The sequence below is a fragment of the Deinococcus sp. AJ005 genome, assembly GCF_009017495.1.
Taxonomy (GTDB): Bacteria; Deinococcota; Deinococci; order Deinococcales; family Deinococcaceae; genus Deinococcus.
Map to the genome: position 1 here is coordinate 288358 of NZ_CP044989.1, position 57146 is coordinate 345503.

Genomic DNA, 57146 nt, shown 5'->3' on the forward strand with positions numbered 1-57146 from the left:
ACAAAAGTCCCTCGCTCCGCTCGGTCATAAAAAGGTCATTTTTATGACAACTGCTCTAGTCGGAATCCGTGTCAGGGGGCAGCCAGTGTTCGGTTCGCCCCCGTTTCTAGGAAGCGCCACCCCAAGGAGTGCCATGTGAAACCCTTTACCCGGTACCTGTTGACCAAGATCGCGTGGTATTTGCTGGCATTTCTGGCCGCTGCCGCGCTCAATTTCTTTTTGCCCCGTCTGATTCCCGGAAACCCGGTGGACCAGATCGTGAGCGGCATGGGCAGTGGCGGCACCGTCAGCAGCGCCAGCCTGCAACGCATCTACGCCACCTACATCAAGGAATTCGGCCTCGATCAGCCGCTGATCGTGCAGTTCGGCACCTACCTCAACCGTCTGTTTCACGGTGATCTGGGCACCAGTTTCGCCAACTACCCGGCCAGCGTCAACAGCATCGTGCGGGCCGCGCTGCCCTGGAGCATCGCGCTGCAACTGCCCGCCATTCTGATCGGCTGGCTGATCGGCAACGTGCTGGGCGCAATCGCCGCTTACCGGGGCGGCGTGTTTGACCGCACGGTGTTTCTGGGGGCACTGGGCTTTTCCAGCATTCCGTACTTCAGTCTGGCTATCCTGCTGCTGTACGGCTTTGCAGTGGCGTGGCCCATTCTGCCCAGCAGCGGGGGCTACAACTTCATCAACTCTCCGTCCTTTACCTTCGGCTTTTTCGTGGATGCGCTGCAACATTACATCCTGCCCTTCCTGTCCCTGGTGCTGATCGTGATCGGCGGGCAGGCGGTGGGGATGCGGAGCATGGCAATTTATGAGCTGGGATCGGACTACGTGAGCTACGAGAACAGCATGGGCCTGGGCGAGAACCGCATCATTCGCGGCATTTTCCGCAACGCCATGCTGCCGCAGATCACCGGACTAGCACTGGCGATTGGCTCACTGGTGGGGGGCGCGCTAATCACCGAGATTGTGTTCTCTTATCCAGGGATCGGCACCACGCTGTTCACGGCCATCGGGCAGAACGATTACCCAGTAATTCAGGGCATCACCATTCTGATCACGCTGGCGGTGCTGGGGGCCAACTTCCTGGTGGACCTGAGTTACGGCTTCATCGACCCGCGCATCCGCGCCTCGCAACAGGGAGAACGCTGATGCTGAGTTCCTTGCTGAAAAATTCCCGCTTTACCTTCAGCGCCGTGCTGCTGCTGATCGTGGTGCTGGTGGGCGTGATCGGCCCAATGATCAGAACCGCCAACCCGCTGTTTGCTGTCGGCGGGCGCTATGACCGCCCCGACAGCAAACTGTGGCTGGGTACCGACGCCATCGGCAACGATGTCTTCCTGCAACTGATCCACGGCATTGGCAATAGCCTGTATATCGGGTTGGTGGCCGGAGTGATCGCCACGCTGATCGGGGTGATCATCGGCCTGAGCGCCGGGTACTTCGGCGGCCTGCTCGACGAGATTTTAATGGGCATGACCAACGTGTTCATCACCATTCCCACCATCGTGATTCTGGTGCTGCTGTCGGTCACGCTGAACTCGCGCAGCACCGTTCTGCTCGGGGTGATCATCGGCGTGACCAGTTGGCCTTGGACTGCCCGCGCCGTGCGCGCCCAGGCCGCCAGCTTACGCAGCCGCGAGCATGTGGACGTGGCGCGGCTGTCGGGCATCAGCACCCCGCGCATCCTGCTGGGCGAAATCCTGCCGTACATGGCCAGTTACGTGGTGATGGCCTTTGTGCTTCAGATGTCCAGCGGCATCCTGAACGAGGCCGGGCTAAGTTTGCTGGGGCTGGGGCCGGACAACAGCATCTCGCTGGGCAAGCTGCTTCAGGGCGCGCTTCAGGGCGAAGCGCTGCGGACCGGGGCGTACTGGGCGATTTTGCCGCCCACGCTGATCCTGGCGCTGATCTCGTTCTCGCTGCTGATGGTGCAGTCCAGCCTGGACGAATACTTCAACCCGCGTCTGAGGAGGAACACATGAGCGACCTTTTGCGCGCCGAGAACCTCAGTGCTGGATATGTCACCTCCGCCGGACTGGTGCAGGCTGTGGACGACGTGACCCTGACCCTGCGCGAGGGCGAGGTGCTGGGCATTGCAGGCGAATCGGGCTGCGGCAAAAGCACCCTGGCCGCCTTGCTGGCTCGTAACATCAACCCCCCATTACGCGTGACTGGCGGCACCCTGAGCATGGACGGCGAACTGGCCGACCTGAGCCAGGCGCTACCTCGCCCGCAGCGCGGAACCCTGCTGAGCGTGCTGCCGCAGGGGGCCATAAACGCCATTAACCCCACCGTGCGGGTGCGCGATCTGGCCTACGACGTGATGCGCGCCCACGAAAAAGGGGTGACGCGCAAATCTGCCCGTGAGCGGGCGGCGGAGCGGCTGGGCGAGCTGGGCCTGCCACCGCGCGCGGTGGACCAGTACCCCCACGAACTGTCCGGGGGCATGCGCCAACGTGTGGTGGCGGTGATCAGCACGCTGCTTAACCCGCGCATCCTGATCGCCGACGAGCCTTCAAGTGCGCTGGACGTGTCCTCGCAACAGGCACTGGTGGCCCTACTGCGCGATCTGCTGTCGCGCGAAATCATCCGGGGCGTGGTCTTCATTACCCACGATCTGCCGCTGATGCGGACGGTGGCAGACCGGGTGGCGATCATGTATGCCGGGCGACTGGCCGAACTGGGCCAGACCGATCAGATGCTGAACGAACCCCGCCACCCGTACACCCGCGCCTTAGTGGGTTCGGTGCTGGTGCCGGAGCCGTATGTGCGCCGTCACCGCATTGAGGGCATTCCCGGCACACCGCCGGACCTGGCCGATCCGCCCGCCGGGTGCCGCTTTCACCCGCGCTGCACGCTGGCGGACAACAAATGCCTGACCGATCCGCCACGGGTGGGCGATCTGGAATCCTTCGCGTACTGCTGGCGCGTGGCCGAGGCGGCGCAGGGGCAGCCAGTCACACCTGCCGCCGTGGCCCGGAGCGGCGCATGACCGGGCATCAGGTAGATGGAGCGGCTCCCGTCAGCTTGCAGAACGAAGCTACGTCGTCCACACCATTACTAGAATTTGACCGTGTCAGCCGCGTGTTCGGCTCAGTCACGGCGGTCAAGGACGTGAGTTTCCAGATCGCGCCGGGCCAGATCGTGGCGCTGGTGGGCGAGAGCGGCAGCGGCAAGACCACCTTGGCGCGGCTGGCGATGCGCCTGCTGCTCCCCACCAGCGGCGAGATTCGGCTGGAGGGCGAGGCGGTGGGCAAGCACTCCCAGCGCTCCTACTGGCGCAGCGTGCAGGCCGCCTTTCAGGACCCCTCGGCGTCGTTCAATCAGTTCTACACGGTGCGCCGCCTGCTACGGACCTCGCTGGGCGTGCTGGACCAGAAGTTAAGCCGCGACGAGCTGGAAACGCGCATGGCCGAGGCGCTGACGCAGGTGGGCATTCCCCCGGCCATGCTGGACAAGCGCCCTCACGAACTCTCGGGCGGCCAGCGCCAGCGCGTGATGATCGCCCGCGCCCTGATGCTGCGCCCGCGCCTGCTGGTGGCCGACGAACCCACCTCCATGCTGGACGCCTCGCTGCGCGTCAGCCTGCTGAACTTGCTGCGAGACCTTCGCGATCAACAAGGTTTGAGCATTCTGCTGATCACCCACGATTTGGGGCAGGCGTATTACGTCAGTGACCGCCTGCTGGTGATGTACCGAGGCGAACTGGTCGAGCAGGGCGATACCGAGACCGTGGTGGCCGAGCGCTGCCATCCTTACACCCAGCAACTGCTGGCAGACGTTCCCAAGCTGCACTGATTGCCGCTCTTCTCCCGCCCCTCCTCATGACCTGACACAGCCGCTTTCGGAGGGGAAATTTCAGAGATCATCCCGCGTCCGGCTGAGCTGCCATGCTGGGCGCGTCCAGTTCCCACGCCCTCCCCCCAACCCATTCCCTGTTGCGCGAGGTTTTGATGACTGTATTTGCTCCCTGGCTCCTTCACGATTTCGCCCCCGGAGAGGGAGAACGGCAGCAGGCCCACACGCCTGAACTGGACACTGCTGGCTGGCTCCCGGTTGCTGTGCCCGGCGACGTTCACCGCACCCTGGTGGCGGCGGGCCGCCTGCCCGAACCGTTCTATGACCGCAACGAGCCGGAAGCCGACTGGATTCAGGAGCGCGAGTGGTGGTACCGCACCATCCTGACTGGCCCGCAGGACGCCCTGGCCCCGGACGAGCGCCTGCGGCTGGTCTTTGACGGCGTGGACACCTACGCCACCTATTACCTCAACGGCGAGGTATTGGGAACCAGTCAGAACATGTTCCGCGAATACGCTTTTGACGTAACTATCAAGCTGCGGCCCGGCCCCAACACGCTGGCGGTGCGCCTCGATCCGCCACTTCAGCACGTTAATCTGGCGCAGGTTCCGGCCTGGGACCCCGAGATCGTCAAGCCGAAGGTGGCGATGCGGAAAGCGCAGTTCGGCTACGGCTGGGACTGGGGTCCGGTGCTGCCCACCTTTGGGCTGTGGCGCGGCGTGAAGTTGCGCCGCGAACGGGCCGCGCGGCTGACTGGCGTGCAATTTGCTACGGTAACACTCAATGCCACCCACACGTTTGCAGTGGTCACGGCGAGTGTGGAGGTGGAGCGCTTCGCAACCGACGCCCCCCTGAATGCCGAATTCACGCTGACCCTGCCCTCCGGCGAGGCCCTGACCCGGCAACTCACGCTGGAGGCCGGACAGACGGGGGGCGAGGTGTCGTTTGAGCTGCGTGATCCGGCCCTGTGGTGGACCCACGACCTGGGAACGCCTGCGCTGCACAGTCTGGAAGTGCGCCTGTTGCTGGACGATCAGCCGCTGGACCAGCTCAGCCAGCAAGTCGGCGTCCGCACCATCCATCTGGACCAGTCGCCCGACGCCGACGAACCCGGCACCCGCTTTTTCCGCTTTGTCCTCAACGGGTTGCCAATCTTCGCGCGGGGGGCCAACTGGATTCCTGCCGACTCCTTTGTGGGGACCCTGACGCGCGCGCGCTACGAACCGCCGATCCGGCTGGCCCAGCAGGGCCATATGAACATGCTGCGCGTCTGGGGCGGCGGGGTGTACGAGCATGACGCCTTCTATGACCTGTGCGACGAGTTGGGATTGCTGGTCTGGCAGGACTTCATGTTCGCCTGTGCGCCATACCCCGAAACAGACGAACTGGCCCAGGAGGTCCGGGCCGAGGCGGAGTATCAGGTGCGGCGGCTGCGAAGCCACGCCAGCATGGCGCTGTGGTGCGGCAACAACGAGAACCAGTGGATTCAGGAGATGCGTTATCTGACGCGGGCCACGGGTGACCTGTATTACGCCAAAATTCTGCCCGAAGTGGTGACAGAACTTGATGGTCAGGTGCCGTATTGGCCGGGCAGCCCCTTCGGCGGCAACGATCACAACTCGATGTTAGACGGTGACCGCCACAACTGGGACGTGTGGCACGGCCAACGTCCCATCGTGCGGCAGTTTGGCGACCCCATCGGGCTGGACCGCACGCCCGAGGGCGTGTCTTACCGCAATTACGCTGTGGACATGGGCCGTTTTATCAGCGAATTTGGCATGCACGCCGCGCCTGCCCTGCGGACCCTGCGGCGCGTGATCCCTGAAGGCGAGCTGTACCACCACAGCCCCAGCATGGACCACCACAACAAGGACAACCCCAAGAACAAGGGCGACGCCCTGATGGAAGGGACCACCGGCCTGCCCGGCGATCTGGCCGAATACCTGCTGTTCTCCCAGGTGGCCCAGGCAGAGGGTCTCAGGTTCGGCATCGAACACTACCGCCGCCGCATGCCGCACTGCTCGGGGGCGCTGATCTGGCAGCTCAACGACTGCTGGCCGGTGCTGAGCTGGAGCGTGATTGATTCGGACAACGTGCCCAAAGCCGGGTACTGGTTTGCCCGGCGGGCTTTCGCGCCGCTGCTGGCAAGTGTTAAGCCGCTGGAGGGCGGCGGTGCAGAGATCTGGCTCACCAGCGAGCGCCGGGAAGAGGTACGCGACACCCTGACTGGGCGCCTGATGGACTTCGCCGGGCAGACCCTCTGGACGCGGGACGTGGACGTTCAGATGGGCCACGGCCAGAGCTTCGCGGTCCTGAATCTGGCAGCGGAAGAATTGCATGCCGACGGCCACCATTATTTGCGTCTGGAATCGCGGGGCGGCCAGTTTGAGGCCAGCACCCATTTCTTCGTGGAGATCAAGGACCTGAAGCTGCCCCAGACCCTTCCCATCCTGGAGGCCCGCGCCCAGCCGGACGGCAGCCTGAGCCTGAGCGTCACGGCCAGCCAGTACAGCTACCTCGTCCACTTCACCAGCGACGAGGTGGTTACTTTCAGCGACAATTTCTTTGACCTGGAGGCTGGACAGAGCCGCACCGTCACGGCCACCCACCCGGTCCGGGCGCTGCGGCCAGAGGACGTGGAACTGAAGATGTTTCAGGCACGTCAGCTTCAGCAATGACCTGGGCAGATCTGCGCGGCGTGCTGGCCCGTGACCAGCTGTTGCCTCTCTTCACGCCGGATGGTCAGGGGCTGGTCCGTGCGCGCCTGGAAACCCTCCAGAACGCCGAATTGACCGCCCGTGCCCCACAGGTCGCCGGAAACTTTGCCGCTTTGCTCCACGATTTTTCTGATCTGCGGCTGGAAACCAGAAATGGCCGCCGCCTGCGCGAACATCTGGCGTCTTTCCTGCGGGCAGTGGTTCCCGAGGCGGTGCGGCTGGCCAATCATCCTGACGCTCCACCCTGGCCGATGCTGGGGCTGCCGCGCGTGGTCAGCACCGCCGCCAATCTGGATTTTCTGGTTGGTGCCAGGCCGGACGAACACCACGGCCTGACGTTCTGTACCGGTTCGCTGGGGGCGCGGGCGGACAACAATCTGCCCGCGCTGGCACGGCGCTATGCGGCGTGGATTCACTTCGTCCATGCCCGCAACGTACGTCGCAGTGGCGAACAGGATTTTCAGGAGGTGGCCCATCTCAGCGCCCACGGTGACGTGAAGCTGGCCCGAGCCGTCATGCTGCTTGAGCGGCTGCGCCCCGCCCAGATCATGGTCGGACGATCTGGGGCGTGACGGGCCGTTCCAGAGACGGGCTGACCGTGCGCCAGGGGCGGTGTACCTTCAGGAGCTAATCAACGTAGCGAGGTTAAATGCCCCGGCGCAGAGCAGGAAAGACAGTAAGCACGTAAGAACAAACGAACCCATCAAGGAGCTTCCATGAACACTTCACTGAGCCTTCACAGCGGCTGGCACTTCAAGGCCCGCAAACCTCAGAACCCCCTGAACGACGACTTCGCCTCTGATTCTGACTGGGCCGCCGCCAGCGTTCCTGGCACGGTGCATCAGGATCTGCTGGCGACGGGCCGCATTCCCGATCCCAACGTCGGCCTGAACGAGCTGGATGTGCATTGGGTGGGCGAAAGCGACTGGCTGTATCAAGTGGAGTTTGACGCGCCCGCTGTGGAATCCGGTCAGCACGCGGACCTGTGTTTTGACGGCCTGGACACCTTTGCAAAAGTCTGGCTGAATGGCGAGCTGATTCTGGAAAGTGAGAACATGTTCGTGCCGCGCCGCGTGTCGGTGGCGGGCCAATTGCGCGAGGGGTCCAACGAACTGCGCGTCCTGTTCTCCTCTGCCCTGTTGCGGGGTCAGGCCATTGAGGCCGAACTGGGCAAACGCCAGTTGTGGAACGGCGATTCCAGCCGCCTGTATGTCCGCAAGGCGCAGTATCACTACGGCTGGGACTGGGGTCCGGTGCTGATGACGGCGGGGCTGTGGCGCGGCGTGCGGCTGGAGGTCTACGCGGCCCGGCTGGAGGAATTGGCCTGCGCCGTGGCGCTGTCGGAAGACCTGAAACGCGCCGAATTTCCGGTGAGCGTGAACATGAAGGGAAAGACCGAAGGGAACGTCGTGCTGGAACTGCTGGGGCCAGACGGCGCAGTGGTTGCGTCCCAAACCCTGCCCGCTGCCGGGAGCGTCGCCCACACCTTCAGCGTGGAAAACCCGGCCCTGTGGTGGCCCGCTGGTCACGGCGAGCAGCCGTTGTACACCGTGCGGGCGGGGCTGGAAGACGGAACTTCCTCTGAACTTCGGGTGGGCGTCAGGAGTATCCGACTGATTCAGGAACCCGTGGCAGACGAATCCGGCACATCCTTCTTCTTTGAGATCAACGGCATGCCCATATTCTGCGGCGGCGCGAACTGGATTCCCGACGACAACTTCCTGCCGCGCATTACGCCGGAGCGCTACCGCACCCGACTGACCCAGGCCAGAGACGCGAATATGGTCATGATCCGCGTGTGGGGCGGCGGCATCTATGAGGATGATGTCTTTTACGACGCCTGCGACGAGCTGGGCCTGCTGGTCTGGCAGGATTTCATGTTCGCTTGCGGGATGTACCCGGCCCACGCCGAGTTTCAGGCCAGTGTGAAGGAGGAAGCGGAGGTGACCGTCAAGCGTCTGCGCCACCACGCTTCTCTGGCCCTGTGGTGCGGCAACAACGAGGATTATCAGATCGCCCATTCGGTGGGGGCTTACGGGCCGAACGGCGACGAGAGCAAGTTTGACGCCCTATCCACCTACGAGGAATTGCTGCCGGAAGTCTGCGCCCGTCTGAACCCCGCCACGCCGTACTGGCCGGGCAGCGCGTTCGGTGGGCCGAATTCCACCGATCAGGAGATCGGGGACCGCCACACCTGGGATGTGTGGCATGGCGCGATGGCCCCATATCAGGACTATCCCGAATACGAGGGCCGCTTTGTCGCCGAGTTTGGGATGCAGTCGTTGCCGTCCCTGGCGCTGCTGGAAAGCGTCGTTTCACCCGAGGAACGCTTTCCCGCCAGCCGCACGCTGGAACACCACAACAAGGCGGACGACGGCCCGCGCCGCCTGAACGTCTACATCGGTGACACCGTGCCGATTCCCGCCGATCTGCCGGGCTACGTGTATGCCTCACAACTGATGCAGGCCGAGGCGCTGGACTGCGCGTACCGAGGCTGGCGGCGGCGCTGGGGCAAAGGCGGCAAGCGGGCGGTGTCCGGCGCATTGGTGTGGCAGCTCAACGACTGCTGGCCGGTGACGAGCTGGGCCATTGTTGACTCGTCGGGTCAACCCAAGCCCGCGTACTACGCCATCAAGCGGGCGCTGAAGCCTGTGAGTGTTGGTGTGACCGTGACTGAGAAGGGGGCCGAGGTCTGGGCCGTCAACGGCACGACGGAAGTTCAGACCGTGACTCTGGAACTCCGCGCATTGGCGCTGGACGGTCAGGAACTGGGGGCCGAGACGCGCGAGGTGACGCTGGCGGCCAACGAAGTGACCGAACTGGGCATCTTCGCCACCAAACACGACGCTGCCTCTATCATCGTGGCCGCCACCCTGCGCCACGGCGGGGACGTGATCGCCCGCGAGGTGCGCTGGCCTGAGCCGTTCAAGTATCTGACCTTCCCCGATCCCGGCCTGAAAGTGGAGGTGACCGGCGCAAATACCCTGAGCCTGAGCCTGAGCGTGACGCGCCCCGCGAAAGGCGTCTGGCTGGAATCGGCCCCGGAAACCGTCTGGGACGACAACATGCTGGATCTGCTGCCCGGTGAAACGCGCGTGGTCCGCACGCAGAAGCTGAATCCATCCAACCTGACCGCCCGCTGGCTGGGCGCGGCAGCCACGGTCAAGGTGGGCGAACTTGAGCGGGCTTAAGGATCTGAAACTGGGCCTGTTCAGCTACAGCTACCGCATGGCTTTCGGAGCACACGACGTCAAGCCCCGCCAGCCTATGAATCTGTTTGAACACATGGAGCATGTACATGACCTCGGCTTTGACGGCATTCAGATTGATCTGACGCACCTGACCAGCCACGATCCGGCTTACCTGAAAGATGTGCGCTCGGCGGCGGCAGAACGCAACCTGTTTGTGGAATACGGTTCGGCCTACGTTACGGCAGACACCATCGTTCAGGAATTGCACGTCGCCAGCCTGCTGGGCGCGCCGCTGATGCGGACCTTTATGGGCTTCTCACGCTTTGAGCGCGGCACCGACGTGGCCGAGGAAACCACCCGCGCCGTCGCCCTGTTGCGCTCAGTGGCCCCGCAGGCGGCGGACCTGGGCATCCGCATCGCCCTGGAAAACCACTGCGACGCCACCACCCCGGAGTTGCTAGAGGTCATTGAGCGCATTGATTCACCCACCGTGGGGGTCTGCGTTGACCTGGGCAACTTCATGATCCACCTTGAAAACCCGGTGGCTGCCGTTCGGCAGCTCGCGCCTTATATCATCAACACCCATTTCAAGGATTACGCCATGAAGATGGAAAACTGGGGCTTCAAGTCGTATGGCGTAGCCCTAGGTGAAGGGGTCATTGACCTGAAGGCGGTGCTGGACGTGCTAGTAGGCGAGGCCCACTTGGACCGGATCATGCTGGAAATCGTCTCCGAGCCGCAGGCCAGCGAGACCGAAACCCTGGCGCTGGAGGAGGCCAATGTGCAGCGCAGTTACAGGTTTGCCCGCGAAGTCCTGGGCATCGGCACGGGCTGAGGGCGCGGGCTTTAGTTGGGATTTATATTTCTGTCCTTAAAGCACAACGATATGCGGCATCATTCAGGCAAAGTAATTACTCAGCGCATAAACTGCCCTAATTAGATAATGAATCGCCGATACTTTCAATGTAGATTTCGGGAAAATATGTTTCAGAACGAAATACGGGATATTGAATCTGCTAGGGGCGTATTAGAGGGCGGTTTTTCGTCGCGTTCATCGTGTTGAGTAGTTACCAGGCAAAAACCATACGACACTCCTTTTCCACGAGAGGTTTTCCCATGACACCTACCGAAACACACCCCCAGTCCATTGACGCCTTGCTCAACCAGATGACCCTGGAGGAACAGGTGGCGTTGCTGGCTGGAGCGGACGTCTGGCGTACCCTTCCCATTCCACGCCTGAATATTCCATCCCTCAAGGTCAGTGATGGCCCTGCTGGTGTGCGCGGCGGCGGCTCCCTGGTCGGTGGCACGCCAACGGCGGCCTTTCCGGTGGGGATCGCTCTAGGTGCGAGCTGGAACACCGAGCTGCTGCGCGAAATAGGCATGGCTCTGGCCCAAGAAGCGCATGATAAGGGTGCGAGTGCACTTCTCGCCCCCACCATCAACCTGTTTCGATCCACGCTGAATGGCCGTAACTTTGAGAGCTACGCCGAAGATCCGTATCTGACCGGCACACTCGCCACAGCTTACGTTCAAGGTCTTCAAGCGGAGGGAGTGGCCGCCACCGTCAAGCACTTCGTGGGAAACGAGTCCGAGTACCAGCGCAACACCATCAGCTCTGATATTCCAGAGCGCGCCATGCGGGAGTTGTATCTGCGGCCCTTCGAGATGGTGGTCAAAGATGCTAGGCCGTGGGCCATCATGAGCAGTTACAACAAGGTGAATGGCACCTATGTCAGTGAAAGCACGCACCTGTTGATGGATATTCTGCGCGGTGAATGGGGTTTTGATGGTCTGGTCGTCTCCGACTGGGGCGGTACTTATAGCGGGGGCGAATCGCTACGGGCGGGTCTTGACCTGGAAATGCCAGGGCCGGGCCAAGCGCGTCAGGAGCTATTAGAACTGGCGCAGCATGACCCAGCCACCCGTGAGGCCGTGCGCCGGGGTGCTGGAAATGTGTTGCGCCTGATCGAACGCACCGGAATCCTTGCCCAGGCTCGCGACGCGAGTGATGGGGCCGAACAGGGCGTGGAACACGAGGAGGCCCGCGCTTTAATTCGCCGTGCCGGGGCTGAGGGAACGGTGCTGCTCAAGAATGACGGTAGCCTCTTGCCGCTGCCCGCAGGTGCGAGGGTGGCCGTGATCGGCCCGAACGCGGCCAGCGCCCAAGTTATGGGTGGCGGCAGCGCCCAGATGAACGCCCACCGCAAGGTTTCGCCGTTGGAAGGGTTGCGCGCCGCGCTGGGTGAGGACCGCGTGACCTATGCGCTGGGCTGTGACAATGACCGCTACCTGCCCACGCTGGACGTTCCGGTCCGAATCGACTATCTCGGCCAAGACGGCGAGGTTATCGCTACCGAAGAGAAACAGGGCAGTGAAGTGATGTGGGCCAGCTTTCCTGAAGGGATTCAGCCCGAATCGTTTCGCGCCCGCCTCAGTCTGACCCTGACGTCCCCCCAGGACGCGGAGTATGATCTGAGCCTTTACAGCGCGGGCCTCAGCCGTCTGACCGTGGACAGCGAGGAAATCATTGACAATTGGACGAATTGGCAGCCTGGAGACACCTATTTCGCATTCGGGAGCAATGAGGTGCGGGCCAGGCAGTTCCTGAGTGCCGGGGAGCATACCGCTGTGGTGGAAGTTACGCCCAAGGCCGTTGAGAAATCGGTTGCAGGCTTTAGCGCCGTGCGTTTAGGCTTTCGCGCACTTCTAGAAGCCAACGCTTTGCAGGAAGCGGCCCAGATCGCCGCGCAGGCCGATTACGCCGTGGTCTGCGTGGGCACCACCGGGGAGTGGGAGACCGAGGGTGTGGATCGGCAGGGCCTGAACCTCCCCGGACAGCAGAACGAACTCGTCCGTGTCGTGCGGGCTGCCAACCCGCGCACCATCGTCTTGCTGCAAACGGGCGGCCCGGTGCTGATGCCGTGGTTGGATTCGGTGCCTGCGCTGCTTCAGGGCTGGTTTCCCGGTCAGGAGGCTGGACACGCCTTTGCCGATGTGCTGACCGGGCGAGCTGACCCCGGCGGACGCCTGCCGCAGACTTTTGTCTCCAGGCTCTCAGATGATCCTACCCACCCTGAGACACCTGATCTTCAATATCCCGGCGAAAACGGCCATGTCGAGTACAAAGAAGGGCTGTTCATCGGCTACCGGCATGTGGACGACGCTGGAACGCAGCCGCTGTTTCCGTTTGGTTTCGGTCTGAGTTACAGCACTTTTGAACTCTCGAACGCCCGAATGAGTGCTGAACGGATCGTGCCAGGTGACAGCGTGACCGTTAGCGTCACCGTGACCAATACTGGACAGTGCTGGGGCCAGACGGTGGCCCAACTGTACGTGCGTGACATGGACGTGAAACTGAAGAGGCCATATAAGGAACTCAAGGGCTTTGCCAAAGTGAGCCTGAAGCCAGGGGAAGCGGAAACCGTGGAAGTGCAACTGGATATGCGCTCGCTGGCCTATTTTGACGATGACCGGAAGGTCTGGGTGGCAGATGCGGGCGGGTTTGAGCTTCTGCTGGGTCAGAACAGCGTGGATTTGCCGATAGACCTTAAATTCACACTAGACAGTGAGTGGATTCAGGAATTGCATTGGAAGCGCATGTAACCACTGCACTACAGCATTTCTCATAAAAAGTTTATTTTTATGCCTGAGTGAAGCGCAGTAGTTCGGAACCTTTTTTGATGTCGCTGGAAATATCTGCACTGGGGCAGCTTCGCCGTCCACCCCCCCTGCTGGCGCAGCTCTTGCGGGTCCCAACCCTCTGCTAGCGAAGAGTGACAAGTCCTCCGCAGGGGGCGGGCGCTGGGCTGCCCCGCCACGCAGCACCGCCGGGTCCGGCTGCTGATCCGCCGCGTGCGCGCCTTGATCGGCGACCGCGCCAGCATCGTGGAAGACCGGGACGGGACGACCCGTTACCGGCTGTCCACGGACTGGCACTGGAGTCTGGATTGGACGGGCACGGGACCAGTGTTGCCCAAGCTGGACAGCCCCTTTGCTTCAGAAATGGCCCAGCGAACGCTCTGAAAGGTCATGGATCCATACACAGTCCACGCGGGGCAAATCCGCTGCGGTCAGGCGTCCCTGGGTCAACGCGTCCGCCAGATCGCTGGACCACTCGAACGCTCCGGACAGCCGCAGTTGTCCGGTATGCACCGTGATGAGGGCCGGATGATGGACGTACTCCCCCGTCCAGCGGGCCAGCTCGCGGATACTGGCGTGCCGACGCCTCTCCTCTGTCCGGGTGCAGCCCTCGGCGAGTAGCGCTGTCGCCGCGCTGGCCACCGTGGTCTCCCCCTCCACGGTGAGGTAGGTCAGCAGCAGGGCCGCCCTCACAGAATCACCGAGTGCATGCACCTCGCCGTCCAGATGCAGCTGCCGGCGCCCGAGGACCTCGACGCGGGCGGGCCGGCGTACCGGTGCCGGCGCTGCCGGCTTGCCAAGCTGTTCAGTGGCGATCTGCCTGGCCGTAAGCAGCAGGGTGTGGCTCCGCAGGACTGAGGGGAGCATTTGACCCACTGTCAGGGCCTGGTCCACGTGTCGAAGTGCTGACAGGGGTTCGGTCCACTACGCCCTGAACCCCGCCCAACTGTCCAGGCTGCTGTTCGCCCTGGTGGTGGGCAACGTGCTGGCCCTGCCGCCCGCCACCCTGCTGATGAGACGTGTCGGTGGCCGGGCGACGGCGCTGATCAGCCTGACCGTGATGGCCGCCGGCCTGGCCAGTCTGCCGCTCAGCTCCAGCCTGTCAGCAGCGATTCTGGCCGCCCTGGTCTACGGCGCGGGGTTCAGTGGCGTGGACCTGAGCATGAATGCCCTGGGCACTTGGCTTGAGGAGCGGCTGGAACGGCCAGTCATGTCCAGCTTCCATGCGGCGTTCTCGATCGGGGCGCTCCTGCTGGGCCGGGGTGTGACGCTCCCGGTTCATCTGATCTCTGCGAGTGCATTGACCCTGGTCTGCGGCGCCCTGCTGACCGTCAGGCTGCCCATCCACCTCACCCGGCAGGAGCCGTCTACCGGCCAGTCACGGCCCGGCACGCTGCTGCTCCTGCTGTTGGCCGCTGGATTCGGCGCGGCGCTGTGCGAGGGGGCGGTGGCCGACTGGGCCGCCGTCTACGTCCGGGGGGTCATGGACGTCACGCCGGACATCGCCAGCCGGGGCTTCGTCATCTTCGCCCTGAGCATGGTGGTGGGCCGGCTTGCGGGCAACCGGCTGGCGGCACGATTCGGACGCGGGCCGCTGGCCAGCGCCGCCGCACTGGTGGGCAGCGTGGGCTTTCTGATCGTCTCTCTGTCCGGGAGTGTCCAGAGTGTCCTGCCCGGATTCCTGCTGGTGGGCCTGGGGCTGTCGGTGCTGGCCCCGCTGGGCTTCAGTGCCGCGTGGCAGCTCGGGCAGGCGCGGGGCGTGGCCCTGATGACCGCCGTGTTCTACGGCGGCTTTCTGGCGGGGCCGCCGCTGGTGGGCCTCGGCGTCCACCTGCTGGGCTTGCAGGCGGCGTTCACGTTGCCGCTGATGCTGACCGTGCTGTGCCTGATCCTAAGCGCCGGGTTCCGGGTGTACGCCGAGCGGCCAGTGGGAGAAGCCGCGTGAACGCATCACGGCCACTGAAATCCACGCCCACTCTCCCGTGATCAGGGCTGCCCTGATGACCACAAGGAGTTCGATGCTTATCTCTCTTCCTTCCCTGCCCACCGCCAGATACGACGAATTCACCGAATGGTACGTGCGGCTCGTCGACGAGATGCTCTCGGTGCCAGACGGGTTCTGGACCGCCATGCTGGAGGTCTTCGATCAGCGCCTCGCCGGGCGGATAGCAGGCCAGACCGTCCTCGACGTGGCCTGCGGCGAGGGCCATCTCGGCCGTCGGCTGGCCCACTTCGGGCCTGGGCAGATCACCGGCGTGGACATCTCGGTCAACCTGCTGGAATACGCCAGGCAGCGCAACGCCTCGCCGGGCCACGCGTACCGGCTGGACGACGCGCAAACACTCGCCACGGTAGGCAGCGCGTCCGTGGACGTGGCGGTGTCCTGCCTCGCCCTGATGGACATTCCCGATCACGAGCGTTTCTTTCAGGCCATCTGGCGCGTGCTGGTGCCCGGCGGGACCCTGATGTTCTCCTGCCTGCATCCCTGCTTCGAAGCTCCGTTCGACGAGGAGAGCGGCCCACAGTTCCTGACCGAGGGCGAGGAGCGCCTCGGCTACCTGATTCGCAACTACCACCGCGAACGGCCCTGGCAGTCCGGGAACGCGGGGCTGCGCGACCACTTCGGGGCGCATCACTGCACCCTGTCGACCCTCTTGAACACGCTACGCCAGACTGGCTTCAAGGTGACCCATCTCGCCGAACCGGTCACCCCGGATGAGGGCCTGTTCAGCCGGGTGCCCAGGGTCCTGGTGGTCGAGGTGCGGAAGACGGGACCGGCCTGACTTTCAAGACGGAAACTCCACTCGGAGTTGATCGTTTGCGCAAACGGCTCGGCTGGGGTCACTTATGAGTAACTGATAACCAGAAATCCCCACCAGCGCCCCTCAACGTGCAGTTCAAGAGCCTGAGACCCAGTGCTGGCGATGACCTCTCCAGCCAGCGTGGTTAGAACCGCCCCACGCACTTTCAGGTGACCGTGCCCGATGCGGACCGTGCGGCGCTCCGCTGTGAGATTGAGCAGACTCAGGGTGAGCGTGTGCTTCGCCCCATCAAGCTCAGCACCCACCACCCGTACTCCGTCAGGATCAAGGTCGAGCAGTTGTGCGGCCAGTTCCCCACTTTCAGCGCTGTCGAAGGGCTGAATTTCAGGTTTGTAGACATGCTTCAAGGCACGCTTTGCACTGTTCACCAGATTTTCGGCAGCGTGCAGTTCCAGCGTGAACTCGAAACGCAGCTCCCCGGCCTGATCCGCCATGAAATTGGTGTCCCAGTAATTGTTGGTCAGCCAGGCGTTCAGGGTGGCGCGGTATGGGGCAGCTTTCTCTCCGGCAAATCGCCCGAAGGTGTAGCCACCGATTTGCCACAGCGGCGCGTCGGGCGTGGCGACGGTCACGCCCGCCTCCCCGTCCTGCATGCGCAGCCAGTCCAGCGTGGTGACGTAATGGCGGCTGCTGCCAGGCAATTGCTCACGGTCAAACTCCACCGCCGCGCCCGCCGTTTCAAAGTGGGTGCGGGCCGCATCTGACAGGGCCAACGGCAGGTGCAGGTAGGTGGCACGCGGCGTCACGTCGGGCTGGAGGTTCAGGATTACGCGGATGTGAAGCGCCGTCTCGTGGGGGTGCAGCCAGTAGCGCACACTGGCCGACTCTCCATTGGCGAGTTGGAGTTGCTGCTCATACACGGCAGCGCCGGGCACGGTCTGGCCCTGGCTGCCCAGGACAGTGGCACTTTCCCGGCCGGCCTCCCAACCGTGATGCCAGGCCGCATGCATGTCGAACTCTTCCCATTGCGGCGGGCCAAAGATGGCATTCCGGCGGCCCTCCGTGGGCCATTCCAGCACCACCTGACCCAGGCGCTCCCCGGCGCGAACAAACTCCCGGCCCTGGCAGAGCAGTGAAGTCAGGCCGCCCGCCTGCGGGTCAAAAGTGGCCGTGACCTGCCCATTGCCGAGGGTATGTTCGGTCTGGGTCAGGTCTTCCGAGGAAGCGGCCAACTGCTTTAACGGCACGCTCAGGTGGCCCAGACCGGGCAGTTCCAGCGGCCCCACCCAGCGCTCCTTTCCCCGGCGTCCGTTCCATTCCACGTCGAACCGCTGCGCCAGATGCGGGAGATCAGGGGCATAGCGCTCCAGGTTCTCTGGCACCCGCAGCATGGCTGACACTGGAAATGGATTGGCGTTGTACACCAGCAGGCTCGGCCCATCACTGGGAAGTTGCCGCGCCAGCTTTAGCAGGGCGTCCCGCTTGAGGGAGCGGGCCAGGGTCGCACCCTCGTAAGCGTAGTTGAGCTTGTGGCTGAGCTGGATGGCCGTCTCGTCACTGCTGGGCGTGGCGGCCCCCCAGGTGTGTTCGGCGTACAGGCTCAGCGCGTCTCCCGCCTCCTGCGCGAGCTGGGCGGCTCGCCCTAAGCCTGGATCAGGCGACGCGGACCAGCCCTGGAGTTGCCGCGCCACCTGCAAATCGCGCTGCCCCTGCATCTGCAGGCGGGTCTCGCGGGCGGTGCTGCCGGACCCGAAATTCCACCAGTCCGTCCAGTCACCGCTGAGGGTGGGCAGCGTGTCCAGCGCCTCCTGACGCAGCCGATCGAAATACTGCGTCAGCGTGCAGAGTCGCAGGCGGACGGGCTGACCGCTCTCGTTCCAGCGCTGCACGAACCCAGAGAGATGAAGATCCGGCGAGTCGTTGTCCGAGAAATAGATGTTGGTGGGCTGCACGCCCAGCACCGGCAGGGCGTAGCCGTAGGCCTCCAGCTTCTCCAGGCGGGGATGGCCTCCTCCACACTGCTCTCCCCGCCCAGCCGCATAGCCCGGTTGGGGGTGGAATGGTAATGGGGGCCGTTGTACGTCAGGAGTTTCTCTCCGTCCGGTGAGGCCCACCAGAATGCGCCGGGGCGCGGCGTGACGGCCCGCCCAAAGTGTTCGTTGATCGCCATCGAGAAGCCGTCGATGCCGTGATCCAGCAGCAGCCGCACGGTTCCCCACGGCAGGCCATTGATATCGCTCTGCATGGCGCTGCGAATGGGAACGCCCTCAGCACGCAGCCACCCGGCCTCCTGAAGTTGCTGGGCGAACAGCGCGTGATCGGCCAGCGGCGTCATGTTCCAGCGAAAGGCCGCCACGTCCAGAGTTCCAGCTTGCACGGCAGCCAGAAAACGCCGCTGCTGCTTTGCTCCGGCCTGCGCCCACCAGCGCCAGACGATCCCGGCACTCTCGCAGGTCCAGCGAAAACGGGCGTCGTCTGGCAGATCGGCGGTCTGGTCCATGAGGTCCAGTGCCTGATCAATGAACTGGTTGTGCAGCTCAAAAACGATGCGCTGCGGCTGAGTAAAGCCGATGTCGGTGTGCGAGTGGTGGATCAGCCAGAGTTCGTCGACCATACTGGGACCGTCCCCTTCAGTCGCCCACGCTGCTCAGCCTCAGCCCCTGCATGAAGTAGGGCCGCAGCAACAGGAACAGCAGCAGGGTGGGCAGGCTGGCGATCATGACCGCCGCGATCAACGTGGGGCCGTCGCTGCCCGCGTAGAGGCCCTGCATTCCGGCCAGGGTGGGCATGATCGGGCGCACGTTGTCGGACTTGCTCAGCACCAGGCCGAACAGCAGATCATTCCAGATCCAGGTGAACTGAAACAGCAGCAGTACCAACATCGGGGCGCGGGTCAGCGGAAGCATGATCTTCCAGAAAATCATCCAGTCGTTGCAGCCGTCCAGCCGGGCCGCCTCCTGAAAATCCCACGGCATCGAGACGAAAAAGCCGCGCATCACGAAGGTGCAAAACGGAATGCAGATGGCGATATAGAAGAGCACCATGCCCACCCAGGTGTCGTACAGGCCGAAACTGGTGTACGCCTTGAACAGCGGAATCAGGTAGACCTGAAATGGGAAGACGGTGCCGGAATAGATCAGCAAAAACCACCACAGCCCGCGCGGCAGCTTCAGCCGCACGATGCCGAAGGCGGCCAGCGACGCCAGCAGAATGGCTCCCGCCGAACCCACCAGGCCGTAGCTCAGGCTATTGACAAAGCCGCTGCCCAGGCCCTGCGCCCAGGCGTTTTGCAGGTTCTCCCACAGGTGAAAGCCCTGCGGCAGTTGCCAGCTCTCGCCCATGTTGTATTCGCGCTTGTCCTTGAAGGCGTTCATGAACACCAGCAGCAGCGGCAGCAGCCAGAACACGCAGATGATGCCCCCCAGCACCCCGCCCACCACCATGCGCGTGCGCTCCTTGCGCGCCCGCGCCGATTTGCCCGCGTTGGGAGGAGTGAAACCGCCAGAAGCTGTGGTCATACGTGGCTCTCCTTGTCCATGACGTTGCGCAGGTAGAAGTACGAGAAGGCCAGGGCGATCAGCGAGATGACCACGGCGATGGCCGCACTCACACCCTGGTGAAAGAGGATGAAGCCCTCGCGGTACATGGTGACGACCAGCGTTTCGCTGCTGCGGGCCGGGCCGCCCTGGGTCATCACCCAGATCAGGTCAAAGACCTTGAAGCCGTTGACCGCCGCCATCAATGACGCGATGGTGACGTAGGGCGTCATCAGCGGCAAGGTAATCAGGCGGGTGAATTTCAGGCCGCTGGCCCCGTCGATCTTGGCGGCCTCCAGCGGCTCGCGCGGCAGGCTTTGCAGGCCGATCAGGAAGATCATCAGGTTGGCCCCCACACTTTGCCAGGTGTACGTGGCGATCATGGACCAGGTGTTGAGCGGCGAGCGGAAGAGCCATTCGGTCTGGCTCAGCGAGTCGAAGCCCAGAGCGCCCAGCGCCGCATTCAGCACGCCGCTGGTGGGATCGAAGATAAAGCTGAACAGCACGCCCGCCGCCGCCGCCGCCAGGGTGGACGGCAGATACAGCGCGGTGCGGAAGAAATTGCCGCCCACCACGCGTTCCAGGGCCAGTGCCATTGCAAAGGCCAGGCTCACGGGCAGCACCACCGACGCCACCACCCAGATCAGCGTGTTGCGAAGGGAGAGGGTAAAATTGGAACTGGTGAACAGCTCCGCGTAATTCCTGAGGCCCACGAAGTTGGGCGTCCGCAGGCCATCGGCGTCGGTAAAGCTCTGCCAGAAGGTGTACAGCATGGGGGCGAGCAAAAAGACCACCACGAAGAAGACCGCTGGCAGAACAAAGAGGTACGGGGTCAGCGAAGCGGCTGTGGAACATCTGGCAGACGCGCGTCTGGCCGGGGTACGGCCCTGCTGGGTCACGGTCATGATCGGTCAGGCTCCTTTGAAAAACGTTAAAAAGACGCCACGCTGCCGCAGCGCCTTCTTTCTGAGGCGAAAAGGGTAGCCTCAACGCCCGCTTACTTCTGCTTGTTCCAGTACGCGTCGGCCAGCTTCTGGAGATTGGCCTGGACCTGCGACTGGGTGCTGGGATCGAGCATGAATTTGCTCAGCTCGTCCACGCCGGGTTCGATGATCTCGGTGGGGGTGGCTTCCCAGATGCGGTTGATCAATCTCGGCTTGCTTTTGCTCAGCGCGCTGGTCAGCTCCTTGGTCACGGGATTGTCCACCGTCACCTCGTTGTTCACCGGCGTGAAGCTTTGCAGGTTGCTCCACAGCGTCTGGGCCTTGGCCGACATCCAGAAGTCGGCGACTTTCAGGGCCTGCGCCTTGTTGACGGCGTTCTTGGAGACGATCAACGGGCTGGCTTCGTAGATGATGACCGGCTTGGCTTTGGCATTCATGGTGGGCAGGATGAACACGCCGTAGTCCTCACCGGGCTTCAGGCCTGTCCCGGCGATGGTGGCGGTATACCAGTCACCGGCCAGGATGTTGGCGAGCTTACCCTGGGCGAACAGCTTGGCCATGCCGTTGGTCCCGCCCGAGCCGAAGCCCGTGCTGGCGGGCGTGAAGTAACCCTTATCCATCCAGCTCTTCCAGGTGGTGAACACCTTGGTGACCCCCGGATCGGTGTACTTGGCCTTGCCCACCATCAGCCGCTCGTACAGGTCCGGGTCCTGGCGGGTCAGGAATTCCTCGAACCAGATGAAGGCCGGCCAGCGGTCCTCCACGGATTGCCCGAAAGCGGTCACGCCCCTGGCCTTGAGCTTGGCGTTGTTGGACTCCAGTTGCGCCCAGGTGGTGGGCGGGGTAATCCCAGCGTCCTTGTAGGCTTTTTTGTTGTAGAACACGGCCCAGTACGCCACGTTGTTGGGCAGCGCGTAAATCTTGCCGTCAAAGGTGAACGCCTTGGCCAGGTCCGAGCCGTACTCCCCGGCCTTCTGGTACTTCTGCCAGATGGGCGTCAGGTCCTGAAGGGTGCCGGACTCAACGAGGTCTTTCATGCGGTAGCCGGACCACCAGGTAAACATCGCTGGCGCTTTGCTGGTACTCAGCGAGGTCCGCACGGCGGCCTGATAAGTACTGGGATCGGCGAAGGTCACCCCTTTGAAGCCCGCGCCGCTCTTGGCGCCCAGATCGCCAACCTTGGTGTAGTTGCTGTTCCAGTCGGGTTTATCGTTGTAAAGCTCGAGCGTCTGTGCAGCGGCCACCGAGAGGGCGAGGGTCAGAACCAGCGGAAACGACTTCGTGAGCTTGATCATAAAAACCTCCATTGAGGAAAAAGGTGTGGGCTACGTGGACATCACCGGGCGTCCAGCGGTGGACTCAGCCCCAGCATGGGCCGGTACAGCGCCGCCGCGCCCAGCAGGTTGGCCTCGTCCAGCAAGGAACTGCACGCGACCTTGAAGGGCCTGAGTCCAGCCCGCAGCGGCATTTCAAAATGCGCCCACGCGCGGGACACCTGACCGCCGAGGACGATCAGATCAGGCCGAAAGGCTTGCACGCAGGGAGAGAGTGCAGCGGCCAGATCGCGTCCGAGGTCCTGGTAGACCTGCCGGGCGCGATCGTCGCCCGTTTCCGCAAGCTGAGCAATCTGCCGGGCGTCCAGGTCCTCACCGCTCAGGGCCTGATAGGCACGCCGCAGGGCAGGCGCGCAGGTGAAGTCCTCGGCGACGCCGCCGCGAAAGGGCAGTTGCCAGACCTCGCCGCCTGAAGATACGCCCTCTTCCGCCGTGCCTGGGTGGCCATCCACGATAAAGCCGCTGCCCAGGCCAGTGCCCAGGGTCAAGCCCAGCAGACGGTGGACGCCGCGCCCCTGACGGACGGTGAACTCGCCCAGCGCGAAGGCCACCGCGTCGTTGAGATACGAGATGGGCAGGCCGTCCAGCGGCGTGCCAATCCAGCGTTTTCGCAATGCTGCGCTGATGTTTAGACCCGTCAACGCGTGCAGCTTGTGTTCGAAGTGCGCAGTGCCTCCAGCGTAATCAAAGGGACCGGGAACTGAGACGCCCACCGCCGCAACTGGCGTCTGTCCCGCACCCAGCAGCGCCGCCTCCGCCCAGGTGTCCAGAATTTCCGGGGCGCTCGCCTCGCCGTTGACCGGGAGACGAACCTGTGACCCCAGCCCGCTGGCATTGACGCTGGCCGCCGTGATATGCGTGCCGCCGATGTCCAATGCCAGCACCGCGCCTGCGAAAGTCACGGTTGGGAAAGTCACGGTGTTGCCGCCAGTACGGGCAAGGCCTCGTTCAGTGCCACGTAGAGGTGATACAGCGTGCTGGACGGCGAATGTTCGCTGATATTCCGGCGGTCCCGTGACAACTGATCCGCCCACGTCCCCTGTGGTGTCAGGTAATGGGTCAGGATGCCCTGGAGAACATGCCCGGCGCGTTCCAGAGCTTCCGAGTCGCCACTCCAGCGTCCGTAGGCCAGGTGGCCCTTGAGAACCTCGCACTGCACCCACAGCCGTTTGGTGGAGCGCAGTTCACGGCCTTGCGGCCCAATCTCGTCGTAGGCCAGACCATCGCGGTCCGTCCCCCAGGTGCGGGCCACCGTGTAAAGCAGCGGCAATTCGGGCACCGCCGCGCCGCCCAGCACGCGGTACCGGCCCAACAGCCAGGTCCACTCGTAGTGGTGGCCGGGGTCCAGATGATCGCCACATGCCGGATCAGGCTGCCAGTCCGCTGTGAAGAACTCGCGCAAGAAAGGCTGTGGGCCAGTCGTGGTGTCCAGAAAGCGCGTCTGAAACAGCGTATAAAGTTCGTCGGCCCGCGCCAGCCAGGGCACCTTGCCCAGCAGTTCGGCGCACAGCAGGCAGGCTTCAAACAGGTGCATGTGCGGGTTCTGCTGGCGGGGAACAGGTTTCGGCGTGTCGCTGAGCTGGAAGCCGCCATTGTGCGGGTCACGCAGCGTTTCAATGAAGGCCCACAGCCGCCCGGCATCGTTCCGGTAAGTCGCCTTGCCCGTCACGTGGTAAAGCCAGGCCAGGGCCATCAGGTAAAAAGCCTGGTCATACAGCACGCGCTCCGCGTCCAGCACCTGACCTTCGGCGCCCACCAGGGTATAAAAGCCGCCGCCCGGTGCGCCGTAGAGGCGCGTCACCGACTCCATGACACGTTCCATCAGTTCGGCGTGGTGCTGGGCAGACCCGACAAATTCTCCCCGTTCATAGGCCAGTCCCAGCACGTAGAGCTGACGGGCCTGCACACGGGCGCGGCGCGGCAGTTCGCGTAGGGGTTGACCGTCAAAGCTCAGCGCTTCCACGAACATGCCCTGCCCCTCGTCCAGACCCTCCCCGAACCACAGCGGCAGGGCGGAGGACAGAAATGCCTCCACCTGCGGGCGCAGCGGGGCGAGGGCAGAGGTGTTCACCGCCCAGTTCCGCGCACGTAGGCTTTGATGGTGGCGAGTTCCTGACCTTCCACGGTGGGCCGGATGACGTACTGTCCGACAGCGGCAGGGACGATAAACGTCTCGGCGTAATGCACCGTGAACGGTTCGAAGGCACCCGTGGGGCTTTCCACCACTGCTTCACGGCCCTCGACCAGATTGAGGATGTTCACGGTGCCGTGGGTGTCGTGATGCACCGGCACACTGAACCAGTGGCGGCGGGTCTCAATGAATTCCAGCTCGCTCATGCCGGTGCTTTCTTCGCGCCAGCCCTCACCGCTGCCAACAGGCTGGGTCAGGTGCAGCAGGTTTTTCTCCACCCAGTCGGCGTCGCGGTCCCACTGGATATTGGCCGCCCCGTGCTGGAGGTGAATCGGGCGCGGCTGCCCGTCCAGGCCGAGGCGGCCCCAGTCCCACAGCTTGAAGGTGAAGATGTACGGCGTGGCCGAGATTTCCAGCACCATCGCGCCGCTGCCGGAACAGTGGACCGTGCCTGCCGGAATGGAGAAATGATCATGCTTGTGGGCGGGCAGGGCGTTGACGTAGCGCCCGGCATCAAAGTGTCCAGTCTGCTGCGCGTCTTGCAGATCAGTGAGCATCTGCTGCCTGTCCACACCGTTTTTCACGCCCAGATATATCAGCGCCGTCTCGTCCGCGTCCAGCAGGTAATAACTCTCGTCTTGCGTGTAAGACATCCCGAAATGCTGCTGGATGTAGGCGGTCAGCGGATGGACTTGCAGCGAGAGGTTGCCGCCCCCCACGGTGTCCAGAAAGTCAAAGCGGATCGGGAACTCCGCACCGAAGCGGGAGTATGTGATCTCACCCAGCAGGTCACGGGGCCGCTCCAGCACCAGATTCTGGGCGGGCATTTCCAGTGGCCTACCGTCCTGGTCGCCGTAATCAAACAGCAGGCTATTCTCTTCCGGCACGCCGTCAAAACCCCAGGCGAAGTTCTCCGCACCCCGGTCCAGATCACAGACTTCCCTGAGCCATTGCCCGCCCCACACGCCGGGATCAAAGAACGGCACCGTGCGGAATGGGCGCGAGGCGGCGGCGTTCAGGCTGGCCTCATAACTGCTGCGCGCGATCATCATCGGCTGGCCCGCCGTGTTGGTCTCCAGATAAAAGTCCATCTGGCCAGTCAGGCTCAGTTTGTGTCGGTCCGCCACCCGCCACTCCACGAAAAAGCCGCGTTTGTACTTGCGGAGGATGTCCTCGCCGCCGTTGCCCGCGTGCCAGTTGCCCTGACCGCGCCGCAGCCGCACCTGAATTTCCCAGCGGGCCAGATCGGCCAGCGCCAGCACTGTGGGTTCCGGGGCCGCCAGCGCCGCGCCCCAGCCGTAAACCAGCGTGGGTCGGGTGCGTCGGGCCAGCCGCGCGGCGAGGGCCGCCAGGTTGTCGGCGTCGTAGAACTCGCGCAACGCATGCGGCGACATCACACCCAGCACCCGGTCAGGGGTCAGGAAGCGCTCCAGCAGGGCGCCGAGCGCGGCGCTGTCCAAAACTGCGTCCTCGGCGTTGATCAGTTCGCAGTCGGGCCACTGCTGGGCGGCAGCGGCCTGGAGTTCGTCCAGATCGGTGCCGGGGTAGCAGTCCACCACGATCAAAGGGACGCCCGCTTGCTGCTCAGCCCTGTACCGCAGCTCGGACAGGACAGCAGGCCAGCCCCGCCACGCTTGCTGGCCAGCAACGGCAATCTTCGGGAACTTGTCGTAGTTGGAAGGTAGGCGCTGGGCCATGTCGCTGGCGGGGCCGTCCAGTTGAATAGTCATATCGACCTCGGAGCAAGTGAGGAAAACGATGTGGCATAGGCAAAACTGCCCGGAGTCTCTGATCACCCCACTATTGGAGAGTTTGGTCTATACCATTTTTGATTTCTGGAGCCTAACAGTTTCTTCCAAATTCGTCAAGACTCACTCAAGGGGCCTACGTTTTTCGGGAAAAAAGAAAGAAGTACCAACTGGCCAGCTCTTTCAGAACGCCAAGGAGAGGTGTGCAGTGGAACCAGAGCAGATGCATATTTGACCCTCTCTCCCGCTGACTGCTACAGTCAGTTCGACTCAAAATGGTATAGACCAAGATACGCAGGCAGGTCTGGCAAAGCGGCAGGCAACTCGCTGAAAAGATTCAGCTCCAGGAGAGATATGGGGAATGGTGAATTCATCTTCGTCACGGGGGGCGGCAGCGGCATCGGGCGGGCCTTTGCCCTGCATTTCGCGGGGCTGGGCTACGGGGTGGCGGTGGCGGACCTGAATGGACAGGCCGCCGAGACGACGGCGCAGGACATCCGCACGGCGGGCGGGCAGGCCCTCGACTTCGCGCTGGACGTGAGCGACTTCGCCGCCACCCAGAGCGTCGCGGCGCAGGTGCTGGACGCCTTCGGGCAGGTGGATGTGGTCTTCGCCAATGCCGGGGTCCTGAGTCCCGCCGATTATTTTGAGGTGCAGCCTGCCGACTGGGACCTGTCGCTGGACGTGAACGTCAAGGGCGTGGCGTACACCTGCCGGGCCTTTATTCCCAGCATGATGGCGCGCAAACAGGGCCGTATCCTGACCACGGCCTCTTACAACGGGTTCCGGGCCGGGGCGCACGTCATTCCCTACCGCGTCACCAAGGCGGCGGTGGTGATGTACAGCCGCTGCCTCGCGCTGCTGCTGGCCGAGTCCGGCATCACGGTGAACGCCATCTGCCCCGGCGTGACCCTGACCCCCATGCAGCTCGAATATGCCGAGAAAACGGCGGGCGAGCGCGGCATCACCCGCGAGGCGTACCTGGCCGAACGCGCCGCGAAGATTCCCATGCATGAGCTGACCACCGTGGAAGACCTGAATGCCCTGGCGGAATTTCTAACCTCTAAAGGCAGCCGCCTGATTACTGGACAGGCGATTGCCGTGGACGGCGGGGTGCTGGTGTCCTCGTGACTGGTATTGATGTGAAGGGCCAGATGCTCTCATGGCCGTTTTCCGGCGACGGTTTGGACGGCGTGGGCATCGGCGGACAGCCCGTGTCGGAGGCCATTCCCACCCCCGGCCCTGATGGGCTGCTCGTCCGGGTGGACGCGGTGACGCTGTGCGCCTCGGACGGCAAGATGCTGCGGCTGGGTACCAACTATCCCCTGCTGCGCGGGCGTGACCTGGCGGCGCAACCGACCCGCCTGGGCCACGAAGTCGCGCTGACCGTAATGCAGGTAGGCCGGCAGCGGCGCGGAACGTACCGGGTGGGTCAGCGGCTGGGCCTGCAACCCGACGTCTTCGTGGGGGGCGAGCGCCGCTGCTTCGGGGTGACGCTGCCCGGCGGTCTGACGGAATATCTCGTGCTGGGCAGAGACGTTCTCGAAGGAGACGACGGACCGTACATCTTCCCAGTCGATGGGCTAGACCCGGATGGGCGGCTCAGTCTCGCGGACGTGGCCGTGACCGAGCCGTGGGCCTGCGTGGAGATGGCCTATCAACCCAGGCGCCGCCTCCACCCACTCCAGGGCGGACGCCTGTGGATTCATGGGGACAGTGCGGCGGGGTTTGTTCTTCCTGAACTTCCATGCGGCGAGGTGGTCCTGAGCGGCGCGGCGCGGGGCTATGCGAAAGCGCTGGGCGCGCAGGGCCATGCTGTCAGGATAGCCGAACTGGCAGACGTGTTGAGCAGTTCACAGACCTTCGACGACATCATCCTGCTGGACCCGGCGGATAGGCTGCCCGAACTTGCCCTGCCGCTCCTCTCGCGTGGTGGGCTGCTCAATCTGAGCGTCTCAGCGGACAACGCGCGGCGCTACGAAACCCAGGTGGACGCCAGCCGACTGCACTACGAACCGATCAGTCTGGTGGGTCAGGCCGGACCAGACGTCGGCGCGGCATACGGTGAACACCGATCCGACTTGCGCCCCGGCGGCACCCTGCTGATCCACGGTGCGGGCGGGGCGATGGGGCGGATGCACCTGGAACGCGCCCTGAGCCTGCCCGCGCCGCCCAGCACCATCGTCGCCACCAACCGGGGTGCGGCGCGGCTGCTGGAACTACAAACTTCCTTTGCGGGGCGGGCGGCAGAGCGGGGCCTCACGCTGAGGCTCATCAGCCCCGCACAGCAGCCGGGCCTTCTGGAGGAAGAAGCGCGGCGGCTGGGCGGGTTTGACGATGTGGTGGTGAACATTCCCAGCGTAACCGAGATGCAGTACGCGGCCAGTTTTCTGCGCCACGACGGGCTGCTGGCCCTCTTTGCAGGGATTCCAGAGGGCCAGCCCCTGCGCCTGCCGCTGGGAAACGTCGCCCGCTTCCGCGCCGAGTTCACCGGCACCAGCGGCTCCAGCCTGGCCGATCAGCGCCGGGTGATTCAAAAAACGCTATGCGGTGAGCTGGACGCCACATCGGTCATTGCGGCAGTGTGCGGCCTACGGGCGGCGCGGGAAGGGCTAGCCGCCGTGATGGACGGGCGTTACACCGGCAAGATCATCGTCTATCCGCCGCTGCTGGACCTGCCGCTGCTGGGGTTGGAGGGGTTGTCGGTGCTGGCCCCTACCGTCCACGCCCATCTCAACGCGGGCCGCTGGACGAAGGCCGCCGAGAAAGCCCTGTTCGCGCAGTTCGCACGGCCTGAGGTGCAGGAGGCGGTCCGGCCATGAGCGCCCCGCTGATGTTGTGCCTGGATCTTGGGACCAGCGTGATCAAGGCGGGCGTGCTGGACACCGGGGGCACGGTGCTGGCCCTCGCCACCACGCCGACGCCGATGCGCCAGCCCGCGCCGGGGATGGCCGAGCAGAACGCGGAAGGAATCTACGCCGGAGCCTTGCGGGTCTTGCACGAGGTGGTGGAGCAGGTGCCCAGGCGCGATATTGCCGCCCTGTGCGTCTCCGGGCAGATGGGCGGCGTGATGGCGCTGGACGCGGCGGGAGGGGCGCTGTCGCCGTGGTTCCCCTCCACGCTGGACCGCCGCTATCAGGCTGATCTGGATGGGGTGTGGAACGCGGAGCAGCGCTGGCTGCCCCAGCGCATCGGGGCCAGACCGATCAGTGCGCCGCGTCTGCGCTGGTGGAAGCGCGAGCAGCCCGAGATGGCGCGGCAGATCGCCAGACTGTCCACGCTGGCGGGCTACGTCGTGGGGCGGCTCTCGGCCCAGACAGCGGAGGCCGCCTTCATAGACCCGACTTACCTGACGTGGTTTGGGCTGGCCCACACGGCCCGGCGGGACTGGGACGCGGAGTTGCTCGCGGCCTTTGGCGTCTCGCCGGACCAGGTGCCGCGCATCGTGGCGGCCAGCGACGTGGTTGGTCATCTGAGTGGGGCTGCCGCCGCTCAGATCGGGCTGCGGGCCGGGGTGCCGATCTTTGCCGGGGTGGGCGACTCGGCGGCGGGCTTTCTGGGCGCGGGCCTGAGTGATCCGGCCCTCGCCCTGGACATTGCCGGAAGCTACAGCGTCTTTACCCAGTATTCGCGTGGCTATCCCGCCGATCCCAGCCTCACGCTGCAACCCATCGCCAGCCCACTGGGGCCAGACGACTGGTACGCGCTGATGTACATCAACGGCAGCGGCCTGACGCACCGCTGGTTCGTGGAGGAATTCGGCGGCGGCGATTACGCGGCGATGGACGCGCGGGCCAGCGCCCTGCCCCCCAACCGGGGCCTGTACTTCTCGCCGCATGCGCTGGGCCGCGCCTGCCCGGACACGCCCGCCTTGCAGGGCGGCTGGCATGGCCTGACCCTGGCGCACCGTCCAGCCCACCTGCACCGCGCCCTGCTGGAGGCAGTGGCCTATGAATTCAGCGGCGCGGTACGGCAGCTCGGCACGCTCTCGGCGCGTCCTCCCTTGCAGCAGGTACGGGTCATGGGCGGCGGCGCGGCCAGCATGCTCTGGAACGGGATCAAGGCCGATGTGCTGAACGTCCCGTATCTGACGCCTGCCAGCACTGAAGTGACCCTGCGCGGTCTGGCGCTGGTGGCCGCGCAGGGACTGGGCCTGCACCACGACCTGCGTGCCGCTTCCAATGCCGCAGTACAGGCCGAAGTCGTCGCCACACCCAGACCTGAGCGTCACTGCGAATACGCCGTGCTGGAGACGGAATACCACCGCTGGCTGTCCGGGTATGCCCGGCTGTGTGAAGAGTTGAGGGCCGCGCCCGCCCTTGCGCTTTCCAGGAAGGGGGGTCAAGAATGAGCCGTATGGCCCCCGAGGCAGCTTCCCCACTCTACCTGCAAGTCAAACGAGATCTCCGCGAAAAGATGTTCAGCGGGGAACTCAACCCCGGTGACCGGGTGCCCTCCGAGCGCGAGCTGGCCGAGCGTTTTCAGGTCAGCCGCATGACCGCCCGTCACGCCCTGCGCGAGATGGAAGCCGAGGGCACCCTGACGCGCGTGCAGGGATCGGGCAGCTTCATCAGTCAGCCCAAACTGATTGAGAATGTGGTGGAACTGGCCTCCTTTACCGAGGACATGGAGCGGCGCGGCCTGACGCCGAGCGCGCGGCTCCTCAACGCGTCGCTGCAAAAGCCGGATGAGGTGGTGCGCGGCGTGCTGCATCTCAACGCCCGCCAACAGGTCTGGCAGGTCAACCGCCTTCGCTTCGCCGACGGGGTGCCGATGGCGCTGGAAACGATGTTTCTGGTGGCTGATCAATTTCCCACCCTGGGCGAGCAGGACCTCAGCGGTTCCATCTACCGCCTGCTGGAAGAGATCTACGCCCTGAAGATCGGCGACGCCACCCAGACCATTGAGGCGGTCTTCCCCAGCGCCATGGAAACCCAGATGCTGTGTGCGCCACCCCAGACCGCCCTGCTGCGCCTGAAGAAACTGACGCGCACCCAGGCCGGCCGGCCCTTCGAGTTCGTGACAGCGCTCTACCGGGGAGACCGGTACGCCTTTGAAGCGACGCTGTCGCGCACACAGGCCAGCGTTACACGGTGTCCACCCTCCTGAACACGCTGCGCCAGACTGGCTTCACGGTGACCCATCTCGCCGAACCGATGACCCCACATGAGGGGCTGTTCAGCCAGAGTTTGAGGGTGCCGGTGATCGGGGGGCGGAAGTGGGGCTCCCTGATCCACACTGAGACGTGCAGGCACTGATCAAAAGCACCAGCGGGATTCTCTGGTCCCCGTCTCCTGCGCCCTTCCAGGTTACCGTCAGGGCTTGTGGCCGAGCCGGTTGATGCAAGGCGCGCGTAGAGACAGGGAACTGTTCGGTGACCGCTCTACCATTTCCAACATTTGATTTAACGTTGCTTTCGACGTTCCCGCTCCAGCTTCTCCTCAACGGCATCAAGGAGCCAGGCATGCCGTGAGGCAGGTCGACGCCCTCTGGCCTGGGCATGACGCAGCCGGTCGATCTCCTGCAAGGTGCTCTCGTAGACCCGCAACTGTACGTTTTTCAGTTCGTCGATGGGAGCAGGTTCGCCGCCGTGGCCCGGACTGGAAGCCGGCACCACAGGGAGGGAGTCGAGGTCGGCGGCCACGGTACCGCCGCGCCGAATGATCTCCTGCACGCGGTCCTCGGGAATATCGGCAGCGGCCACACGCTTCGGAGCCCGGGAGATCGCCATGCCTACTCTCCCCCACTCGCAGCGGCCTGTGCCTTCTGGCCCACCACCTGCCGGTAGAGTCGCTCGAACTCCTGTGTCGCCTTGGGATCATGCGGGTGAAGCTCCAGCACACTCAGGCCCTGGGCTGCGGCGTTGGAATACGCCTTGCGGTTGCCGAGCGAGGTGTCCAGATACTCCAGGGCGTCGGTGTCTTTCAAGGCCTCGGCTGCGTCGTCGTTGTCGCTGCCCCGGGGATCGGCACGGTTCAGGAAGGCGTAGGCCCTCAGATCCGGGTTGACGGTTCGGATCTCCTCGATCAGGTTGTGGCAAGTTGTTGTTTCCTCAGCGCCCAAAGCGCCTCAGCATCGCTGGCGGCCTGAACTTTAGGCCGCCAGCCGCACCACTTCGCGCCATAGCGTGAACGCCTGTTGTTGTTGGTGGCGACGGTGATGAGCTGGTACGGTGCAGCGGGCCGGGTGGTGCAGATTCGTAACGCGGGCGTGCAGGTCGAGAAATCCCTGTGCGCGTCGTCGTGATCTGAAGCCGCGTTGCTGGCGCTCTTGTCGTTGGGTGGGACGGTGAGATTGCTCCACGAGGTTATTGCAGCGGGCCGTGGAGACCACCTGGACGTGCTCCACACCGTGGAGCACGGGAAGCTCACGAAGAGCCGCCCCATAACTCCAGAGCTTGTCAGTGTGGACCGTCTCTGGAATGTCGTGCTCACCCAGGAGGCGGACAAAGAAGGACTTGGCTGCCTCAGTATCGCGGTGCCGCTGAAGGACAACGTCCAGCACGATGCCATATTCATCAATCGCCCGCCACAACCAGTGGGTGATGCCGCCCACGTCCACATGCCTACACGTCGAGATGCCATCGGGAACCCCAACGGGGTTCCCGATGGCGCAGACCCTGGGCGAATATGTCGCTGAACTTGATGCACCAGCTGCGGATTGACTCGCGGGTGACGCAGATCCCTCGTTCCAGCAGGAGTTCTTCAACATCCCGATAGCTCAGCGTAAACCGGTGATATAGCCACACGGCGTACCCGATGACCTCACGAGGGAACCGATATCTGGGAAGCTTCTGACCGCTCAACAGTGATCAGCCGTTCAGTCTGGCAGGCTTACGAGTACCCAACCTGAGTGCGGAGAACGGTGGTGGTGTTCCGGGGCTGTCCCACCGTCAACCAACCTGCATAGAGGGCCAGCACCGCGATATTCAGGGCCAGCAGCCCCAGATTCTCGTGCTTCGCCGTGCCCAGAAAGCTGACCAGATCAAAGGCGGCGTGCCACAGCATTAAGGGCAGCAGCGAGGCGGCCCGCAGGCGCAGCAGGGCGGCCACCACGCCGAACAGCAGTGAGAAGGCGATCTGTAAGGCCGTCGCGCTCAGGCTCTGGCCACCCAGCAGGTTCAGGGCGTGGGTCAGAGCAAAAGCCACGGAGGACACCAGCACTGCCGTCACCACGCCACGCGGCAGCAGCCATTTCATAAACAGGCCCCGGTACAGCCCTTCCTCGACAAACCCCACCAGTCCAGCCAGAGCGATCAGGGAAACGAGGTAACCCATGCGCTGCGGCAGTGCGGGATGCTGGCTGAACAGATTGATGATGACCACCAGCAACGGCACCAGAAACAGGCTCCACTGCGCCACCTTGAACTGAGGCAATGGACGGGGTGAAACACCCCGCCACTGCCGCCGGGTGAAGAACATCATGGCCAGCCAGCCGGTGAAGAATGGATAGACCAGCATGACCGGCTGCACCTGTTGCACGACGCCCGCCGCGCCGGGCTGCGAACCCATCAGGTACAGGGCGGTCCCGGCTGCACCCAGCAGGACGGCCAGCACCAGCGTGGTCAGGACGATGGCCCAGTACGGGTGACGCTCGCCGAAACCGTGGGTTTTGAGCGTGGGCTGTGGGCCGTTCATGCTGTTCATACGGTAGATAGTAGCACTATCTAATGCAGAATGTCAACAGCCATGAAGATGTCCGAACTCTCCAGCACCAGCGGGGTCAGCACCGCCAGCATCAAGTACTACTTGCGTGAGGGGGTGATGCCTGCGGGTCAGGCCACTGGGCCGCGCGACGCCGACTATGACGAAGGCCATGTCGAACGACTGGAAATCATTCGCAACCTGCGGGATACGGCTCAGCTTTCGATTGCCACCGTCAAACGGCTAATGGCCGCCGCAGATGACGAGACCGTGCCCACTGGGCAACTGGTGGCAATGGCCCATTCTTCTGTTTTGACGAAACGAGAAATTACCAATCAGGAGCGAGAACTGGCGGCCCAACTCTTGACCGCGCTGAACTGGACGGTGCCGGAGCGCTCCCCAGTCTTCGGGCAATTGGCCCACTTGCTGGGCATTCTTAAGCAGGGACAGGCTCCGACGGACCCTGAAGGACTGGCCCCCTGGCTCACCGCCGCCGAGCAAGTGACACAGCTAGAACTCGGGCTGACGCGTACGCAGGGCAGCCGCGCGCTGCTGGTTCACGACGTGGTGATCGGGACGTACCTCAGCAATCAACTGCTGGTCACGCTGCACATGGCGGCGCAGGTCAATCAGGCCATGAAACAGTTTGCGGGCTGATTTCTCTTAAAGTGAGGTCAGCACCGCCGCCAAACCGTCAAATTCTGCTTCAATCCGTAGCGAGGCAGGCAGAACGTACTCCTGGATCAATCACAGGTACTCAGCGTCCTGCTCGGGCCGGGTGTTCCCGTGCACGATGGCGGCAACGTCTACCGCCAGGTCTTCGAGAACACGGCGGTAGAAATAAAAACCCAGCGTCTCCACATCCAGCCGGACGCTCTATCCCAGCGCTGCCTGATAGGCCGGAAGAACTTCCGGCAGTCGGGCATGCAGCATCCACAGGTCATGCTCTCGTGGGGCCAGCCGTGCGGTCTCCCAATCAATGATCCACAACTGGTTGGCCACGTCCCGTATGACGTTGCCGCCGTGGGCGTCGGTGTGGCACACGACGAATTCATGGGACCGGGCGCGGGTTGCCGTCTGAAGTTTGGTGATCCGTGTCATCAACGTTTGCAGGTGTGGCTCATGTGGTCCCAGCAAATCACGGAGTTGGTGCAGACCTGGGCGGACCTCTGGAGTCAGGGAATGCAGAGACTGGAGATCCGCTCGCAGTTCGGCCTCGAAGGGCAGAGCGAAGTCTTCCTGTGCCGTGGGCAGCGCGTCAACACGGGCTAGGATGAGTGGTGTCCCGGCGTGCAGGCGGCCTAGCAGTGGGGCCAGTTCAGGCAGGGCCGCTCGCCAGTCTTGGCTCAGGTTTCACGCGTCAATCCAGTCGTACAGGATGGCGGAAAAGCCATGGATACGGGTCATGGCCGCGCCATCCAGTGTGAGGCGGGGCTGGGGAATGCGGGTGAGGATGCCCTCTTCGCGGAGCGCGGCCAGCAGGGGGATTTCCGTCGCCACACGCTGCGCCGCCACAAGGCCCGAAGGCGTACCGGGCAGCAGCTTGAGCAAAAAGCGCCCTTCTGACCCGTTCACCTGATAGGCGTGCGCCATGCCGTCCTTGAGGAAGACAAGTGAAATTGCAACACCTTGGCGGAGGGTAAGTTTGGGATGGGAGCTTGCTCCTCGAAAGCGACCGGCGAGCGGTACCCCAGTGATGAGTGACGGCGCTGCCGGTTATAGAACACCTCAATCCATTCAAAGACTTCCGTTCTCATTGAGGCGCGAGTTCCTCGCGCCTTGCTCAGGGCCAGTTCGGTTTTGAGGGTGGCGAAAAAGCTCTCCTGCACGCGGTTGTGGCAAGTTGTTTTGGTAGGGTGGCGCGGTGTTGAGCGGTCAGAAGCTTCCCAGATATCGGTTCCCTCGTGAGGTCATCGGGTACGCCGTGTGGCTATATCACCGGTTTACGCTGAGCTATCGGGATGTTGAAGAACTCCTGCTGGAACGAGGGATCTGCGTCACCCGCGAGTCAATCCGCAGCTGGTGCATCAAGTTCAGCGACATATTCGCCCAGGGTCTGCGCCATCGGGAACCCCGTTGGGGTTCCCGATGGCATCTCGACGTGTAGGCATGTGGACGTGGGCGGCATCACCCACTGGTTGTGGCGGGCGATTGATGAATATGGCATCGTGCTGGACGTTGTCCTTCAGCGGCACCGCGATACTGAGGCAGCCAAGTCCTTCTTTGTCCGCCTCCTGGGTGAGCACGACATTCCAGAGACGGTCCACACTGACAAGCTCTGGAGTTATGGGGCGGCTCTTCGTGAGCTTCCCGTGCTCCACGGTGTGGAGCACGTCCAGGTGGTCTCCACGGCCCGCTGCAATAACCTCGTGGAGCAATCTCACCGTCCCACCCAACGACAAGAGCGCCAGCAACGCGGCTTCAGATCACGACGACGCGCACAGGGATTTCTCGACCTGCACGCCCGCGTTACGAATCTGCACCACCCGGCCCGCTGCACCGTACCAGCTCATCACCGTCGCCACCAACAACAACAGGCGTTCACGCTATGGCGCGAAGTGGTGCGGCTGGCGGCCTAAAGTTCAGGCCGCCAGCGATGCTGAGGCGCTTTGGGCGCTGAGGAAACAACAACTTGCCACAACCGTCTCTACTTCATATCGTCCAGTTCTCGGGGGGCAGACCACGAGGCCGCGCCTACCCGGTCACCCTTCAGGGCGGTGCCAGTCTTGAAACCACTGAATTCTAGGCCCGTGGAGGAAACCATAGCCAAGTACATCTCGATTTTATGGTGGGTTCTCCAAAGTTGCGTGTCACGGCCTTGACGTCGGATGGACGCAATGTTCCCGTGATGCAGGATGGAAAGTGGGTCTGACTTCAGGATGTCAGGTGATCTGCATGTTCGTGAAGTCCTCCAATGGCATGTTCAGGCTGCACGCCACTGGGCTACTTCGGCCCCGCCGAGGTTAAGTTGCCAGCACCAGATAAATACACCAAAAAAATCCGATTCGGTGATACTTCGCCCGCAGCTCAGCAGAGCCGACTATGCTGGAGAGAAAGGCGCGTCCTGTTCCGCTTCATACATCAACTGGACGCGTCAAGGAGTCTCCATGACCTTAGCAACCCACTTCAAACCCACCGAACTGCAAGACCGAGATGTCGTCATCGTTTCCGCCGTGCGCACGCCCATCGGGGCCATCCGGGGCGCGCTCTCCACAGTCCGCCCTGACGATCTGGCCGCGCACATTGTCAAGGCTGCCGTGGAACGCAGCGGCGTCAGTCCAGATCTGATCGAGGAAGTGATTCTGGGCTGCGCCAATCAGGCGGGCGAGGACAACCGCAACGTGGCCCGCATGGCCGCCCTGCTCGCGGGTCTTCCCGATACGGTGGCAGGGCTAACCGTGAACCGCCTGTGCGCCTCGGGCCTCTCGGCCATCAACACGGCGGCCCGGGCCATCCGCAATGGGGACGGCGACGTGTACGTGGCGGGCGGTGTGGAAAGCATGACCCGCGCGCCGCTGGTGATGCCCAAGGGGGCTGGCGCATTCCAGAACGGCAACGTGACGGTCTACGACAGCACGCTGGGCTGGCGGTTCCCGAATCCCGCGCTGGCCGAACTGTTTCCGCTTGAGGCGATGGGCGACACTGCCGAGAACATCGTGGAACGCAGCCAGGGCGGCGCGTATGTGGGCGGCGAGATCACCCGCGCCGATCAGGACGCCTTCGCGCTGGAGTCGCAGCAGAAGGCCGTGGCGGCGCTGAATGCCGGGCGGTTCAAGGATGAGATCGTACCTGTGGAAGTCAAGGGGAGAAAGGGCGTCACCGTTTTTGACACCGATGAGCATCCCCGGTACACGCGCGAGGGCGACACCTTCACGCTGGACACCTCCGCCGATAAGCTTGCGGGCCTGAAACCCGCTTTCCGCAAGGGTGGCAGCGTCACGGCGGGCAATGCCTCGGGCCTGAACGACGGTGCAGCGGCGCTGGTGCTGATGAGCGCGGGCAAGGCACAGGAACTGGGCATTGTGCCGCTGGCCCGCTGGGTAGGCGGCGCGGCGGCGGGTGTGGAGCCTCGTGTGATGGGTCTGGGACCGATTCCAGCCACGCGCAAGGTGCTGGAACGCACCGGAATCCAGCAGGAAGACCTGGACCTGATCGAACTCAACGAGGCCTTCGCCGCGCAGGGCTTGGCCGTGATCCGTGAGCTGGGACTGGACCCCGCAAAAGTGAACGTCAACGGCGGCGCGATTGCGCTGGGCCATCCGCTGGGCATGTCTGGGGCGAGGCTGATTGTGGCGCTGACCCATGAACTGCGGCGCAGGGAGGCCCGCTATGGTCTGGCCACCCTGTGCGTGGGTGTCGGTCAGGGAGAAGCGGCCATCATCGAGCGGCTCCAGGGATGAAGGCCGTCCCCATTATTTCCGCCGAGGAAGCCGCCGCAATGGTGAAATCTGGCGACACGTTGCTGGTGGGCGGGTTCGGCATGACCGGCAACCCGGTGCATCTGGTTCATGCGTTGGCCGAAACCCAGACCTGTGACCTGACCTTTATCGGCAACAACGTGGGTGAGGCGGGATTGAGCGGGGGCCGCCTGCTGCGGAACGGGCAGTTGAAAAAGGCCATCGGCTCGTTCTTCACCAGCAACCGGGAGGCGGTGGCAGCGGCGCAGGACGGCTCGCTGGAGGTGCAACTGATTCCGCAGGGCACATTGGCCGAGGCACTACGGGCAGGCGGGGCGGGCATCGGCGGCTTCTACACGCCCACCGCTGCTGGAACCGTGATCGCCGGAGACGCGGACGTGCGCGTATTAGATGGTAAGGAGATGGTTTTCGTCCCAGCTCTATGCGGCGATGTGGCCCTGATCCGCGCCTGGCGGGCCGATAGAGCGGGCAACCTGCAATACCGCCTGACCGAGCAGAACTTCAACCCGGCGATGGCGACGGCGGCCCATCTGGTGATCGTGGAGGCCGAGGAGATCGTGGACGTGGGCGAGATTGCCCCCGAACACGTCCACACCCCTGGCCTGTATGTGGATTATCTGGTGCAGGCCACCCTGACCCTGGTGGACCTGGGCAGCAGTGCAGATGTGAAGGGCGGCGCCAAGCGTATAGACGAGGCCCGAATGAACATGGCCCGCCGCGCTTTGCAGGAGTTGCGATCCGGCGACGTGGTGAATCTGGGCATCGGGATTCCCACGCTGGTGGCGGACCTGATCACGCCGGAGATGAATATCAACCTGCACACTGAAAACGGCATGCTGGGGGTTGGCCCAGCGCCGGAAGGCGGGGGCGCGATGGAGTATCCGGTCAATGCGGGTAAGATTCCGGTCACGGCGCTTCCGGGCGCGAGCTACTTCGATTCTGCCGCGTCGTTTGGCATGATCCGGGGCGGGCATGTGGACGTGGCGGTGATGGGCGGGTTGCAGGTGGACGCGGCAGGCAATCTGGCAAACTGGGCCGTGCCGGGCAAACCGCTGCTGGGCGTGGGCGGCGCGATGGATCTGGCCAGTGGCGCGCGGCGGCTGATCGTGACCATGACGCACACGGACCCGGACGGCACGCCGAAGATCGTCTCGGACTGCACGTTGCCGCTGACTTCGAAGGGCGCGGTGGATCTGGTCATCACCGACAAAGCTGTGTTTGAGTTCGCGGACGGACAGCTCATTCTGACTGAACTGATGCCGGGTGCGACACTTGAAGAAGTGCGGAACTCGACTGGCGCAGCATTTGTGGAGCGGCTGGCCTGACGGATTTGAATTGCTCGTCACGTGACGAGCAACTTGTGCCAACTCGAATTTGCCCCGGTTATGGGACAGGTTTCCGCTCTGTTCCCAGGCTCACAGGGGTCTCTTTCCCGGCGATGATGCGATAAGCTGCGGCTTAATGAAGACACTCACGCTGTTTAACCACGCTGGTGGGGTCATGAAATCCAGCCTGACCCGCGACGTGGGTTTCACGCTGGCGCAGGCCGGACAGCGGGTGCTGCTGGTGGACCTCGATCCGCAGGCCAACCTGACCGACTGGCTGGGGGTCAGCGGAGTGACGCGCGAGCAGACCGTGTATGACACGGCCTCGCGCGGCGATCCCTTGCCCCCACCCGCCGAGGTCCACGGCCTGCATCTGATTCCCAGCGACGTTTCTCTGGCGCTGGCCGAGGGGCAGATGATGGGCGTGGTGGGCGCGCATCTGCATCTGCGTCAGGCGCTGCTGGACGTGGCGGACCGCTACGACGTGGTGCTGATCGACAGCCCGCCCAGTCTGGGGCAGCTCTCGATTCTGGGGGCATTGGCTGCCGATCACCTGATCGTGCCAGTCCCGACGCGCCAGAAAGGCATGAACGCTTTAGCTGGTCTGTCCGAGGCGATGGCCACCTACCGCAAGCTGCGCCCGGACCTGACGGTGGCGCTGTACGTGCCCACCCTCTACGACTCCCGGCGCTCGCATGACCGGGAGGCTTATGCGGCCTTACAGGGCCTGCTTTCCCCTCTTGCCAGCCCGATTGCAGACCGGGGGGCAGTGTGGAACGACAGTTCCAGCGCGGGGCAGCCAGTGGGCGTGTATGCGCCGGGTTCGCCGGTCCACCGCGACGTGCTGACAGTCACGGCGGAAATTGCGCGGGCGGTGGGTCTCCCGGTCCAGATTCCCGGAGTCGGGGCATGACCCGCAAGACCCGTCCAGTCATCGGGGCGCGGCTGAGCGGACTGGTGGAGGGGATGGATTCCCTGAGCCAGCCTGCCGCCACCACGCTGCCGCTGACCCGCTTGCAGCCCGGCCAGTTTCAGCCCCGCAGTTATTTTGATCCTGCCAGCCTGGACGAGCTGACGCGCAGCGTCAAGGAGCAGGGTGTTCTCCAGCCCTTGCTGGTCCGGCCCCTAGGCGGGGGAAATTTCGAGATCGTGGCGGGCGAGCGGCGCTGGCGGGCGGCGCAGCAGGCGGGCCTGAGCGAGGTGCCAGTGCTGATCCGTACCCTCGGCGACACCGAGGCGCGCATGGCCGCCGCCGTGGAGAACTTGCAACGCGAGAACCTGAACGTAATCGAGGAGGTGCGCGCCCGCTTGCAAGTGGCCGCCGCCACCCTGGACGTGCCAGAAACGGAGGCTGTGGCCCGCATGTTTGCGCTGGACCGTCACCCGGAGTCGGAACCGGAATTGATGGCACGGCTGGATACCGCTTTTGGCGCACTCGGCGGCGAAACCTGGCGCAGCTTCATCCGCAACCGCGCCGCCGTCCTGAATCTTTCAGATGATGTTCAGGACGCCGTGCGAGCGGGTCTCGACTACCGCAAGGCACTGATCATCGGACGGGTGAAACAGGCCGAAGATCGGGCTGAATTGATTGCCCAGGCCCAGGCAGGGGCCACCGTTCAGCAACTGCGGGATGCAGTCAGCCCGAAGGGGGTGACGGGTGGCCACTGGAAATCGCTGGCCCGCCGTCTGGGCGACCCAAAAACGCTGGGACGGCTTGACGTCAGGAAGCGGGAGCGGGCTGAGAAGCTGTTGCGTCAGCTTGAAGCGCTGCTGACCGACTCCGACTGAGACCACGCCCTCCCCTCCCTCCTGCCCCTATGCCGTCTCGGCTCCAAAGGCCAGATACAGCCGCGCCAGCAGCGCCGGATCACTCAGCCGCCCGCCCAGCACTTCCTCGGCGCGGCGCAGGCGGTAACGCAGGGTGTTGACGTGAATCTCCAGCGCGAGGGCCAGCTCGGCCAGCGTTCCCCGGTGGGCCAGGTAAGCCCGCAGGGTGTCGGCAGTTCGGCCATCGTCGTTCAGGGCCGCGAGTTGTGCGCCGATCTGCGCGGCCAGGGTGTCCAGGCGACCTTCTGAAAGCAGCGCGTGCAGGGCGTCCAGGTCATGAAAGATGCTGTGGCCCCGCGCCTGCCGGGTGGCTGCCAGGGCCTGCCGCGCCTCTCCAAAGGCCCGCTGCACCGTCTCCAGGAGCTTGCGCGTGCCGCCCGGATGCCTGCCGCTGACGCCCAGGCGCACGTCCAGCGCCGTGGAAGCAGTGAGGGCCAGATGCAGTTCTCGCGCCTCGCGGGGCAGGTCCAGTGTGGTCCACAGCCACACCGCCTGCCCGCCCCGCACGGTGGCGTGGCCCACCAGTCGCCGCTCACTGAAATAGCCTTCACCCACGGCAGCCAGCAGGTCCAGCGCCTGATCCTGAGTGGGCGTGCCGGGGGGGAGGGTGGCCACGGCCAGCGCGAAGGCTTCCTGCCCCAGCCTGTCTGAACCGCTGGCCTCTTGCCCGGAGAGCAGCGCGTCCAGCATCCTCTCCCCCACCCGCCGCCGCGCTGCCCCCGCCGCTGCCGAACGCAGGCGGGCCAGAAGGGCGTATTCAGCCAGCACGGGAATCAGGGCCTGCCACGGGGCCGGGAGGGCGACGGTCAGCGTCCCAACGTGGCGTTCGTGGTGGTCCAGGCGTGTGGTTTCCGTCGGTCCGGCGGCCCGGCCAGCCGAGGCAACCGTGTCTCCCCAACTGGCCCGGATCTCTGCGAAGCCTCCAGTCCAGTTGACCGTCAGTTCCACCAGTTCACGCTCGGGCTGGGGCGACATGGCCGCGCCGCGCAGCGCACCCAGCAGGGTGGGCAGGCCAATACTCTGGAGTGCCGCCAAAGCCAGCGTGGCCTGTGCCGCCGCCTCTACCTCTGAACGCGGCAGATGGGGAAGGAGACGAACGGCCTCGTCCACTGTCGTGGAGGCTGCCCCGTCATCTGCATCAGCCTCCAGACCAAGTCGCAGGCGAACTTCACCGAGGGTTGACATTTGTTTAAAGATACAGGAATTGCCTCTGCAATCCACACTTTCTCCAACTCTCAGGCGGGCAGGAGTTCTATGCTGAACTAGAACCCATTTGCCGCCCCCTCTCCCCGGAGACCACATGAAATACGCCCGCTTTATCGCTGGAGGCCGCGCTTTGAACGGTCACCTGCGCGACGGAAAACTGATAGACGCTGCTGGCGTCGCCCACACGCCTGATGATGTTCAATTCCTGCTGCCCGTGGACCCGCCCAAAGTCATTGCCCTGGCGCTGAACTACAACGATCACGCCGGGGAACTGGGGCTGACCCAGCCCACAGAACCTGCCCTGTTCTGGAAGCCCAACACCACCCTCCTCCCCCACCGGGGCAGCGTGATCTACCCGCGTGGTGCGGAATTCATGCACTATGAAGTGGAACTGGGCGTCATCATCGGGCGCGACGCCCGGCGCGTGAAGGCCGCAGACGCGATGGATTATGTGGGCGGCTACACCATCGGCAACGATCTGGTGGTGCGCGACTACGTGACCAACACCTTCCGCCCCCCCATGCGCGGTAAGGGCTGGGACACCTTCGGCCCACTGGGACCGTATTACGTGACCGCCGACGAGATTGCCGATCCGCACGACCTGAAGCTCACAGCGCATGTCAACGGCGAACTGCGGCAGGAAGGCAGCACCCGCGACATGATCTTTTCCATCCCCGAACTGATTGAACACATCTCGCGCTTCATGACCCTGCAAAAGGACGACGTGATTCTGACGGGTACGCCCAAGGGCATTAGCCATGTTCACCCAGGCGACATCATGACCCTGGAAGTGGAGGGGCTGGGAACGCTGATCAACGACATCGTGGAAGAGGACGAGGGCGCGGAGCCAATTCAGGGCAAGGAGAGCAAAGAAGGCGAGTGGGACGGACGGTGAAAAGGTCTAAGAGTCTGAGAGTCTGAGGGTCTAAGGGTCTAAGGACACCCGTACCGCCTTCCATCACACATCAACCCCCATCTCAGGAGGTTCCATGCCCCAGACCGCACCCCATCCAAACCATGAACTTGCCACGAAACTCCGCGACAGCCGACTGAGCCAGGGCTTAAAGCACTTTATCGGCGGGCAGTGGACCGATTCGCACGGCGGCGAGACGTTTGAGACGCACTCGCCCGTGGACAACTCCGTGCTGACGATAGTTGCCAGCGGCGACGCCACCGACATTGATCTTGCCGCCCGCGCAGCCCACGACGCTTTCCAGATGTGGCGCGAGGTCAGTGGGCAGGAACGCAAGAAGATTCTGCACCGTGTGGCCAACTTGATTGAGGCCCGCGCACAGGAAATCGCCGTGCTGGAAAGCATTGATACTGGGCAGGCCATCCGCTTCATGAAGTCGGCGGCGGCTCGCGGCGCGGACAACTTCCGTTTCTTCGCGGACCGTGCGCCCAGTGCGGCAGACGGTCAGAGCCTGCCTGCGCCCGGTTTCATCAATTACACATTGCGCCAGCCCATCGGCCCCGTTGGCGTGATTACCCCGTGGAACACGCCGTTCATGCTGTCCACCTGGAAGATTGCCCCCGCGCTGGCGGCGGGTTGCACGGTGGTCCACAAGCCCGCCGAGTGGAGTCCAGTCACCGCTACGCTGCTGGCCGAGATCATGGACGAGGCGGGGCTACCGAAAGGCGTGCATAACCTCGTCCACGGCTTCGGCGAGAGCGCGGGCAAGGCGCTGACTGAGCATCCGCTGATCAAGGCGGTGGCCTTCGTGGGCGAGACCACCACGGGCAGCCACATCATGCGGCAGGGGGCCGACACCCTCAAGCGCGTGCATTTTGAGCTGGGAGGAAAGAATCCAGTCGTCGTTTTTGATGACGCCGATCTGGAGAAGGCGCTGGACGCCGTGGTGTTCATGATCTACAGCCTGAACGGCGAACGCTGCACCAGCAGCAGCCGCGTGCTGATTCAGGACGGCATCTACGACGATTTCACCGCCCGCATCGCCGAGCGCGCGAAGAACATCCGCGTGGGCGATCCGCTGGACCCCGAAACTGAGGTCGGCCCCCTCGTTCACCCCCGCCACTTTGAAAAGGTCATGGGCTATTTCGATCAGGCGAGAAAAGACGGTGCGACGATTGCTGCTGGGGGCGAACGCGTCGGCCAGGAGGGTAATTTCGTCTCCCCCACCCTGTTCACCGCCGCCCGCAATGACATGAAAATCGCGCAAGAGGAAATCTTCGGCCCGGTGCTGACCGCCATTCCCTTCACGGATGAGGCGGACGCTCTGGCCCTCGCCAACGACGTGCAATACGGGCTGGCCGGCTACCTGTGGACCAACGACCTGACCCGCGCCCACCGCTTCGCGCAGGGGTTGGAGGCGGGCATGATCTGGGTCAACTCCGAGAATGTGCGGCACCTGCCCACGCCCTTTGGCGGCGTGAAAAACAGCGGTATCGGGCGCGATGGCGGCGATTACAGCTTCGAGTTCTACATGGAAACCAAGAACATCGCCATCTCGCTGGGAACGCACAAGACGGCGCGGCTGGGGGTGGGGAAGCCGCAGCCAGAGCGGGATGGAGTGGATGGGCGGTTGGCAGAATGACAAAAAATCAGCCTGCTGCGACATATATACAACAATTCTGGAATGAGTTTGAGCAGTGGATTTTAAGCCAGGAAGACGGTGAAGATGTGCTTGAACTCTTGTTGCCTGGGGCCAGTCAGTCTGAACTAAATCAGGCTGAACACGCACTGGAATTCGCTCTGCCAGTTGATTTCCGTGAATTCTATTCCCGACACAATGGCGCTCATTTCTGGCCCGACGAGGAAGAGCTACTGACCCTTGAGAACGCACTGAGCGAGACGATGATGCGTCGTAGCGCCGTTGCCAAGCAAGCTGATTTGCAGGCTGGTGAAACCGATCTGGATGAAAATGGCGTTTTTCAAACTTGGTGGCATAAGCGTTGGCTGTTGTTCATTCGCGATGGCGGGGGAAATGGCGTCGCTATCCAATGTGGCGCTCCGGAGAGCAGCGGACAGGTGATCTATGTAGATCACGAGACAGGCCAGCCGAGCAGCGAGTCAAGTCTCTCAAATTATCTTGAGGGGATTGTGGCATTGATTCGTCAGGATTGGTATGTAGTCAAAGACGGAACTGTTATGTCTCGCGAACTACTGGACGAAGACGATGAAGATTATGCTGAGGATTTAGATTCCTGGCTTGAAATGCGGTCCACATAAGTCTATTAATTTTTTAAATAGAAAGGAGAACCCCCATATGACCGCCATCACCGGACAACAATTTCTATCCCGCCTTCAGAAGAACCCACCCACCCTCTACATAGACGGTGAGCGCATTACCGATCCCACCACGCACCCCTCCACCCGCAACATGTGCCAGTCACTGGCGGAGCTGTATGACATGCAGCACCAGCCCAGTTTGCGCGACGCCCTGACCTACGAGGACGGCGGCGAACGCCACGCCATCAGCTTCATGGTGCCGCGCAGCAAGGACGATCTGCGGCGCATTGCCGAGGCGCACCACATTCGCGCCAATTACTCGTTGGGCTTCCTAGGCCGCGCGCCGGACTACATGAACGCCAACGTGATGGCGGCGGGCATGGGCGCGGACTACTTCGGCCAGTGCGACGCCAGCCGCCCCGGCAGTAAGAACCGCGACTTTGCCGCCAACATGCGCCGTTATTACGAGTATGTGCGCGACAACGATCTGTGCCTGACGCACGCCCTGACCAACCCGCAGGTCAACCGCGCAAAACAGGCGTCCGAGATGCCCGATCCGTATATCGCGCTGGGCGTGGTGGAGGAAACAGAGGAAGGCGTGATCGTGCGCGGCGCGCGGATGATGGCAACGCTGCCGATTGCCGACGAGATTCTGATCTTTCCATCCACCGTGCTAAAGGAAAACGCCGACAAGAGCCGTTACGCGATGGGCTTCGGCATTCCCACAAACACGCCGGGCCTGAGCTTCCAGTGCCGCGAACCCATTGACGTGGGCCGCGACCCGGAAGACCACCCACTTGCCAGCCGTTTTGACGAGCAGGACGCCTTCGTGATCTTTGACGACGTGCTGGTGCCGTGGGAGCGCATCTTCTTGCTGTACGACACCGAACTGGCGAACAAGGCCTACGCCGGAACCGACGCCGTGCTGCACATGGCCTATCAGGTGGTCAGCCTCAAAGTTGCCAAGACCGAGGCGTTCCTGGGGACCGCGCAGAGTATCGTGGACGCGATTGGCAGCGGGCAATTTCAGCATGTGCAGAGCAAGGTGGCTGAGATTATCGTGATGCTGGAAATCATGAAGGGCCTGGAGGCGGCGGCGCGGGAAGGGGCCACGCTGAACAAATACGGCGTAATGACCCCGGCGCGTGGCCCGCTGGACGCTGCCCGCAACTATTACCCCGCCAACCACGCCCGCCTGCCGGAGCTGCTGCAACTGCTGGGCGCATCGGGAATCATCATGATGCCCAGCAAGGCAGACCGGGAAGGCCCGCTGGGGCCGCAGATCGCCAAGTACCTGCAAGCGGGCCGAGCCACCGCTGAGGAACGTCTCAAGCTGTTCCGCCTCGCCTGGGACATGTCCATGAGCAGCTTCGCCGGGCGGCAAACCCTCTATGAGCGCTATTTCTTCGGTGATCCGGTGCGGATGCACTCGGCTCTGTACGAGGTGTTTGACAAGCAGCCTTACGTGGAGCGCATTCACGCCTTCTTGGAGCGCGAGGACCGGCACGAGGCGGTGGCAGCGGATGACTGAAGCAAGCCAGATGCCCAACCTGATCCGTATCGCGCACGCGGTGTTCACGGTCAAGAGTCTGGAGGCGAGCCGCGAGTTTTACGTGGACCTGCTGGGTATGAACGTCCTCCACGAGGAGCCGGGGACGCTGTACCTGCGCGGTGTGGAAGACCGGGAGTGGACGCTGAAGCTGGAGGAGAAAGGCACGTCCACCGTGCGGCATCTTGCCTACCGCGTGAACGGCGAGGCCGATTTGGACGCGCTGGTGGCGCTGGCTGAGCGCGAGGGTCTCCCCTACCGCTGGGAGGAGGAGTTGGACCGTCCGCGCCTGCTGCGGATGCAGGATCCCTTCGACATTCCAGTGGCCTTTTACCATGTCAGCCAGAAGTATCCGTGGTTGTTGCAAGACTTCCACCTGCATCGGGGGCCGGGACTGCAACGTGTCGATCACGTCAACGTGATGGTGCCGGACGTGGAAAAGACTATGCGCTGGTACATGGACACCCTGGGCTTCCGCCTGTCCGAGTACACCGTGGACGAGCAGGAACGCTACTGGGCGGCCTGGATTCAGCGGCGCGGCGGCGTGCATGATCTGGCCCTGACCAATGGCCCCGGCCCCCGCCTGCATCACTGGGCCTACTGGATGCCCGACGCCATGTCCATCCTGCGAACCTGCGACATTCTGGCGGGGGCGCGGCAACCCGAACGCATTGAGCGGGGGCCGGGGCGGCATGGCGTCTCCAACGCGTTTTTCCTGTATATCCGTGACCCGGATGGCCACCGCATTGAGCTGTATACCTCCGATTACATTACGGTGGACCCCGACTTTGAACCGATTCGCTGGCTGCGCGACGATCCCCGGCGGCAGACGTTGTGGGGGGCCAGAACGCCGCGCAGTTGGTTCGAGGAAGCCTCGGAGATGGAGGCGTTTGACGGCGGAACAGTGCAGCCAGTGGCAGGAGAATTGACGGGCATTCCCGTGCATGTGATCTGACTGCTGGGAGGCCGAAAGGGGGCAGTCCCCTTCGGCCTCTCGCCACCCTTGTAAAACGATTCAGTTGAAGTCGTTATGATGGGGCCAAACACCGTCTTAGCCCATCCACAGGAGGCTCCATGTCCCGTTCCACGACTGACTCTTCTTCCCAGTACACTCCTGCCCTGATTGTTCGTCAGGCGTCGCCGCCCAATTTGGAAACCCCCTTCTACGCGCTGGACGGACGGCTGACCCCGCAACCCAGTCATTATGTCCGCAGCCATTTTCCTGTGCCGTCCCTGGACGCACAGACGTGGCGCTTGGAGGTGGGCGGCGGGGTGGCCTCTCCCCTGTCGCTGTCTCTGGAGGAATTGCGGGCCATGCCGTCCCACACGCTGAGTGCCACGATGGAATGCGCGGGCAACGGGCGGGTTTACCTGTCGCCGCGTATGCCGGGGGTGCAGTGGGATCTGGGCGCAGTGGGAACGGCGGAATGGACTGGGGTGCTGCTGCGCGACGTGCTGGAGCGGGCCGGGATTCAAGGTGGGGCATTGGAAGTGGTTCTGGAGGGGGCCGATAAGGGAACGCTGACCGATCCGGGCCGCACCCCCGGCGAGATTCGCTACGCCCGCAGTGTGCCGCTGGCAAAGGCGCAAGGCGACGTGCTGCTGGCCTACGCCATGAACGGGCAGCCGCTGACGCCGGATCATGGCTTTCCACTGCGGGCCGTGGTGCCGGGCTGGTATGGGATGGCCGCAGTAAAATGGCTTTCCACTTTGCACGTCACGGACACGCCGTACCAGGGCTTCTTTCAGACCATTGATTACAGTTACTGGCAACAGCGGGATGGCCTCTCGCCGCAGATGGTCCCCATGACCGCCATGCAGGTCAAGGCGCAGATTGCCCGCCCTGCCCCGCACGGCAGCGTGACGGCGGGCCGCGTTTCCGAAATCATCGGCACAGCATGGACGGGTGAGGGCGACGTGACGCGGGTGGAGGTCAGCACAGACGGCGGCCAAACATGGGCCAATGCGGAATTTCTGGACCCATCCGAACCGCACATCTGGCGCAGATGGAGATTGGAATGGCACACGCCCCAGCAGCCCGGACGCGTCACGCTGATGGCCCGCGCCACCGATTCGGCAGGCCGCACCCAGACGGAGGGCCACGACGCTGGACGGGGCGGCTACATGATCAACTTTCCGCTGCCCATCATGGTTTACGTCAAGGCTGAGGAGTTGTGACCACACCCGAACGCGTGATTCCAGACGCTGACTTGACGAATCTGGCCGCTGAACTGGAGGGCGCTGAGACCAGCGGTGTGCAGATCGCCCCTTTCTCCGAACGCTATCCAGGCATGACCTTTGCCGATGCCTACGCGGTGCAGCGGGCCTGGGTGGGCCTCAAGCTGGACGCGGGCAGACGGGTGCGCGGCCACAAGATTGGGCTGACCTCGCGGGCCATGCAACTGGCCTCGCAGATCACCGAGCCGGATTACGGCACGTTGCTGGACAGCATGTTCTACGAGCCGAATGGCGACATTCCACTGTCCGATTTCGTTGCGCCCAAAGTGGAGGTGGAATTGGCCTTCCTCCTCAAAGACGATTTACAGGGGCCAGGAGTGACGCTGTTTGACGTGCTGCGGGCCACTGAATACGTCACCCCCGCTGCCGAGATCATTGACGCACGCATCCAGCGGGTCAGTGTCGCGACGGGCAAACCGCGCCGGGTCTTCGACACCATCAGCGACAATGCGGCCAACGCTGGGATTATCGTGGGCGGCAACGCGGTCAGGCCGGACGCCCTGGACCTGCGCTGGGCAGCGGCGCTATGCATCCGTAACGGCGTGATCGAAGAAACGGGGGTGGCGGCAGGGGTACTGGGGCATCCAGCGCAGGGCATCGCCTGGCTAGCGAACCGTCTGGCCCCGCATGGCGAGGATCTGAAGGCTGGAGAACTGGTCCTGTCAGGCTCATTCACGCGCCCGGTGGATATCGCTTCGGGGGACGTGTTTACCTTTGATTACGGACCTCTGGGCACATTTTCGTGCCGTTTCGCCGGACAGGCGCGTGGAGCAACTCATGGCTGAAAACACGTTCAAAACAGCTCTCCAACGTGGCGATCCCCTTTACGGTTTGTGGCTGGCACTGGCCGATTCCTATAGCGCTGAGGTCTGTGCCGGGGCAGGCTTTGACTGGTTGCTGATCGATAACGAACACGCGCCCAATGACCTCCGCAGCACGCTGGCGAGTTTGCAGGTGCTGGCCGCGTACCCAGCGGTGACTCCGCTGGTGCGTCCGCCCGTGGGCGATGCGGTGGGCATCAAGCGACTGCTGGACATCGGCGCACGCAACATCCTGATCCCGATGGTGGAAAGCCCTGAACAGGCGCGCGAACTGGTCTCCGCCACCCGCTATCCGCCGCGCGGCGTACGCGGTGTGGGTGCATCGTTGGCCCGTGCCAGCGGCTTCGGGCGGGACGCCGCCTACCTGAATCACGCGGACGATGGCGTCTGCTTACTGCTTCAAATTGAGTCCAGAGCAGGACTGGAGGCTCTGGCCGAGATCGCGGCGGTGGACGGTGTGGACGGCGTGTTCATCGGCCCGGCTGACCTCGCAGCCTCGTTCGGGCAACTGGGAAACCCTGGTCACGCGGATGTTCAGAACGCCATCAGGGACGCAGCGACGCAAATCCGGAGGGCGGGGAAGGCGGCCGGCATCCTCTCCACCGATGAAGCGCAGGCCCACACCTATCTGGAATGGGGCTACACGTTCGTCGCCGTAGGAACGGACGTGACGCTACTTTCTCGCGCCAGTACGGCATTGGCGGCGCGTTTCAAGAAGAGTTGAAAGTTGCTCGTCACGTGACGAGCAACTTTTGCCCACGGTTGTCCCGGCCCGTGTCCACTACCCTGCGGCCATGATCGTCGCCTTCGTCAACCCACAACCCACCCTCTACACCACGGACCCCACTGCCGAGCAGGAACGCACGGCGTCGGGCCTTTCCATGTTGCTCCAGCAGGCCGAACTGATTCCCGTGACCGGGCTGGACGAGGCCGAACTGCTGTCGGTTCCGGCGGCTTTCACCTCCTGGCAGATCCTGCGGCACGGCGCGGTGGTGATTGGCCCGGACGGGCTGGAGGACCCTGCGTGGCGGCGGCTGACGCTGGAAACGCAACGCCTTCGGGCGGAGGGCCTGCGGCTGGCCCACACGGCGGCCACGCATATCAGCCAGTTGGGGCAACTGGGGTTGGAGGTCACGCTGGAGGAGCATTCCGGCCTACCGCTGCTGGCGCGCTTGGTTCACCCATACGGGCTGGAACTGGCCCTGCTTCAGGCCGAGCGTGAGTTGCACGAGTGGCTGGACGGCGGCCCCTTCCAGGCAGATTTCCGGGTTCTCAACCAGGGCGAGAGCCTGACCCTGCTGCCGCGCGAACTGACCCCTGAAAGTGCCGTGAATTATGTGCTGGACCAGTTGCCCGCCGAGGTGACCCTGACCCTGGGTGTCAGCGCGCAGGAGGGCGACGCCGCCTTTCTGGCGCTGTGCGATTACGCCATGATTCCCGGCGAGAGTGGGTGGCTCAGCCGGGCCGAGATCGCTGAGGACGAGGACTGAAGTTTGGAGAGCCGGGCGTGACTTGACCATCTGCCCAGCCACCCAAACTGGCATCTTCAGACCATCTGCGGGCCAGTCAGGCTCTAAAGTGCCCTGTGCCCCACAAGGACGAGACCGCATGACCGACCTCCAGCCCCTGCCCCGCATCCACGATCTGGGGCTGCTCAGTGACCGCCGCAGCGCAGCGCTGGTCACTTCGCTGGGCGAGGTGGTCTGGTACTGTCCTGGTCGCTTCGATGCGCCCTCGTTGCTGGCGCGTCTACTGGATGAGGCGCGCGGCGGCTCGTGGGCCATCCAGCTCGCAGGCGCGGTGCAGGGCAGACGCCGCTACCTGGGTGACGGTGGCCATCTGGAAACGGTCCTGCGTGCCGGGGGTGGGGAGCTGACCATCACCGATTTCATGCCCTTTGGTGAGGGGTTGCCGCATGGCATCTGCCGAGTTTTCTCAAGTGCTGCACAGGCTTACCGGCTGGTCCTGAATGCCGCCCCCGACTATGCCCGCCGCGCCGTGACCCTGGAGCAGCAGAGCGCGGCGGTGCGGATCGACGGGCAGCACTGGCTGTACGCCTCACATCTGCCCCGCATCACGGGGGACTCGGTGGTGGTGGAGGTGCCGCAGGACGAGGCGGCCTGGGCCTTTCTGAGCGATGAACGGCTGGAGTCGCCCGACTGGGAAACCGTGACGCGCTGGTGCGCGAAGTCGCTGCTGAGCTGGCAGGAACTGACCACCCACGCCACCTATCACGGCCCCTATGAGGAAGCCGCGCGGGCCTCGCTGCGGACGCTGCGGCTGCTGACCGATCACGCGGGCAACGCGACCATCGCGGCCCCCACCACCAGCCTGCCAGAAGTGCCAGGCGGTCAGAAGAACTGGGATTACCGCTACGTCTGGCTGCGCGACGCGGGCATGGTGGTCAGCGCCCTGACACGGGCCGGGGGCGACGGGCAGGAGGGGCGGGCCTTTCTGGAGTTCATCTGCGCCCAGGCCACGCCGCAGAACGGCCTCCCCGCGCCGCCCTTCATGACGGTGGATGGCGGCCAGCCACCCGAAGAAACACAACTGGACCTGAGCGGGTACGAGAACAGCCGCCCGGTGCAGATCGGCAACGGGGCGCGCGGGCAATTGCAACTGGACGCTTACGGCAACGTGCTGCTGGCCGCCAAGCTGATCTACGAGCGCTTTGACGTGCGCGACGAAGAGGGAACCCTTGAACACTGGGGGGTGGTGGAGCGGTTCGCTGAATTTCTGGCGGACCACTGGCAGGACGATGATTACGGCATCTGGGAGGAGCGCCAGAAGCGGCCCTACGTGGCGGGCAAGGTGCTGGCCGCCGTGGCGCTGGAGTACATCGCCCAATACAGCGAGGAACCCGCACAGGCCGCGCGCTGGAAGGCGGCGGCGGCGGCGGCGCGGCAGTGGGTCATGGCCAATGCCCTGAATGCCGAGGGTGCCTACGCCTACGTGGCCGGGGAAGAGGGTGTGGATGTGACGGCGGCCCTGTATCCGGTGTGGGGCTTCTGCGCCCCCGACTCCCCGGAGATGCTGGCGACGGTGGCCGTCCTGGAACGCGAGTCCTGTCAGGACCACCTGTACTGGCGCTTTCTGGCCGACGACCAGACGCATGAGGAAGGCGCATTCCTGGCCGGGACGCTGTGGGTGGCCCAGTACTGGGTGATGCGCGATCCGGCGCGGGCGCGCGTGATCCTGGACGCGGTGCTGGCCTATGGGGGCGATCTGGGCCTGCTGCCCGAGATGGCCGATCCCCGGACCCGCCAGCCATTGGGTAATGTGCCGCAAACCTTCGTTCATGCCGCACTGATCGGTCTGGTAGTGGATCTGGCCGAGGCTGAGACTGCCGGGACTGCATCTGCTGGAACTGCATCTGCCGGGTCCACATCCTGACGCGCTACCCTGGGCCGTGCGAACCATTGATCTGCTGAGGCTGGCTGGCCTGGGACTGCTGCGCCGCCCGGTGCGAACCGTCCTGACAGCACTGGGACTGGCAGTGGCGCTGGGCAGCATGCTTATTTTTCTGTCGCTGGGCGAGGGCCTGCGGGATGTGTTCGCCGCTGAACTGGGCACGGTGGGACCGGACCTTCAGGTGGCGAGTACGCGGGCAGGGGAGACCCTCCTGCCGCACATGGACATGAATCCGGCGGTGGTAGAAACACTGAAAAAGCTGTCTCCCGCGCTGGGTATCACGGCCCTGACTCCGGTGGCCGCCACCATCCGGCAGTCGCTGGACCCGGCCCAGAGCGCGGTGTTCTATGGTCTGCCCGCCAGCAGTGGCATCGACGCCATGTTCACGGGTGTGCGGCCAGCCCAGGGCCGCCTGCTGGATCCGGGCGACGCGGGAAAGAATGTGACCGTGCTGGGGGCCAAGGCCGCGCAGAATCTGGGACTGAGGCTCGGCGACACCCTGGAGCTGACCCGGCGGGGGAGTGCGCGGGTGGTCGGCATCCTCCAGCCGGAAAGCGCGCTGACCGACACCTTCGCTTTCCTGCCCATCGAAGCCGTGCAGCGCGCCTTTGGCGTGGGGAACAACCTCTCGCTGGTGGCGCTGCGCCTGAAGAACCCTGCCGACGCGGACCGGGTGGCCGCCGCGCTGGCAAAGCAACCACAGGTGGGTGGACTGGGCCTGAAGATCAGCACCCGCGCGGACGTGGTGGGCAATATCGGCAAAGTGCTGAACAGCGCTGACATTCTCAGCGTCTGCCTGTCGGCCATCGCCCTGATCGTGGGCGGGCTGGCTGTGGTCAATACCGTGCTGATGGGTGTCTACGAGCGCACCCGCGAATTCGGCACCCTGCGGGCCATCGGGGCGCGGCCCGCCTTCGTGCGGCGGCTGGTGCTGAGCGAAACCGTGTTGCTGTCGGTGCTTGGGGGTGTGATGGGGCTGGGACTGGCGGGCCTGGGCGTGCGCGGCATCAACGTCTACACCCAGAATCTGGCAGGCTTCAATGGCGCGGCCCTGACCCCACGCCTGATCCTGGTGGGTCTGGGCGTGGCGCTGGCGCTGGGCCTGCTGGCCGGACTGTGGCCTGCCCGCAGCGCTGGGCGCGTGACCGTGGTGGACGCGCTGGGACGGCTCTAGGGAATGCTTCCGGTCCCGGCGAAACTGGGCGGCGCGGCGCTGCTGGTGGTGCTGACTGCCTGGGGGCTGAGCCGTGTTACTGGATTTCACACCCTCCTCTTCGCGCTGGGGGTTCAGGTGCTGTTGATGTGGTGGGCGCTGTACCTGCTGGCCCTGACCAGGCCGATGCTACGTGGTTCATTTTTTACCGTTGGTGACTGGGAAGTCCCCTTCTATAAAAGGCTGGGAGCGCCAGTTTTTGCCAATCTTCTCAGGTGGGTGGGCTGGGAACGATTGCGCCGGGATGCGCGCGGCTTCGGCGGCACGCGCGCATCCCTGGCGCGCCTGGATCACGCCACCCGCGAGGCGGAATACAGCCACCTGCTGCTGGCGCTGATCTGCCTGGGCCTAGCCGTGGGCGCGCTGCGGCTGCGCGCTGCCGATACCGCCGGATGGCTGCTGCTGACCACCATCCCCACCCACCTCTACCCGGTGATGTTGCAGCGAAGCCTGCGCTGGCGGTTGCAGCGGATCGGCATCAAAGACTGACGACTCGCTCCACTGCACGTCCCGTCCGCGCCAACTGTTCCACCAGCGTCGCGGCCTCGTTCGGCGCGTCGTGCAGGTGCATCTCGGTTCCCAGCGCCTTCGCCCGCTGCCGCTGGGGGCTGTTGCCCAGCAGGCCCAGCACCGCGCGGCGAATGCTCTCATGGGTGGGTCGGGCTGTCCGCAAATTCAATCCCACTCCCGCGTAGGCTACGCGGCCCGCCACCTCCGTCTTGTCCTCGCTGCCGCCCGCGACCACCACCGGGACGCCGTGCGCCAGCGCCGACTGCACGCCGCCGTAGCCACCATTGGTCACGTACACCGAGACGTGTGGCAGCAGCGCCGCGAAAGGAACGAAGGCCGCTGTGCGGGCGTTGCCCGGCAGACTGTCCAGACCATCCGCACCCGCCGCGATCACCAGCACGTCCTCATTTTCCAGCGCCCTCAGGGTGGGCAGGATCAGCTCACGCGGATCGGTGGCGAGGGTGCCCTGGGTCACCAGCACCACTGGACGTTTTGCTTCCAGAACGTCCGGCCACCATACGGGCAGGTGCATCTGCGCCGGAACAGGCGGCGTGATTGGACCGATGAAATGCAGGGTGCGCGGCAGATCGCTTTGTGGGTACTCGAAGCCGGGGACGGTGGGCTGAAGCATCAGGTGGGGCGAGGGCGGCAGGGCGAAGGGCCGGGGCCGCACGCCCATGCGCCCGCAGGCTGACGCCAGATCGTGCGACGCCGCGCCAAAGACGATCTGCTGCGTCAGCCAGTGCAGGACGCGGTTTCTGATCCGGCCTGCGGGCGTGGCAGAAGGAGGTAGCCCCAGTCCAAAGGGCGCGGTGTCACGGCTCTGGATGCCCAGCGGCAAGACGCCCAGCAGCGCGCAGGGTGGCCCCCCCACCTCCGCGTGCAGCAGGGCGGCCACCAGCGTCTGATCGGCCAGCACGGCGTCGGCGGGCCAATCCCGCTGTATCTGCCGCAGATCGTGCATGTTGCCCTCGATCCCGCCCACGAAAATCTGTTGCACGTCGTATTGCAATTGCCGCAGACCGCGCCGCCGATTGCGCTGCGGGAAAGTGGCTCCAAAATCGGCATCGTCGAAATCGCGGGCATGGACGAAGGGCAGAAATTCGGCCCCAGCCGCCTCTACCCGCGCCGCGTACCTGCGCCCGGTGTACCAGCGGACGGCATGCCCGCGCCGCGCCAGCTCCCGCACGATGGGCAGCAGCGGCAGCACATGCCCGGCGATGGGCTGCGAGGCGATCAGGATGCGGGACGTACCAGAATCCCCAGCAAGTTCAGAACCCTGCAATCTGTATTTGATGTGACCATTGTCAAGACTCTACAGCCAGCGCATCGTGAATGCCTGGGCCAGCAGCGGCTCGGCAGTGGGGGAGAGGAGAACCTTCTCGATCAGGCGTTCGCGCCAGCGTTGTGCCCGTGCGCCCGCTGGACGGCCCGCTGCCATATTCAATTCTGCCTGATGGCCCGCGATCCGGGCAGAGCGCAGGCGGGTGCGCTCGAAGTGCTGCCAGTCTGCGCCCCCGCTCGCCAGAGCCTGCTCCAGCAGTGGGGCCAGCGTGGCGGCGTCCAGCCAGCCCAGGTTCATGCCCTGCCCGCCAATCGGGCTGACCACATGCGCGGCGTCCCCGATCAGCACGGCCCGCCCGCGCACCATCTCTGGCACACGGTGGCGGCGGACCTCGAAGGCGCTGAGCATCCGGCACTCGGCGGCGGGAACGTGCAGGCCAGTGCGCCGGGCAATCACCTCGGTCAGCTCCAGGGCGGAGGCGGCCCCCGAAAGCTGATCTCCGGTGTGGACCACCCAGCGCCTTCCCTGCCGCGGCAGCGGAAAGGACTCCACCACGCCACCCCCGGTCAGCGACACCAGCGCCGTGTGCCCCAGCGGCGTGGTGTCGGGAAAGTCCCCCATCAGGTATTTGTCGGGGTAGAGGTGGCCGGGGTAGGGGAGACCCAGCGCCTCCCGCACGCGGCTGCGCCAGCCGTCCGCGCCGATGA

The 57146-nt window shown here is 64.1% G+C and carries 51 protein-coding genes and 3 pseudogenes (1 of these 54 running past the window's edge); 36 read left to right on the forward strand and 18 right to left on the reverse strand.

Going from position 1 to position 57146, the window contains the following annotated elements; all coding sequences use genetic code 11:
- Nucleotides 1-135: 135 nt before the first annotated feature.
- The 10 genes from DAAJ005_RS01655 (at nt 136) to DAAJ005_RS18835 (ending at nt 13732) form a co-directional block, all read left to right on the forward strand.
- Nucleotides 136-1149 (forward strand): ABC transporter permease, encoded by a 1014-nt coding sequence (locus DAAJ005_RS01655; RefSeq protein WP_151845579.1) that lies wholly within the window; start codon nt 136-138, stop codon nt 1147-1149.
- On the forward strand, nt 1149-1982 hold the full coding sequence (locus DAAJ005_RS01660; RefSeq protein ID WP_151845580.1) for an ABC transporter permease: 834 nt from the start codon (nt 1149-1151) through the stop codon (nt 1980-1982). The genes DAAJ005_RS01655 and DAAJ005_RS01660 overlap by 1 nt, the downstream gene beginning before the upstream one ends.
- Entirely contained in the window at nt 1979-2992 is a 1014-nt protein-coding gene (locus DAAJ005_RS01665; RefSeq protein ID WP_151845581.1) for an ABC transporter ATP-binding protein, read from the forward strand. Before DAAJ005_RS01660 ends, DAAJ005_RS01665 begins: the two co-directional genes overlap by 4 nt.
- Nucleotides 2989-3798, forward strand: coding sequence for an ABC transporter ATP-binding protein (locus tag DAAJ005_RS01670; protein ID WP_151845582.1), 810 nt, complete (start codon nt 2989-2991; stop codon nt 3796-3798). Before DAAJ005_RS01665 ends, DAAJ005_RS01670 begins: the two co-directional genes overlap by 4 nt.
- 155 nt (nt 3799-3953) lie before the next feature.
- Entirely contained in the window at nt 3954-6476 is a 2523-nt protein-coding gene (locus DAAJ005_RS01675) for a glycoside hydrolase family 2 protein (RefSeq protein ID WP_151845583.1), read from the forward strand.
- Nucleotides 6473-7087, forward strand: coding sequence for a mannonate dehydratase (locus tag DAAJ005_RS01680; RefSeq protein WP_151845584.1), 615 nt, complete (start codon nt 6473-6475; stop codon nt 7085-7087). Before DAAJ005_RS01675 ends, DAAJ005_RS01680 begins: the two co-directional genes overlap by 4 nt.
- A 144-nt stretch (nt 7088-7231) precedes the next feature.
- Nucleotides 7232-9706, forward strand: a complete 2475-nt coding sequence (locus tag DAAJ005_RS01685) for a glycoside hydrolase family 2 protein (RefSeq protein ID WP_151845585.1) — start codon at nt 7232-7234, stop codon at nt 9704-9706.
- Nucleotides 9693-10541 (forward strand): sugar phosphate isomerase/epimerase, encoded by an 849-nt coding sequence (locus tag DAAJ005_RS01690; RefSeq protein WP_151845586.1) that lies wholly within the window; start codon nt 9693-9695, stop codon nt 10539-10541. Before DAAJ005_RS01685 ends, DAAJ005_RS01690 begins: the two co-directional genes overlap by 14 nt.
- Nucleotides 10542-10822: 281 nt before the next feature.
- Entirely contained in the window at nt 10823-13312 is a 2490-nt protein-coding gene (locus DAAJ005_RS01695; protein ID WP_151845587.1) for a glycoside hydrolase family 3 C-terminal domain-containing protein, read from the forward strand.
- 249 nt (nt 13313-13561) lie between these two features.
- Complete coding sequence (locus tag DAAJ005_RS18835) at nt 13562-13732, forward strand: hypothetical protein (protein ID WP_192930697.1); 171 nt, start codon at nt 13562-13564, stop codon at nt 13730-13732.
- On the opposite strand, the gene DAAJ005_RS01700 is transcribed toward DAAJ005_RS18835, so the two are convergent.
- Entirely contained in the window at nt 13706-14041 is a 336-nt protein-coding gene (locus DAAJ005_RS01700; RefSeq protein ID WP_151845588.1) for a hypothetical protein, read from the reverse strand. The genes DAAJ005_RS18835 and DAAJ005_RS01700 overlap by 27 nt on opposite strands.
- 15 nt (nt 14042-14056) lie before the next feature.
- Here DAAJ005_RS01700 and DAAJ005_RS18840 point away from each other — a divergent pair, with 15 nt between their 5' ends.
- The 3 genes from DAAJ005_RS18840 to DAAJ005_RS01710 all read left to right on the forward strand — a co-directional run bounded on the left by DAAJ005_RS18840 (nt 14057) and on the right by DAAJ005_RS01710 (nt 16131).
- Nucleotides 14057-14206 carry a hypothetical protein gene (locus DAAJ005_RS18840; protein WP_192930698.1) on the forward strand — a complete coding sequence of 50 codons (150 nt, stop codon included), beginning with the start codon at nt 14057-14059 and terminating at the stop codon, nt 14204-14206.
- Nucleotides 14207-14330: 124 nt separating this feature from the next.
- Nucleotides 14331-15293: an MFS transporter gene (locus DAAJ005_RS01705; RefSeq protein WP_151845589.1), complete on the forward strand. Its 963-nt coding sequence runs from the start codon at nt 14331-14333 to the stop codon at nt 15291-15293.
- 73 nt (nt 15294-15366) lie between these two features.
- On the forward strand, nt 15367-16131 hold the full coding sequence (locus tag DAAJ005_RS01710; protein ID WP_192930699.1) for a class I SAM-dependent methyltransferase: 765 nt from the start codon (nt 15367-15369) through the stop codon (nt 16129-16131).
- Between the two features lie 1813 nt (nt 16132-17944).
- Here DAAJ005_RS01710 and DAAJ005_RS01720 read toward each other — a convergent pair.
- The 7 genes from DAAJ005_RS01720 to DAAJ005_RS01750 all read right to left on the reverse strand — a co-directional run bounded on the left by DAAJ005_RS01720 (nt 17945) and on the right by DAAJ005_RS01750 (nt 25785).
- On the reverse strand, nt 17945-18724 hold the full coding sequence (locus DAAJ005_RS01720) for a hypothetical protein (protein ID WP_151845592.1): 780 nt from the start codon (nt 18722-18724) through the stop codon (nt 17945-17947).
- A gap of 16 nt (nt 18725-18740) precedes the next feature.
- On the reverse strand, nt 18741-19628 hold the full coding sequence (locus tag DAAJ005_RS01725) for a carbohydrate ABC transporter permease (protein WP_226342336.1): 888 nt from the start codon (nt 19626-19628) through the stop codon (nt 18741-18743).
- A complete protein-coding gene (locus tag DAAJ005_RS01730) occupies nt 19625-20551 on the reverse strand; it encodes a carbohydrate ABC transporter permease (RefSeq protein WP_151845593.1) in 927 nt (308 codons plus the stop codon). Before DAAJ005_RS01730 ends, DAAJ005_RS01725 begins: the two co-directional genes overlap by 4 nt.
- Nucleotides 20552-20643: 92 nt before the next feature.
- Entirely contained in the window at nt 20644-21885 is a 1242-nt protein-coding gene (locus tag DAAJ005_RS01735; RefSeq protein ID WP_192930700.1) for an ABC transporter substrate-binding protein, read from the reverse strand.
- A 41-nt stretch (nt 21886-21926) separates the two neighbouring features.
- Nucleotides 21927-22841 (reverse strand): ROK family protein, encoded by a 915-nt coding sequence (locus DAAJ005_RS01740; protein ID WP_192930701.1) that lies wholly within the window; start codon nt 22839-22841, stop codon nt 21927-21929.
- Nucleotides 22838-23995, reverse strand: coding sequence for an AGE family epimerase/isomerase (locus tag DAAJ005_RS01745; RefSeq protein ID WP_151845596.1), 1158 nt, complete (start codon nt 23993-23995; stop codon nt 22838-22840). Before DAAJ005_RS01745 ends, DAAJ005_RS01740 begins: the two co-directional genes overlap by 4 nt.
- Nucleotides 23992-25785: a class I mannose-6-phosphate isomerase gene (locus tag DAAJ005_RS01750; RefSeq protein ID WP_226342337.1), complete on the reverse strand. Its 1794-nt coding sequence runs from the start codon at nt 25783-25785 to the stop codon at nt 23992-23994. The genes DAAJ005_RS01745 and DAAJ005_RS01750 overlap by 4 nt, the downstream gene beginning before the upstream one ends.
- A 372-nt stretch (nt 25786-26157) precedes the next feature.
- Between DAAJ005_RS01750 and DAAJ005_RS01755 the strand changes: the two genes are divergently transcribed.
- Genes DAAJ005_RS01755 through DAAJ005_RS01770 form a run of 4 tightly spaced genes read left to right on the forward strand, consistent with a single transcriptional unit; the run spans nt 26158 to nt 30912 of the window.
- Nucleotides 26158-26934, forward strand: coding sequence for an SDR family NAD(P)-dependent oxidoreductase (locus DAAJ005_RS01755; RefSeq protein ID WP_151845597.1), 777 nt, complete (start codon nt 26158-26160; stop codon nt 26932-26934).
- Nucleotides 26931-28625: an alcohol dehydrogenase catalytic domain-containing protein gene (locus DAAJ005_RS01760; protein WP_151845598.1), complete on the forward strand. Its 1695-nt coding sequence runs from the start codon at nt 26931-26933 to the stop codon at nt 28623-28625. Before DAAJ005_RS01755 ends, DAAJ005_RS01760 begins: the two co-directional genes overlap by 4 nt.
- Complete coding sequence (locus tag DAAJ005_RS01765) at nt 28622-30154, forward strand: FGGY-family carbohydrate kinase (RefSeq protein WP_151845599.1); 1533 nt, start codon at nt 28622-28624, stop codon at nt 30152-30154. The genes DAAJ005_RS01760 and DAAJ005_RS01765 overlap by 4 nt, the downstream gene beginning before the upstream one ends.
- Nucleotides 30151-30912 carry a GntR family transcriptional regulator gene (locus tag DAAJ005_RS01770; RefSeq protein WP_151845600.1) on the forward strand — a complete coding sequence of 254 codons (762 nt, stop codon included), beginning with the start codon at nt 30151-30153 and terminating at the stop codon, nt 30910-30912. The genes DAAJ005_RS01765 and DAAJ005_RS01770 overlap by 4 nt, the downstream gene beginning before the upstream one ends.
- Nucleotides 30913-31207: 295 nt before the next feature.
- On the opposite strand, the gene DAAJ005_RS01775 is transcribed toward DAAJ005_RS01770, so the two are convergent.
- The 4 genes and pseudogenes from DAAJ005_RS01775 to DAAJ005_RS01790 form a co-directional block, all read right to left on the reverse strand.
- Nucleotides 31208-31534: a hypothetical protein gene (locus tag DAAJ005_RS01775; RefSeq protein WP_151845601.1), complete on the reverse strand. Its 327-nt coding sequence runs from the start codon at nt 31532-31534 to the stop codon at nt 31208-31210.
- A gap of 2 nt (nt 31535-31536) precedes the next feature.
- Complete coding sequence (locus tag DAAJ005_RS01780; protein WP_192930702.1) at nt 31537-31866, reverse strand: hypothetical protein; 330 nt, start codon at nt 31864-31866, stop codon at nt 31537-31539.
- A 30-nt stretch (nt 31867-31896) separates the two neighbouring features.
- Nucleotides 31897-32608: pseudogene (locus DAAJ005_RS01785) on the reverse strand (IS6 family transposase).
- A 28-nt stretch (nt 32609-32636) separates the two neighbouring features.
- The gene (locus DAAJ005_RS01790) at nt 32637-33449 is read right to left on the reverse strand and encodes a CPBP family intramembrane glutamic endopeptidase (protein WP_151845602.1); all 813 of its coding nucleotides are present in this window, start codon (nt 33447-33449) and stop codon (nt 32637-32639) included.
- Between the two features lie 42 nt (nt 33450-33491).
- Here DAAJ005_RS01790 and DAAJ005_RS01795 point away from each other — a divergent pair, with 42 nt between their 5' ends.
- A complete protein-coding gene (locus tag DAAJ005_RS01795) occupies nt 33492-34103 on the forward strand; it encodes a MerR family transcriptional regulator (RefSeq protein WP_192930703.1) in 612 nt (203 codons plus the stop codon).
- A 219-nt stretch (nt 34104-34322) separates the two neighbouring features.
- Here the strand turns inward: DAAJ005_RS01795 and DAAJ005_RS01800 are convergent, their stop codons facing one another.
- The 3 genes and pseudogenes from DAAJ005_RS01800 to DAAJ005_RS01810 form a co-directional block, all read right to left on the reverse strand.
- On the reverse strand, nt 34323-34796 hold the full coding sequence (locus tag DAAJ005_RS01800) for a phosphotransferase family protein (RefSeq protein ID WP_151845604.1): 474 nt from the start codon (nt 34794-34796) through the stop codon (nt 34323-34325).
- A 3-nt stretch (nt 34797-34799) separates the two neighbouring features.
- Nucleotides 34800-35039 carry a hypothetical protein gene (locus DAAJ005_RS01805; protein WP_151845605.1) on the reverse strand — a complete coding sequence of 80 codons (240 nt, stop codon included), beginning with the start codon at nt 35037-35039 and terminating at the stop codon, nt 34800-34802.
- Nucleotides 35018-35281: pseudogene (locus DAAJ005_RS01810) on the reverse strand (IS3 family transposase); the annotation flags it as partial. The pseudogene DAAJ005_RS01810 and the gene DAAJ005_RS01805, both read right to left, overlap by 22 nt.
- Before the next feature lie 32 nt (nt 35282-35313).
- Here DAAJ005_RS01810 and DAAJ005_RS01815 point away from each other — a divergent pair.
- The 6 genes and pseudogenes from DAAJ005_RS01815 (at nt 35314) to DAAJ005_RS01840 (ending at nt 40977) form a co-directional block, all read left to right on the forward strand.
- Nucleotides 35314-36025: pseudogene (locus DAAJ005_RS01815) on the forward strand (IS6 family transposase).
- Between the two features lie 206 nt (nt 36026-36231).
- Nucleotides 36232-36318, forward strand: a complete 87-nt coding sequence (locus DAAJ005_RS19400; protein ID WP_151845678.1) for an aminopeptidase — start codon at nt 36232-36234, stop codon at nt 36316-36318.
- A 235-nt stretch (nt 36319-36553) separates the two neighbouring features.
- Nucleotides 36554-37846: a thiolase family protein gene (locus DAAJ005_RS01825; RefSeq protein ID WP_151845606.1), complete on the forward strand. Its 1293-nt coding sequence runs from the start codon at nt 36554-36556 to the stop codon at nt 37844-37846.
- Nucleotides 37843-39189: a 3-oxoacid CoA-transferase gene (locus tag DAAJ005_RS01830; protein WP_192930705.1), complete on the forward strand. Its 1347-nt coding sequence runs from the start codon at nt 37843-37845 to the stop codon at nt 39187-39189. Before DAAJ005_RS01825 ends, DAAJ005_RS01830 begins: the two co-directional genes overlap by 4 nt.
- Nucleotides 39190-39325: 136 nt before the next feature.
- Nucleotides 39326-40102: a ParA family protein gene (locus DAAJ005_RS01835; protein WP_151845608.1), complete on the forward strand. Its 777-nt coding sequence runs from the start codon at nt 39326-39328 to the stop codon at nt 40100-40102.
- On the forward strand, nt 40099-40977 hold the full coding sequence (locus tag DAAJ005_RS01840; protein ID WP_151845609.1) for a ParB/RepB/Spo0J family partition protein: 879 nt from the start codon (nt 40099-40101) through the stop codon (nt 40975-40977). The genes DAAJ005_RS01835 and DAAJ005_RS01840 overlap by 4 nt, the downstream gene beginning before the upstream one ends.
- A 27-nt stretch (nt 40978-41004) precedes the next feature.
- Here the strand turns inward: DAAJ005_RS01840 and DAAJ005_RS01845 are convergent, their stop codons facing one another.
- Nucleotides 41005-42201 (reverse strand): CdaR family transcriptional regulator, encoded by a 1197-nt coding sequence (locus DAAJ005_RS01845; RefSeq protein WP_151845610.1) that lies wholly within the window; start codon nt 42199-42201, stop codon nt 41005-41007.
- A gap of 115 nt (nt 42202-42316) precedes the next feature.
- On the opposite strand from DAAJ005_RS01845, the gene DAAJ005_RS01850 reads away from it, so the two are divergent.
- From DAAJ005_RS01850 to DAAJ005_RS01905, 12 genes are all read left to right on the forward strand, one after another.
- Complete coding sequence (locus tag DAAJ005_RS01850) at nt 42317-43117, forward strand: fumarylacetoacetate hydrolase family protein (RefSeq protein ID WP_151845611.1); 801 nt, start codon at nt 42317-42319, stop codon at nt 43115-43117.
- Nucleotides 43118-43211: 94 nt separating this feature from the next.
- On the forward strand, nt 43212-44777 hold the full coding sequence (gene hpaE, locus DAAJ005_RS01855; protein ID WP_151845612.1) for a 5-carboxymethyl-2-hydroxymuconate semialdehyde dehydrogenase: 1566 nt from the start codon (nt 43212-43214) through the stop codon (nt 44775-44777).
- Nucleotides 44774-45412: an SMI1/KNR4 family protein gene (locus DAAJ005_RS01860; RefSeq protein WP_151845613.1), complete on the forward strand. Its 639-nt coding sequence runs from the start codon at nt 44774-44776 to the stop codon at nt 45410-45412. Before hpaE ends, DAAJ005_RS01860 begins: the two co-directional genes overlap by 4 nt.
- A 37-nt stretch (nt 45413-45449) precedes the next feature.
- Nucleotides 45450-46943: a 4-hydroxyphenylacetate 3-monooxygenase, oxygenase component gene (gene hpaB / locus DAAJ005_RS01865; RefSeq protein ID WP_151845614.1), complete on the forward strand. Its 1494-nt coding sequence runs from the start codon at nt 45450-45452 to the stop codon at nt 46941-46943.
- A complete protein-coding gene (gene hpaD / locus DAAJ005_RS01870; RefSeq protein WP_151845615.1) occupies nt 46936-47916 on the forward strand; it encodes a 3,4-dihydroxyphenylacetate 2,3-dioxygenase in 981 nt (326 codons plus the stop codon). Before hpaB ends, hpaD begins: the two co-directional genes overlap by 8 nt.
- A 119-nt stretch (nt 47917-48035) precedes the next feature.
- On the forward strand, nt 48036-49139 hold the full coding sequence (locus DAAJ005_RS01875; RefSeq protein ID WP_151845616.1) for a sulfite oxidase: 1104 nt from the start codon (nt 48036-48038) through the stop codon (nt 49137-49139).
- Entirely contained in the window at nt 49136-49984 is an 849-nt protein-coding gene (hpaH, locus tag DAAJ005_RS01880) for a 2-oxo-hept-4-ene-1,7-dioate hydratase (protein ID WP_151845617.1), read from the forward strand. Before DAAJ005_RS01875 ends, hpaH begins: the two co-directional genes overlap by 4 nt.
- Nucleotides 49977-50744: an aldolase/citrate lyase family protein gene (locus DAAJ005_RS01885; RefSeq protein ID WP_151845618.1), complete on the forward strand. Its 768-nt coding sequence runs from the start codon at nt 49977-49979 to the stop codon at nt 50742-50744. The genes hpaH and DAAJ005_RS01885 overlap by 8 nt, the downstream gene beginning before the upstream one ends.
- A 70-nt stretch (nt 50745-50814) precedes the next feature.
- Complete coding sequence (locus DAAJ005_RS01890) at nt 50815-51510, forward strand: hypothetical protein (RefSeq protein WP_151845619.1); 696 nt, start codon at nt 50815-50817, stop codon at nt 51508-51510.
- 118 nt (nt 51511-51628) lie between these two features.
- On the forward strand, nt 51629-53413 hold the full coding sequence (locus DAAJ005_RS01895) for a glycoside hydrolase family 15 protein (RefSeq protein ID WP_151845620.1): 1785 nt from the start codon (nt 51629-51631) through the stop codon (nt 53411-53413).
- A 16-nt stretch (nt 53414-53429) separates the two neighbouring features.
- Nucleotides 53430-54605: an ABC transporter permease gene (locus DAAJ005_RS01900; RefSeq protein WP_151845621.1), complete on the forward strand. Its 1176-nt coding sequence runs from the start codon at nt 53430-53432 to the stop codon at nt 54603-54605.
- Between the two features lie 3 nt (nt 54606-54608).
- Entirely contained in the window at nt 54609-55133 is a 525-nt protein-coding gene (locus DAAJ005_RS01905; protein WP_151845622.1) for a hypothetical protein, read from the forward strand.
- On the opposite strand, the gene DAAJ005_RS01910 is transcribed toward DAAJ005_RS01905, so the two are convergent.
- Nucleotides 55123-56439 (reverse strand): glycosyltransferase, encoded by a 1317-nt coding sequence (locus DAAJ005_RS01910; protein ID WP_226342338.1) that lies wholly within the window; start codon nt 56437-56439, stop codon nt 55123-55125. The two genes, DAAJ005_RS01905 and DAAJ005_RS01910, sit on opposite strands and share 11 nt — an antisense overlap.
- Before the next feature lie 30 nt (nt 56440-56469).
- On the reverse strand, nt 56470-57146 hold the 3' portion of the coding sequence (locus DAAJ005_RS01915; RefSeq protein WP_226342339.1) for an NAD(P)/FAD-dependent oxidoreductase. The gene runs 472 nt beyond the window's last position; only the last 677 of its 1149 coding nucleotides appear in the window; its start codon lies off the right edge, out of view — the gene reads right to left on this strand; its stop codon occupies nt 56470-56472.

Excerpts from the sequence above, each read along its gene's own strand:
- DAAJ005_RS01660 (WP_151845580.1), top strand. The coding sequence starts at position 1,149 with ATGCTGAGTTCCTTGCTGAAAAATTCCCGCTTTACCTTCAGCGCCGTG.
- DAAJ005_RS01665 (WP_151845581.1), top strand. The coding sequence starts at position 1,979 with ATGAGCGACCTTTTGCGCGCCGAGAACCTCAGTGCTGGATATGTCACC.
- DAAJ005_RS01670 (WP_151845582.1), top strand. The coding sequence starts at position 2,989 with ATGACCGGGCATCAGGTAGATGGAGCGGCTCCCGTCAGCTTGCAGAAC.
- DAAJ005_RS01675 (WP_151845583.1), top strand. The coding sequence starts at position 3,954 with ATGACTGTATTTGCTCCCTGGCTCCTTCACGATTTCGCCCCCGGAGAG.
- DAAJ005_RS01680 (WP_151845584.1), top strand. The coding sequence starts at position 6,473 with ATGACCTGGGCAGATCTGCGCGGCGTGCTGGCCCGTGACCAGCTGTTG.
- DAAJ005_RS01685 (WP_151845585.1), top strand. The coding sequence starts at position 7,232 with ATGAACACTTCACTGAGCCTTCACAGCGGCTGGCACTTCAAGGCCCGC.
- DAAJ005_RS01695 (WP_151845587.1), top strand. The coding sequence starts at position 10,823 with ATGACACCTACCGAAACACACCCCCAGTCCATTGACGCCTTGCTCAAC.
- DAAJ005_RS18840 (WP_192930698.1), top strand. The coding sequence starts at position 14,057 with ATGCACCTCGCCGTCCAGATGCAGCTGCCGGCGCCCGAGGACCTCGAC.
- DAAJ005_RS01710 (WP_192930699.1), top strand. The coding sequence starts at position 15,367 with ATGCTTATCTCTCTTCCTTCCCTGCCCACCGCCAGATACGACGAATTC.
- DAAJ005_RS01720 (WP_151845592.1), bottom strand. The coding sequence starts at position 18,724 with ATGGTCGACGAACTCTGGCTGATCCACCACTCGCACACCGACATCGGC.
- DAAJ005_RS01725 (WP_226342336.1), bottom strand. The coding sequence starts at position 19,628 with ATGACCACAGCTTCTGGCGGTTTCACTCCTCCCAACGCGGGCAAATCG.
- DAAJ005_RS01730 (WP_151845593.1), bottom strand. The coding sequence starts at position 20,551 with ATGACCGTGACCCAGCAGGGCCGTACCCCGGCCAGACGCGCGTCTGCC.
- DAAJ005_RS01735 (WP_192930700.1), bottom strand. The coding sequence starts at position 21,885 with ATGATCAAGCTCACGAAGTCGTTTCCGCTGGTTCTGACCCTCGCCCTC.
- DAAJ005_RS01750 (WP_226342337.1), bottom strand. The coding sequence starts at position 25,785 with ATGACTATTCAACTGGACGGCCCCGCCAGCGACATGGCCCAGCGCCTA.
- DAAJ005_RS01755 (WP_151845597.1), top strand. The coding sequence starts at position 26,158 with ATGGGGAATGGTGAATTCATCTTCGTCACGGGGGGCGGCAGCGGCATC.
- DAAJ005_RS01765 (WP_151845599.1), top strand. The coding sequence starts at position 28,622 with ATGAGCGCCCCGCTGATGTTGTGCCTGGATCTTGGGACCAGCGTGATC.
- DAAJ005_RS01770 (WP_151845600.1), top strand. The coding sequence starts at position 30,151 with ATGAGCCGTATGGCCCCCGAGGCAGCTTCCCCACTCTACCTGCAAGTC.
- DAAJ005_RS01775 (WP_151845601.1), bottom strand. The coding sequence starts at position 31,534 with ATGGCGATCTCCCGGGCTCCGAAGCGTGTGGCCGCTGCCGATATTCCC.
- DAAJ005_RS01790 (WP_151845602.1), bottom strand. The coding sequence starts at position 33,449 with ATGAACAGCATGAACGGCCCACAGCCCACGCTCAAAACCCACGGTTTC.
- DAAJ005_RS01795 (WP_192930703.1), top strand. The coding sequence starts at position 33,492 with ATGAAGATGTCCGAACTCTCCAGCACCAGCGGGGTCAGCACCGCCAGC.
- DAAJ005_RS01805 (WP_151845605.1), bottom strand. The coding sequence starts at position 35,039 with ATGGCGCACGCCTATCAGGTGAACGGGTCAGAAGGGCGCTTTTTGCTC.
- DAAJ005_RS19400 (WP_151845678.1), top strand. The coding sequence starts at position 36,232 with ATGGTGGGTTCTCCAAAGTTGCGTGTCACGGCCTTGACGTCGGATGGA.
- DAAJ005_RS01825 (WP_151845606.1), top strand. The coding sequence starts at position 36,554 with ATGACCTTAGCAACCCACTTCAAACCCACCGAACTGCAAGACCGAGAT.
- DAAJ005_RS01830 (WP_192930705.1), top strand. The coding sequence starts at position 37,843 with ATGAAGGCCGTCCCCATTATTTCCGCCGAGGAAGCCGCCGCAATGGTG.
- DAAJ005_RS01835 (WP_151845608.1), top strand. The coding sequence starts at position 39,326 with ATGAAGACACTCACGCTGTTTAACCACGCTGGTGGGGTCATGAAATCC.
- DAAJ005_RS01840 (WP_151845609.1), top strand. The coding sequence starts at position 40,099 with ATGACCCGCAAGACCCGTCCAGTCATCGGGGCGCGGCTGAGCGGACTG.
- DAAJ005_RS01845 (WP_151845610.1), bottom strand. The coding sequence starts at position 42,201 with ATGTCAACCCTCGGTGAAGTTCGCCTGCGACTTGGTCTGGAGGCTGAT.
- DAAJ005_RS01850 (WP_151845611.1), top strand. The coding sequence starts at position 42,317 with ATGAAATACGCCCGCTTTATCGCTGGAGGCCGCGCTTTGAACGGTCAC.
- hpaE (WP_151845612.1), top strand. The coding sequence starts at position 43,212 with ATGCCCCAGACCGCACCCCATCCAAACCATGAACTTGCCACGAAACTC.
- DAAJ005_RS01860 (WP_151845613.1), top strand. The coding sequence starts at position 44,774 with ATGACAAAAAATCAGCCTGCTGCGACATATATACAACAATTCTGGAAT.
- hpaB (WP_151845614.1), top strand. The coding sequence starts at position 45,450 with ATGACCGCCATCACCGGACAACAATTTCTATCCCGCCTTCAGAAGAAC.
- hpaD (WP_151845615.1), top strand. The coding sequence starts at position 46,936 with ATGACTGAAGCAAGCCAGATGCCCAACCTGATCCGTATCGCGCACGCG.
- DAAJ005_RS01875 (WP_151845616.1), top strand. The coding sequence starts at position 48,036 with ATGTCCCGTTCCACGACTGACTCTTCTTCCCAGTACACTCCTGCCCTG.
- DAAJ005_RS01885 (WP_151845618.1), top strand. The coding sequence starts at position 49,977 with ATGGCTGAAAACACGTTCAAAACAGCTCTCCAACGTGGCGATCCCCTT.
- DAAJ005_RS01890 (WP_151845619.1), top strand. The coding sequence starts at position 50,815 with ATGATCGTCGCCTTCGTCAACCCACAACCCACCCTCTACACCACGGAC.
- DAAJ005_RS01895 (WP_151845620.1), top strand. The coding sequence starts at position 51,629 with ATGACCGACCTCCAGCCCCTGCCCCGCATCCACGATCTGGGGCTGCTC.
- DAAJ005_RS01905 (WP_151845622.1), top strand. The coding sequence starts at position 54,609 with ATGCTTCCGGTCCCGGCGAAACTGGGCGGCGCGGCGCTGCTGGTGGTG.